This is a genomic window from Pseudomonas sp. CGJS7, assembly GCF_036961695.1.
Map to the genome: position 1 here is coordinate 1 of NZ_JBAMDI010000026.1, position 57671 is coordinate 57671.

At 66.0% G+C, this 57671-nt stretch carries 45 protein-coding genes (1 of these 45 running past the window's edge); 22 read left to right on the top strand and 23 right to left on the bottom strand.

Annotated features, from left to right (window positions below; genetic code table 11):
• Positions 1–58: 58 nt before the first annotated feature.
• From V7787_RS17345 to V7787_RS17365, 5 genes are all read right to left on the bottom strand, one after another.
• Entirely contained in the window at positions 59–1333 is a 1275-nt protein-coding gene (locus V7787_RS17345) for a cytochrome c (RefSeq protein WP_336088758.1), read from the bottom strand.
• Positions 1330–1905, bottom strand: a complete 576-nt coding sequence (locus tag V7787_RS17350; protein ID WP_442965318.1) for a (2Fe-2S)-binding protein — start codon at positions 1903–1905, stop codon at positions 1330–1332. The genes V7787_RS17345 and V7787_RS17350 overlap by 4 nt, the downstream gene beginning before the upstream one ends.
• Complete coding sequence (locus V7787_RS17355) at positions 1902–4766, bottom strand: xanthine dehydrogenase family protein molybdopterin-binding subunit (RefSeq protein WP_336088759.1); 2865 nt, start codon at positions 4764–4766, stop codon at positions 1902–1904. Before V7787_RS17355 ends, V7787_RS17350 begins: the two co-directional genes overlap by 4 nt.
• 416 nt (positions 4767–5182) lie before the next feature.
• A complete protein-coding gene (locus V7787_RS17360; RefSeq protein ID WP_336088760.1) occupies positions 5183–5848 on the bottom strand; it encodes a hypothetical protein in 666 nt (221 codons plus the stop codon).
• 22 nt (positions 5849–5870) lie between these two features.
• On the bottom strand, positions 5871–7274 hold the full coding sequence (locus V7787_RS17365; protein WP_336088839.1) for an L-serine ammonia-lyase: 1404 nt from the start codon (positions 7272–7274) through the stop codon (positions 5871–5873).
• 194 nt (positions 7275–7468) lie between these two features.
• Here V7787_RS17365 and V7787_RS17370 point away from each other — a divergent pair, with 194 nt between their 5' ends.
• From V7787_RS17370 to V7787_RS17380, 3 genes are all read left to right on the top strand, one after another.
• A complete protein-coding gene (locus V7787_RS17370; protein ID WP_336088761.1) occupies positions 7469–7696 on the top strand; it encodes a glutaredoxin family protein in 228 nt (75 codons plus the stop codon).
• A 4-nt stretch (positions 7697–7700) separates the two neighbouring features.
• A complete protein-coding gene (locus V7787_RS17375) occupies positions 7701–8108 on the top strand; it encodes a hypothetical protein (protein WP_336088762.1) in 408 nt (135 codons plus the stop codon).
• 162 nt (positions 8109–8270) lie between these two features.
• On the top strand, positions 8271–9176 hold the full coding sequence (locus V7787_RS17380) for a hypothetical protein (protein ID WP_336088763.1): 906 nt from the start codon (positions 8271–8273) through the stop codon (positions 9174–9176).
• Between the two features lie 734 nt (positions 9177–9910).
• On the opposite strand, the gene V7787_RS17385 is transcribed toward V7787_RS17380, so the two are convergent.
• The 4 genes from V7787_RS17385 to V7787_RS17400 all read right to left on the bottom strand — a co-directional run bounded on the left by V7787_RS17385 (position 9911) and on the right by V7787_RS17400 (position 13286).
• Entirely contained in the window at positions 9911–10153 is a 243-nt protein-coding gene (locus V7787_RS17385; protein ID WP_336088764.1) for an XAC0095 family protein, read from the bottom strand.
• Between the two features lie 1240 nt (positions 10154–11393).
• Positions 11394–11948 carry a YceI family protein gene (locus V7787_RS17390; protein ID WP_336088765.1) on the bottom strand — a complete coding sequence of 185 codons (555 nt, stop codon included), beginning with the start codon at positions 11946–11948 and terminating at the stop codon, positions 11394–11396.
• On the bottom strand, positions 11938–12576 hold the full coding sequence (locus tag V7787_RS17395) for a cytochrome b (protein ID WP_336088766.1): 639 nt from the start codon (positions 12574–12576) through the stop codon (positions 11938–11940). The genes V7787_RS17390 and V7787_RS17395 overlap by 11 nt, the downstream gene beginning before the upstream one ends.
• Positions 12573–13286, bottom strand: coding sequence for a YceI family protein (locus V7787_RS17400; RefSeq protein ID WP_336088767.1), 714 nt, complete (start codon positions 13284–13286; stop codon positions 12573–12575). Before V7787_RS17400 ends, V7787_RS17395 begins: the two co-directional genes overlap by 4 nt.
• A gap of 328 nt (positions 13287–13614) precedes the next feature.
• On the opposite strand from V7787_RS17400, the gene V7787_RS17405 reads away from it, so the two are divergent.
• The 7 genes from V7787_RS17405 to V7787_RS17435 all read left to right on the top strand — a co-directional run bounded on the left by V7787_RS17405 (position 13615) and on the right by V7787_RS17435 (position 30780).
• Positions 13615–17226: a hybrid sensor histidine kinase/response regulator gene (locus V7787_RS17405; RefSeq protein ID WP_336088768.1), complete on the top strand. Its 3612-nt coding sequence runs from the start codon at positions 13615–13617 to the stop codon at positions 17224–17226.
• 148 nt (positions 17227–17374) lie between these two features.
• Positions 17375–20929 carry a hybrid sensor histidine kinase/response regulator gene (locus V7787_RS17410; protein ID WP_336088769.1) on the top strand — a complete coding sequence of 1185 codons (3555 nt, stop codon included), beginning with the start codon at positions 17375–17377 and terminating at the stop codon, positions 20927–20929.
• A gap of 80 nt (positions 20930–21009) precedes the next feature.
• Positions 21010–24588, top strand: a complete 3579-nt coding sequence (locus V7787_RS17415; protein ID WP_336088770.1) for a ligand-binding sensor domain-containing protein — start codon at positions 21010–21012, stop codon at positions 24586–24588.
• 304 nt (positions 24589–24892) lie between these two features.
• Positions 24893–25393: a hypothetical protein gene (locus tag V7787_RS17420; protein WP_336088771.1), complete on the top strand. Its 501-nt coding sequence runs from the start codon at positions 24893–24895 to the stop codon at positions 25391–25393.
• Positions 25394–25583: 190 nt separating this feature from the next.
• A complete protein-coding gene (locus V7787_RS17425) occupies positions 25584–26795 on the top strand; it encodes a patatin-like phospholipase family protein (RefSeq protein ID WP_336088772.1) in 1212 nt (403 codons plus the stop codon).
• Positions 26796–26834: 39 nt separating this feature from the next.
• A complete protein-coding gene (locus tag V7787_RS17430) occupies positions 26835–29684 on the top strand; it encodes a hypothetical protein (RefSeq protein WP_336088773.1) in 2850 nt (949 codons plus the stop codon).
• Positions 29685–29694: 10 nt separating this feature from the next.
• Positions 29695–30780 (top strand): ComEC/Rec2 family competence protein, encoded by a 1086-nt coding sequence (locus V7787_RS17435; RefSeq protein ID WP_336088774.1) that lies wholly within the window; start codon positions 29695–29697, stop codon positions 30778–30780.
• Positions 30781–30940: 160 nt separating this feature from the next.
• On the opposite strand, the gene V7787_RS17440 is transcribed toward V7787_RS17435, so the two are convergent.
• From V7787_RS17440 to V7787_RS17455, 4 genes are all read right to left on the bottom strand, one after another.
• On the bottom strand, positions 30941–31747 hold the full coding sequence (locus V7787_RS17440; protein WP_336088775.1) for a heparin lyase I family protein: 807 nt from the start codon (positions 31745–31747) through the stop codon (positions 30941–30943).
• A gap of 248 nt (positions 31748–31995) precedes the next feature.
• Entirely contained in the window at positions 31996–33072 is a 1077-nt protein-coding gene (hemE, locus tag V7787_RS17445) for a uroporphyrinogen decarboxylase (protein WP_336088776.1), read from the bottom strand.
• Between the two features lie 84 nt (positions 33073–33156).
• Positions 33157–33411, bottom strand: coding sequence for a WGR domain-containing protein (locus V7787_RS17450; RefSeq protein WP_336088777.1), 255 nt, complete (start codon positions 33409–33411; stop codon positions 33157–33159).
• A 256-nt stretch (positions 33412–33667) separates the two neighbouring features.
• A complete protein-coding gene (locus V7787_RS17455) occupies positions 33668–34633 on the bottom strand; it encodes a helix-turn-helix domain-containing protein (protein ID WP_442965319.1) in 966 nt (321 codons plus the stop codon).
• Between the two features lie 101 nt (positions 34634–34734).
• On the opposite strand from V7787_RS17455, the gene V7787_RS17460 reads away from it, so the two are divergent.
• A complete protein-coding gene (locus V7787_RS17460; RefSeq protein ID WP_336088778.1) occupies positions 34735–35376 on the top strand; it encodes a cysteine hydrolase family protein in 642 nt (213 codons plus the stop codon).
• Between the two features lie 147 nt (positions 35377–35523).
• Here V7787_RS17460 and V7787_RS17465 read toward each other — a convergent pair whose 3' ends face one another.
• Positions 35524–36165 carry a hypothetical protein gene (locus tag V7787_RS17465; RefSeq protein ID WP_336088779.1) on the bottom strand — a complete coding sequence of 214 codons (642 nt, stop codon included), beginning with the start codon at positions 36163–36165 and terminating at the stop codon, positions 35524–35526.
• 91 nt (positions 36166–36256) lie between these two features.
• On the opposite strand from V7787_RS17465, the gene V7787_RS17470 reads away from it, so the two are divergent.
• Positions 36257–36928: a hypothetical protein gene (locus tag V7787_RS17470; RefSeq protein ID WP_336088780.1), complete on the top strand. Its 672-nt coding sequence runs from the start codon at positions 36257–36259 to the stop codon at positions 36926–36928.
• A gap of 78 nt (positions 36929–37006) precedes the next feature.
• On the opposite strand, the gene V7787_RS17475 is transcribed toward V7787_RS17470, so the two are convergent.
• Genes V7787_RS17475 through V7787_RS17485 form a run of 3 tightly spaced genes read right to left on the bottom strand, consistent with a single transcriptional unit; the run spans position 37007 to position 39149 of the window.
• A complete protein-coding gene (locus V7787_RS17475) occupies positions 37007–37417 on the bottom strand; it encodes a hypothetical protein (protein ID WP_336088781.1) in 411 nt (136 codons plus the stop codon).
• 50 nt (positions 37418–37467) lie between these two features.
• Positions 37468–38574, bottom strand: a complete 1107-nt coding sequence (gene aroB / locus V7787_RS17480; protein ID WP_336088782.1) for a 3-dehydroquinate synthase — start codon at positions 38572–38574, stop codon at positions 37468–37470.
• The gene (locus tag V7787_RS17485) at positions 38571–39149 is read right to left on the bottom strand and encodes a shikimate kinase (RefSeq protein WP_336088783.1); all 579 of its coding nucleotides are present in this window, start codon (positions 39147–39149) and stop codon (positions 38571–38573) included. The genes aroB and V7787_RS17485 overlap by 4 nt, the downstream gene beginning before the upstream one ends.
• A 203-nt stretch (positions 39150–39352) precedes the next feature.
• Between V7787_RS17485 and V7787_RS17490 the strand changes: the two genes are divergently transcribed.
• The gene (locus tag V7787_RS17490; protein WP_336088784.1) at positions 39353–39556 is read left to right on the top strand and encodes a dodecin family protein; all 204 of its coding nucleotides are present in this window, start codon (positions 39353–39355) and stop codon (positions 39554–39556) included.
• Between the two features lie 420 nt (positions 39557–39976).
• Here the strand turns inward: V7787_RS17490 and V7787_RS17495 are convergent, their stop codons facing one another.
• Complete coding sequence (locus V7787_RS17495) at positions 39977–40828, bottom strand: hypothetical protein (protein ID WP_336088785.1); 852 nt, start codon at positions 40826–40828, stop codon at positions 39977–39979.
• Positions 40829–40845: 17 nt separating this feature from the next.
• Here V7787_RS17495 and pdxH point away from each other — a divergent pair, with 17 nt between their 5' ends.
• Positions 40846–41451, top strand: a complete 606-nt coding sequence (gene pdxH / locus V7787_RS17500; RefSeq protein ID WP_336088786.1) for a pyridoxamine 5'-phosphate oxidase — start codon at positions 40846–40848, stop codon at positions 41449–41451.
• Positions 41448–41906: an aminoglycoside 6'-N-acetyltransferase gene (aac(6'), locus tag V7787_RS17505; protein WP_336088787.1), complete on the top strand. Its 459-nt coding sequence runs from the start codon at positions 41448–41450 to the stop codon at positions 41904–41906. The genes pdxH and aac(6') overlap by 4 nt, the downstream gene beginning before the upstream one ends.
• A gap of 151 nt (positions 41907–42057) precedes the next feature.
• Here the strand turns inward: aac(6') and V7787_RS17510 are convergent, their stop codons facing one another.
• A complete protein-coding gene (locus tag V7787_RS17510) occupies positions 42058–42855 on the bottom strand; it encodes a cobalamin-binding protein (RefSeq protein WP_336088788.1) in 798 nt (265 codons plus the stop codon).
• Between the two features lie 273 nt (positions 42856–43128).
• Here V7787_RS17510 and V7787_RS17515 point away from each other — a divergent pair, with 273 nt between their 5' ends.
• Together V7787_RS17515 and V7787_RS17520 are read left to right on the top strand one after the other, a co-directional pair.
• A complete protein-coding gene (locus tag V7787_RS17515; protein ID WP_336088789.1) occupies positions 43129–44073 on the top strand; it encodes a lipase family alpha/beta hydrolase in 945 nt (314 codons plus the stop codon).
• 3 nt (positions 44074–44076) lie between these two features.
• Positions 44077–45084: a lipase secretion chaperone gene (locus V7787_RS17520; RefSeq protein ID WP_336088790.1), complete on the top strand. Its 1008-nt coding sequence runs from the start codon at positions 44077–44079 to the stop codon at positions 45082–45084.
• Between the two features lie 37 nt (positions 45085–45121).
• Here the strand turns inward: V7787_RS17520 and V7787_RS17525 are convergent, their stop codons facing one another.
• The 3 genes from V7787_RS17525 to V7787_RS17535 form a co-directional block, all read right to left on the bottom strand.
• Positions 45122–45598 carry a DUF4426 domain-containing protein gene (locus V7787_RS17525; RefSeq protein ID WP_336088791.1) on the bottom strand — a complete coding sequence of 159 codons (477 nt, stop codon included), beginning with the start codon at positions 45596–45598 and terminating at the stop codon, positions 45122–45124.
• A complete protein-coding gene (gene proC, locus V7787_RS17530) occupies positions 45595–46431 on the bottom strand; it encodes a pyrroline-5-carboxylate reductase (protein ID WP_336088792.1) in 837 nt (278 codons plus the stop codon). The genes V7787_RS17525 and proC overlap by 4 nt, the downstream gene beginning before the upstream one ends.
• Positions 46432–47346: 915 nt before the next feature.
• Positions 47347–48033, bottom strand: a complete 687-nt coding sequence (locus V7787_RS17535) for a YggS family pyridoxal phosphate-dependent enzyme (RefSeq protein WP_336088793.1) — start codon at positions 48031–48033, stop codon at positions 47347–47349.
• 175 nt (positions 48034–48208) lie between these two features.
• Here V7787_RS17535 and V7787_RS17540 point away from each other — a divergent pair, with 175 nt between their 5' ends.
• The 3 genes from V7787_RS17540 (at position 48209) to V7787_RS17550 (ending at position 55182) form a co-directional block, all read left to right on the top strand.
• Positions 48209–49246 (top strand): type IV pilus twitching motility protein PilT, encoded by a 1038-nt coding sequence (locus V7787_RS17540; RefSeq protein ID WP_336088794.1) that lies wholly within the window; start codon positions 48209–48211, stop codon positions 49244–49246.
• Positions 49247–49423: 177 nt separating this feature from the next.
• A complete protein-coding gene (locus V7787_RS17545; RefSeq protein WP_336088841.1) occupies positions 49424–50545 on the top strand; it encodes a PilT/PilU family type 4a pilus ATPase in 1122 nt (373 codons plus the stop codon).
• A 131-nt stretch (positions 50546–50676) separates the two neighbouring features.
• Positions 50677–55182, top strand: a complete 4506-nt coding sequence (locus tag V7787_RS17550; protein ID WP_336088795.1) for an RHS repeat-associated core domain-containing protein — start codon at positions 50677–50679, stop codon at positions 55180–55182.
• Positions 55183–55823: 641 nt separating this feature from the next.
• On the opposite strand, the gene V7787_RS17555 is transcribed toward V7787_RS17550, so the two are convergent.
• Positions 55824–56066: an XAC0095 family protein gene (locus tag V7787_RS17555; protein WP_336088796.1), complete on the bottom strand. Its 243-nt coding sequence runs from the start codon at positions 56064–56066 to the stop codon at positions 55824–55826.
• Between the two features lie 558 nt (positions 56067–56624).
• On the opposite strand from V7787_RS17555, the gene V7787_RS17560 reads away from it, so the two are divergent.
• On the top strand, positions 56625–57590 hold the full coding sequence (locus V7787_RS17560) for an ATP-grasp domain-containing protein (RefSeq protein ID WP_336088797.1): 966 nt from the start codon (positions 56625–56627) through the stop codon (positions 57588–57590).
• Positions 57587–57671, top strand: the 5' end (the start) of a protein-coding gene (locus V7787_RS17565; RefSeq protein WP_336088798.1) for a hypothetical protein. It continues 1028 nt past the right edge of the window; only the first 85 of its 1113 coding nucleotides appear in the window; its start codon is at positions 57587–57589; its stop codon lies off the right edge, out of view. Before V7787_RS17560 ends, V7787_RS17565 begins: the two co-directional genes overlap by 4 nt.

Here is a 57671-nt window from a genome sequence, read left to right on the forward strand (position 1 = left end):
TCCATTTTGATCTTGCTCCTCCCCGCCCGATCCATGAATCACCGGGCCGACCCCCGAATCAATGCCGATCCTCCCCCGATTCGCGCAACTCCCGCACCTGCTTGGCCGTCACCGCCGCCGCCTGCCCGCCGTAGCGCCCGCGCAGCCACTGCGCCAGCTCGGCCACTTGCGCATCGTCGAGTTGATCGGCAAAGCCCGGCATCTCCTGCATCCGCTCCAGACCGGGCAAGTCGTGCTCCGGCAGACCGTCGAGAATGGCCACGATCAGATTGTGCGGATCGGCATCGCGCAAGCCGCTGTTGTCGTGCAAGGGCGGCGCGACATGCGGCACGCCGCCCGCGTCGCGGCCATGACAGCCTGCGCACAGCGCCAGATAGCGATCGCGCGTGGGCGAGGCGTCGGCAGTAGCGACGGCGGGCACGGCGGCGTCGGTGGGCATGGGTGCGTCGCCGGTCAGATACACCACGATGGCCTGTAGATCCTCCGGCTTGAGCCGGCTGGTCGACAGGTTCACCACCTTGAGCATTTCATCCGACGCCACCGCCGGTGCAGCCACGCCGGTGGCCAGGTACGCATGCAAGCTCTTGCGATTCCAACCGCGCGCGCCCAGGCCGGCGGGAGTGAGGTCGGGTGCGGCGAAACGGCCAAGACGGTTGTTGCCGCTCAAAGGCTTGTCGCGGTCGACCTGTCCCAGCCAGCCGCGCGGGCTGTGGCATTCGCCGCAATGGCCCAGAGTTTCGACCAAGTATTCGCCGCGCTTCCACGCCGCCGATTGTCCCTGCGACGCCGGCTTGGCCTGCGCGCCGGCGAACAGCCAGTTCCAGGCATGGATGCCGGTGCGGATATTGAACGGGAAGCCGACGCCGTTGGCGCGGTTGTCCTGCTTCACCGCCGGCCGGGTCATCAGATAGGCGTAGATCGCATCGCTGTCTTCGCGGGCGATGGTCTTGTAGGAGACATAAGGCATCGCCGGGTACAGCTGATGGCCGTCGCGCGCTTCGCCGCGGGTGATGGTGTGGAAGAACTCATCGGCGCTGTAACGGCCGATGCCGGTTTCCGCGTCCGGGGTGATGTTGGTGCCGTGGATGGTGCCGAACGGCGAGGCCAGCGGAACGCCGCCGGCGAACGGCGCGCCGCCGTCGGCGGTGTGGCAGGCGGCGCAATCGGCCGCGGCGACCAGATAACGGCCGCGTTCGATCTGTGCGGGCTCGGCCTTGACCTGTACGGCGGGCCCGCGGTGATACCAGCGCGTAATCAGCCAGTCGATCGCCAGCCACGCCAGCACGATCAGCACCAGCCACAGAATCCGGCGTTTCCAGCGACGCTTGCTCATCGCGAGGTCTCCTCGTCGCCGGTCAACTTCACCTGCATCAGCACCAGGTGCTCCACCGCCTGGTAATAGCGGACGTAACCGGTGCAACGGCACAGATGCGGATTCAAGGCCTCGGTGACCAACTCGCGCACTTGCTCGCGGGTGTAGCTGGGCGCCTTGTGCTTGGCCAACCGCTCCAACAGCACGGTCGCGGCGTTGACGAAGCCGGGGGTGCAATAGCCGCATTGAAAACTGAAGTGATCCAGGAACGCCTGCTGCACCGGCGACAGCTCGGTCAGCTTGCCGGTCTCATCGTGCTTGGCGTGGCCCTCGACCGTGCGGATGCGCTTGCCGTTGAAGTAGTGCGCGCCGGTGATGCAGCTGCGCACCTCGCGCGGGCCTTGTTCGTCGTCGACGATGACCGTGCAGGCGCGGCACACGCCCTGGCCGCAGCCGAAGCGGGTGCCGGTGAGGCCGAGGTATTCGTGCAGCACATCGACCAGCATCATGTCGTCGGGCACGTCGATCGGGCCGTGCTTGCGTTCGTTGATGGTCAACGACAGCGGAATCAGACGCAGGCTGGAGGCGCTCATGCTTCGGTCTCCTGCTTGGCGGCGGTGGCTGGAGCGGCGTCGGCGGCCGCGTAGGCGGCCAGAATCTTGTCGGCGGTCACCGGCAGTTCGCGGAAGCGGTGGCCGGTGGCGTGGGCGATGGCGTTGACGATGGCCGGAACGATCGGAATCATCACCACCTCGGCCATGCCCTTGGGCGGATCGGTCGCCGAAATCGGCGGCAACACCTCGCCGGTCTGCCGCCACACCGCGACGTCGCGCGCGCGCGGCAGGGTGTAGCGGTTGAAGTTCCAGTCGCCGTCGCCGGGGCCGCCTTCGTACAGCGGCAAGAATTCGTGCAGCGCATGGCCGATGCCCATCGCCAACCCGCCTTGCAGCTGGCTCGACACCAACTCGGCGACGATCGGCGTGCCGCATTCGAGCACCGAATGATGGTTGAGCAGATCGACCTTGCCGGTGGCGGTGTCGACCGCGACCTCGGCGATGGTGCCGATGGCGCTGTAATACACCACGCCGGCGTTGTTGCGTTGCACCGGTGGGTACTCCACGCGAGTGCGTTCGATGATGCGGTAGCCGTGCGCGGTCGCCGTACCCAGGCCGCCGCCGTTGCCGTTGCCCCAGCGCAGCGCGACGCCGTCCAGCGGCAGGCGCGTGTCGCCGGGCAGCGGAAATTCGGCTTCGGCCCATTGCCAGCGGTTGAGGTAATGCACCACCGCGCCGGTGGCCAAACCCGCGGCGTAGGCCTTTTCGATCAACTGCTTCATCGGCAGCGGGGTCAACCCGCCCGCGGTGAGTTTGCCCTCGACCCAGCGCGCGTCCTCGCGCCGCACCGACAGCGGCGACAACTGGCCGCCGCCGAAGCCCTGGCCCCAGATCGCCAACGCCGCCGGCCACAGGCCCTGGGTGAACAATAACCGCGCCGCCTCGCGGGTGGCGTGGCTGAAGAAATACGAAGAATTGCTGGCGCTGCTGGGGCTGGCGTAGTTAGGCGTCCAGCGCGGATTGCCGACGTGCGCGTCCTGGGTGGCTTGCGACATCAGCCATGGATCGTCGGTGGCGATCATCGGCAACTGCGACCAATCGGTTTCGCCGGTCAGCACCTCGTCGGCCGGCCGGCCTAACCACTGCGCGCAGACCACGGCCTGGCTGGTGGCCATGCCGGTGCCCATCTCGATGCCGGTATGGCGCAGCAGCACTCGGCCCTGCGGATCGATCGAAACCTCGGCGAACGCGGCCTCGCCGCCGGTGCCGAAATCCTTTTGCACGCAACCGAAACCCACGCCATAGCGCTTGCCCGGATGGGCCGCCTCGTATTCGGCCTTGCGCTTGGCGCGGCCGGTCCACAGCGGGTGTTCGCGCGATTTGCGCAGCACTTCGTCGGCGCGCTGGGCGCCGCCGGGAATCGCGCCCTGGGTGTTCTTCATGCCGGTGGCGAACACGTTGCGCAGCCGCAGTTCGATCGGATCGAGCTTGAGTTCGGCGGCGATCTCATCGATCAGCATCTCGGTCGCGCCCATGCTCTGCAGGGTGCCGTAGCCGCGCGCCGAACCGGCGTCGAGCGCGCGCGAGGCGATCACGGTGCTGCTCAGATCGCTGCGCGGAAAGTAATAGATCGATTGCGCCGCGGTCGCCGCGACCAGACACACCGACGGCGAGAAGTTCATGCGCCCGCCGCCGTCGCCGAGCATGCGGCCCTGAAACACTTCGAACTTGCCGCTGGCGCGGTCCAGCCTGAGCCGGTAATGCATGCGGAAGCTGTGGCGCTTGAGGCTGGACTGGAACTGCTCGTAACGGTCGTTGGCCAGACGCACCGGCCGGCCGTCGCCATACAACGCCGCCATCAGCGCGACGAACGGAAACGGGTTGTGATCCTTGGAGCCGTAACCGACCGTGTAGCACGGATGCAGCACCAGCCGCTTCACTCCGAAACGGCTGGCGGCCAGCATCGGCGGCCCGAGTTCGGCGATTTCGTTCGGCGACTGGGTGGCGCTGACCAGATGCAAGGTGCCGGTGGCGGCGTCGAACCAGCCGTTGGCGTTGTCCAGCTCCATCGCCGCGGTGTCGATGGATTGCGAGAAGTACTCGCGTTCGATCGTCCACTTGCCCGGCTCGGCGCGGTCCAGTTCGGCCGCCATCGCATCGGCGTGGGCGACGCCCTGCGCATCGAGCTTGCCGCCGGCATCGCCGACGACCCATTCGGGGTTGTGCTTCTTGTAGCCGGTCGGGAACAGCACCGTGTCCTTGTAGCTGGAATAGGTATCGTCGGCGAACGCATCGGCGCCGCCGACGCGGACATAGCGGAACGTCGCCCACGGCGCGCGCTCCAGCGGCCCGGTGCTCTCGCCCCAGCGGATGTTCCGCTCGCGGAACTTGAGCCGGCTCTTGGCCGCGCGGAAGCGGGCGAAGTCGTTCCAGATCAACAAGGCCACCGCATGGCCGAGATAGGCCGGGGTCTTGCCTTCCGGCAGCAGCATGTCTTCGCCGTAGAAGGCGGGGAAGGCGACGCCGTCGCGGGCCAGATCGGCGGCGGTGACGATGCGGTCGGGTTGCAGATCGGCGGGCAACACCGACAAGTCGAAGCCTTGGTAGATCCGGTCGGCGCGGTTCGCGCGCAGCAGCATCGCGTGGGCTTGTTCGCGCGGCCAGCCGGGCAGATCGCGCGAACGCATGTCGTAGCTGAAGATTTTTTCGCCGCTGACCTTGGCGGTGGCGTCGGTGCGGTAACGCACTTTGCCGGTGGCCGGATCCCAGGGCAGCGGCCGCAGCCGTTCTTTTTCGAACAAGGCCGCGAGCGCGGCGCTGCCGGGCGTGGCGACGTAGACGGAAATGCCGGCGACCACGCTGCATTTAAGGAAGTCGCGACGGCTCAAGCGGGCTGGCATGGGCGGAAACTCCGGCTGGCTCTGCGGCCATAGTGGCGCATAAAACCAGCGAAAACCCAGTGAAGTCGAGCGCGACGATGGTCTCAGCACAGCGCGCGTGCCGTTGCGGCAAATGGCGGTTGAGGCCGGAGCATGCCGACGGCGGAAGAAGTGATCCGCTGCGGCGCGCCGAGCCGGCCGGTTTCAGCCGGACTTATCGAGCCATCGCCGGATCGCCTGCGCGGCGGCGTCGGGGCAGGCTTGCAGCAGGAAGTGCGGTGCCGGGATTTCGATGCAATGGGTCTGGAGCTGGCTGCCGCAGCGACTACGCGGTCTTCGCCGGCTAAAAATACAGACATGGCACTTGCTCTTGCCGCAACGCAGCATCGATGTCCCACCGCCGTCCCGACCGGGCAGAACGATGCAGCGGGCCGGACTCATGCGCTGGCGGATTCGTCCAGGCGCGCGCTCAGCCGGTCCAGGGACTTGAGCATCAGCGCGCGATGGCGCGCGAGCTTCATCCAGGTCGGCAAGCGGGAGATCATGGTTTTGTTGGGCGTCGCGCAGCGGCGTTCGCGCTGGTCGGCGGCGACATAGCGGCGCAACTCATCGATGTGTTCGGCGTTGTAGGCCCACAGCAAGCCGGCGCGGGTGCGTTCGATCAAGCGCAGCGGCATGCCGAAATGCGGGTCGTGGCCTTCGCGGTCGCGCTCGCGGCGCGCTTCGACGGCGACGTTGCTGGCGCGCTTGCACAGCGGGCAATCCACCGCGATCGCCTCGGGCAGTGCGGTCGCCAGCCAATCGCGGACTTCGATCGGCCAGTTGCCGGCGCTGGGTCGGATTCGATCGACGCAGAGCCATTGGTAGCCGCAATAACCACAGGGCCGGCGACCGGTCACCCGCAACTTGCCCCACCAATCGCTGCGTTCGCTGCGCGCGTCCAGGCCGCACTGGCCGCAGACGAAGACCGCGGTCCATTGCCGATCCGCCCAAACCGCGCGAACCGCGCCGGCGCGGCCGCAACGCGGGCACGACACCTCGATCCGGCTGGCGAACGAACTCAACCATTGGCCGCTATCGCGATGGCGGATCGGTTCGCTCATTCGGCTCGCGCGCGGCCCGCGCTCAGCACTCGATGACGTTGACCGCCAGACCGCCGCGCGAGGTTTCCTTGTACTTGTCCTGCATGTCGCGGCCGGTATCGCGCATGGTCTTGATGACCTTGTCCAGGCTGACCTTGTGCTTGCCGTCGCCGCGCATCGCCATACGGTAGGCGTTGATCGCCTTGACCGCGCCCATCGCGTTGCGCTCGATGCAGGGAATCTGCACCAGCCCGCCGATCGGATCGCAGGTCAGGCCCAGGTTGTGTTCCATGCCGATTTCCGCGGCGTTCTCGATCTGGCTGGCGCTGCCGCCGAGCGCGCCGACCAAACCGGCGGCGGCCATCGAACAGGCCACGCCGACCTCGCCTTGGCAGCCGACTTCGGCGCCGCTGATCGAAGCGTTTTCCTTGTACAGGATGCCGACCGCGGCCGCGGTCAGCAGGAAGTTGCGCACGCCCTGCAGATTGGCGCCGGGGCAGAAGCGATCGTAGTAATGCAGCACCGCCGGAATGATGCCGGCCGCGCCGTTGGTGGGCGCGGTGACCACGCGGCCGCCGGCGGCGTTTTCTTCGTTGACCGCGAGCGCGTACAGGTTGACCCAGTCGAGCACGGTCAGCGGATCGCGCATCGCCGCTTCGGGCTTGCCCGACAATTCGGCGAACAAGGCCGGCGCGCGCCGCGAGACATGCAGACCGCCCGGCAGAGTGCCGGTCTCGCGGATGCCGCGGGTCACGCAGGACTGCATCGCCGCCCAGATTTCGTCCAGGCCGGCATTGATTTCTTCATCGCTGCGCCAGACCCGCTCATTGGCCATCATCAGCTCGGCGATGCTCAAGCCGCTGCGCTGGCACTGCGCGAGCAGTTCGTCGCCGGAATGGAACGGATAGGGCAGATCGGTGGTGTCGGCGACGATGCGGTCTTCGGCCGCCTCATCCTGATTGACCACGAAGCCGCCGCCGACCGAGTAGTAATCGCGCGTGGCGATCACCCCGCCGTCGGCATCGAAGGCGGTGAAGCGCATGCCGTTGGTGTGGAACGGCAGCTTCTGGCGCTTGTTCATGATCAGATCGTGCTTCTCATCGAAGCCGATCTCATGCTGGCCGAACAAACGGATGCGCTTGCTCTTGCGGATGCGTTCAAGCGCCTCGGGAATGATGTCCGGATCGATCTGGTTCGGCCAATGGCCTTCCAGGCCCATCAACACCGCCTTGTCGGTGCCGTGGCCGCGGCCGGTCAGCGCCAGCGAGCCGAACACCTCCGCGCGCACGCGCACGGTGCGGGCCAGATCGGCCCCGGCCTCGCCGTTGCCGCAGCCCTCGATAAGCCAGCGCTCGATGAAGCGCGCGGCCGCGCGCATCGGGCCGACGGTATGCGAAGAACTCGGACCGACGCCGATCTTGAACAGGTCGAAAGTGCTGACTGCCACGGGCTTGCTGCTCCAACGAAAGGGGTCGGACATTGCTGGCGTGCCGCGCGGCCGGACCCAGGGTCCGCGCCGCGGGGGCGAGAAGGCGCATATTCTACGCGCGACCTGCCATCGCCCGCGCCGTGTTTACGGCCGCGGACCTGGTTTCCCGCCATACCACGGCGCATTGACGCCGCCCCTAGCAGGACCGGACTGTGCTGACTTTGTTCCAACGCGACGACTGCCACCTGTGCGACCTGGCCTTGGAGGTGCTGGCGCAAGCGCGCGCGCCCGAGTTCGAGAGCGTTTTCATCGATGAGGATGAGGCGCTGGAGGCGCGCTATGGGGCGCGGGTACCGGTGTTGCGCGATGAGGGGCGGGGGGTGGAGTTGGATTGGCCGTTCGATGCGGGGCGGGTGGCTGAGTGGCTGGGAGCGGGTTGAGGCGATGTTTGCCGGTCTGCACGACAGTCTGCTGGTGGGTTATCGCGTCGATGGCGAGGAGCGGCGGCTGAGCTTGTTGCTGCGTCCGCATCACGGCAGCGCGCCGGGGCCGTTCCGGATCGAGTTCGAGGGCGTGTACGCGCATCGCTTCGACGCGCCGCTGCTGCCGGCGATCTTGTCGGACTTGGAGGAAGCGTCCGCCTCGCGGCTGATCGAAGAAGAATGGGACCAGATCCGGCCGCGCATGCGCGGTAATGGTTGGCCTGGCGGCGATTGGGCGATCGATGATCTGGATGCCGCGCGGACCTATGTCGAGCGCGAAGGCTTGAAGGCTTATCGGCTGAGTTCCAGCTACGGCCTGGACGGTTGGATCCTCGCCCGTTCGGCGCGGATGCTTTCGAACTGGCCGTGAGCCCCTGTAGGAGCGGCGCGAGCCGCGACCGGGACAACACAGTTACCTCGAAAATTCGGCGTAGTTGCGTTGTCGCAGTCGCGGCTCGCGCCGCTGCCTCTAGAAAGCCATTCAGCACCAAGCGACCTTGCGATCAATGATCTCAATCGGTAAGAGCAGCATATGAGCGAACTAAAGAGAGAAATCCCTCTAGCACTCGTTACTGCCTGGTCCAATTATGGCGCCGTTTCCGGCGCCGTAATCGATCGGCAGTTCATAGACAGAGGTTTTTCGGGTGTGCAGGCGCAAATAGATTTCATCAGAAGCGTTTACGGCCCAAATGCCTACGAGGCCGATATTGAAGCCCACTCGAGCCTTGAAGCGTTTATGCGTATGCGTGGCTTGGCAGATGAGATTGACACAACAGTCGCCATTGCGCTCAATGGAGATGAGAGCCAGCTAGACAGTATCTGGCTTACCATTCTTGATGATCCTAGGCTTCCGAGTTTTTTGAAGCAGGACGCGTTGCGCAACTTGTCCAACGAGCGATATGAAGCTCTCATTGCGCCTCATGTCCCGGCCTTGAAGAAAGCACTGCTAGAAGAACAGTCAACTGTTTGCCGACTCTATGTGGAGCCGGCGATAGCATTGCTCGACAAGGAGGCGATCAGCCTGCGCAAAGAAGTGTTCAATGCTGTTATGTCGGACGCCTATGGTGCGCTGGGTTTTGAGGCCGTAAAGAAGAAGCAGAAGGTCAATATTTATCGAAAGCAACTTTCCTCTAGCTATGCCGTCGTCATCGAGCCTGATGTTGTAACGCTAGGCAGGGATTGCAGACTTGATAAAAGATATCGTTCGCCGCTTATCTATTGGCCACTGCTTACCTACGACAAATCCTGCTATCTGACTTCAGCGAGTGGCGAAGATAAGTTTTTTCACTTTTCGTCGGGAGTCAGAAGCATTGCATCTGAGCGGAGATGCCGCTATGACAGCACGCTTTCTTTAGAGGTCATGGTCAGGGCAGACGCACTATGGTGCGAAATCGCTCTCGCTCCCTTTGAGCAAATCGTGAAGCAGATTGAGAGCTGATCGCTGTCTTCTTGTGTAAATGGAGGTTCCGGAAAACGGGCTCTTTCCTTTCTCTGTGACCGCAAGCGCTTGGTACGGCTCGATTCTTGGCGATACAGTCACCTGGCGTATTTCTCCGGCGGTTCTATCCCGAGGCATCTTTTCGTAACGGGCTTGTCGCCAGCGGTCCAAATAACCGTCGCTGCTTCACGAGCGAGGGCTGCGACGGGTTTGGCGTCCCGGAGCCTTGCGCACAAGCCGAAAACAGTCAGCGGCAAGACAAAAGGCCTCGCCCGCGCACGCCGGGGCTTGCGCGCAAAGCGCGAAGGCTTGCGAGCGCGAAGCGCAACGGGTTGCGTGCGAGGCTCGCGATACCGGCCGCAAGCCGAAATGCTTCGCGGTCGGCACGTAGGGTTTGCGCGCAAGGCTTTTTGGCTTGCGATCGCAAGGCAAAAAGTGTCGCGCGCAAGGCGTTGGGTGTCGCGTACGAGGCGTCAGAGGCCAAGGTCGGGATTCTGCGGCTTGCGCTCGAAGCTTTAAGCCTTGCGCTTGGTCCGCTGCGGCTTGCGCTTGGAGCGCCGAGCGCGGGCATCGGAGCGATTCGATACGGCATTGGAGCCGAGCGGCTTGCGAATCGGTCCAGAAGAGCCGGGGGCTGCCCCCAGTGGGGCCGGCTTGGGACGGCGAGCGCCGCGTTTGCGGTGTACTGGGCTGCGACCGGTGTGTCGGAAGACGACGGTCGGGTGGGGCAGGGATCAGGCCGGGCGCATGGTCTTGAGGTTGCGGTCCATCTGCTCGGCCCAGAGCCAAAACACTTGAGCCAGGGCGCTGCGGCGGGATTGATCGCGTTGAGCGAAAGCAGGTGCGGGTGCGGTGGCCGGGTCGATGGTGCCGGCGATGCCGATCAGTTCATCGTGAAAGGCTTGTAAGGCTAGGAAGGTATCGAGAGGAACGACCACGGTCCGCGTGAGCGGTGTGGGCGAGGTTTTTCGTGGCATGAGCGCGTTCCTTGTCCATGGATTGATGGCCCGCGCAGCGCGAATGCACCGGCGGGATGTCGGGAGGTTAGAAGCCGCACAAACACGGTGGGCGTATTCCCCTTGCGGGTGTTGTATTAGCCCCCTCCCGACGCATGAAACAAACGCCGGTGCGCCTGCGAAGCAGGCGCAAAAAAACCACCAAGTAACGGAGGTGGAATCCGGTTTGTGAGGAGCTTCTAAACTCCGATGTCGAGATTGATAGTTGGACAATCCGCTGTCAACGGGTGGTTGCGAGAAATACAAGCGATGCGAGATGTTTCTGGCTGAGATGCAGCAAATGCTTCGATGAAAGGCACCATATAAACTGACTGATCTGCACTGCCCCGCTTCGGGTTGCTCTGATGTCGTCGACGTATCTACGACTCCGAGGTGCGATCATCAGTGCTCAGAGGTGCAAGAACAAAAAGTAGCGCTGGCAAGAATGACAACCATGACAGGGATGGCCATGAAAACAACCGCAGCAATTACCTTTCTCTTTCTATCGGCATGTGCAAGCGCGTCACCTGTTGATCCAGCGCCTGCGACTGCGGAGACGTGGGTCCAGGGGTCGGTTGGATTCGCGCCATCCACGAAGAATGAACTCCCGACTGCAAGGTACACCCAAGTACAAGATGGAGAGTTGGATGCAGCGCTGGCTCAGCTCGATTCCAGCCAGTTTGTTCCACTGTCCAAGGAAGGTCTTCAGAAGAACTTTCCGGTTGCTGCCTCGCGACTGCCTTTAGTAGGGCGCTATTACCTTGTGCGAGGGCCATCTAATGAGGGAGGAGGGGGTTACACTGTTTACTACAAGTCTGGAGACTTGTTGATTTTGCACACTCAGATGGGTGGGTGTGGCAAGCCTTTGAAGGCGGCTTTTGTCGTTGCGTTAGATGCGGACATCAAAAATTTGTACGGCGGGTGCTCTGGGGTCATGTAGCGCCAGTCTGAATCTTTCGGGATTCCAATGGCTGGTGAATCCGATGTCGCGCTGTTGCTGACATCGGAACAAAAAGCGCCGCGATAGTCGCGGCGTTTTTGTTTGCACTTATTCGCATCTGTTCGATGCAATCACTCGCGCATCAATCGAGCGCCGCTGCATATCCGGTAACGACGATCCGGCTCTGCAACGCGCTGGACAACGCAGGTGTTTCGAAACCTTCGACGTTGTCGAGTTGTCGCAGTCGCGGCTCGCGCCGCTCCTACAGGTAGATCGCGCGGCTTACTTCGCCGCCGCAAACACCACCTTGGTGCTCACCGCCACTTCATTCGGAATGATCGACGTATCGGCCCAATCGCCGCCACCGACATTGAAGTCCAAGCGCTTGACCGTGGCCTTGCCCGCCAACACCGGCTTGTCGCCCGGCGTCCAGGTGAAGTTCAACGTCACCGGCTTGGCCACACCGCGCAGGCTCAAGCTGCCGTCGGCGGCGTAGTTGTTTCCGCCCAGGCTGCGGAACTTGGTCGCAGTGAACCGAGCCTGCGGAAACTTGGCGATGCTGAAGAAATCCACGCCCTTGAGCGTGTCGTCGCGTTCGGCGTTCTTGGTGTTGGCGCCGGCCATCGGGATCACCACGTCGAGTTTGGACGTCGCCAGTTGCGCGGGGTCGAAGCTCAGGCGCGCGGTGAAGCCGGGCAAGCTGCCGGCGAAGACCTCGCCCTGGTACTTGGTGGCGAAGGTCAGGCTCGAGCCGCTTTGTTGGACGTAGTCTGCGGCGAAGGCGGGCGCGGCGGCGGCGAGCAGGGTCGCGGCCAGGGCGAGGGATTTAATCTGCATCGATGTTCTCCGAAGAGGAGGAGGGGGAGGAGGCGGGAGGGAGGTCGTCGAGGGACGAATCGCGTTCGGCCCGGCGGCTGCGCGGGCCTCGCGGCAGCATCCGGGTCAAGGTGGCGTCGTTCTGGAACAGGTGGTGGTAGAACGCGGCGGCGGCATGCGCCAGCACCAGCGCCAGCAGCAACCAGAAGCCGTATTCGTGCAGCTTGTGGCTGAGTTGGGCGAGATCGTCGCTGCGCGCGGCGATCTTGGGCAGGTTGAACAGGCCGAAGTACTGCAGCGGGTAGCCCGCCGAGGAGTTGAACATCCAGCCGGAAATCGGCAAGGCGAACATCAGCGCGTACAAGGCCCAGTGGGTCAGCGAGGCGATGCGCTCCTGCCAGTGCGGGGTGCCTTCGACCGGTTTGGGCGCGCCGGCGTAGAGGCGCCACAGCAGGCGCAGCACCACCAGGGTCAGCAAGGTCAGGCCCAGCGATTTATGCAGGGCGTAGATCTTGATCTTCGACGGTCCGTTGCTCATGTCGACCATGGTCAGGCCGATCACGGCGATGGCGGCGATCAGCAGCACCACCAGCCAGTGCAGCAGTTGGCTCACGGCGCCCCAGCGATCGTGGGTGTTTTTCAAAGTCATCGGCTGGGCTCCGGATCGGGCTTGGCTGTGGAATCGGTGGAATCGGTGGGTTCGAGAGCGGGATCGGTGTCGGCGGCCGGATCGGCCGCGCCGGTTTGCGGCGCGGCGCCGACGAATTTGTCGCGCACCGCTTCGGCTTCGATGCGCAGTTCCACTTCGTCGCCGATCACCGATTTCCACGCGTCGATCCCGAACGCGGCGCGGCTGAGCCGCGCGGTCGCCGAGAATCCGGCGGTGCGGTGGAACGGCGGCAGCGGGTGGCGCTTGAGTTGGTTGAGCTTGACGTCCATGCACAGCGGCTGGGTGACGCCGTGCAAGGTCAGTTGGCCGCAGACCTGGGCGCGGTCGGCGTCGCCGGCGACCGGTTCGACCCGCTCGGAGACGAAGCGGGCGATCGGATAGCGCTTGGCGTCGAGCAGGTTGGACGCCAGCGTGGCCTTGTTCCATTTCGCGTCGCCCAGGTCCAGCCGGGTCAGCGGCACCTGCACGTCGAGTTTGGCGCTGCGCCAGTCGTCGCGGTCGAAGCTGAGGGTGCCGGCGCTGCCGGACACGGTGCCGATGGCCTGGGAGAAGCCGGCGTGGGAAATCGCGAACGCGACCCGGGTGTGGACCGGGTCGAAGCCGTAGGTCTCCGCTTGCGCCGCGGACGCGGCCACGGGCAGCGCGAGCAGCGCGGCCAGGGCGATGACGCAGCGGTGAGTGAGAGACATGGCAGCTCCGGCAAGGTTCGGGGGATTCTAGGCATAGCCGCGCAAGCCCGTGTAGAGGCGTGCGCAACGATCCGTTTCGGCGGTCCGTCCCGCGTGTGGATCGACCGGAAACCGACGGCCGCTGCGGGGCACAAGTTCCGTGACTTGCCTCGCAGGGCCGATTCGCCGAGCCTAGTGCATGGGGAAAGGCGGGGGGCGCGCATTGCCGGATGGTCAGGCGGTGGCCAGCTTGCGGTCAGGCCAATGTCAGCGGAGCGTCATGTGCGGCCGCCGTTTGCCGCCGCAACGGCCTGCTAGGACAGCATGTTTCATGGGAAGAGGGATCGGGATGCTGCGAACGCTGTTATGCGCCTGCTTGTGCGCCTGGGTGCCGTTTGCGGCCGGCGCCGGCGTGCCCGAGGCACCGCGAGCGCGCATCATCGGTGTCGCCGACGGGCTGCCGTCGAGCAAGATCAACGGCATGGCATTCGACCATGCAGGTTATTTGTGGCTTGCCACCACCGACGGGTTGGCGCGTTACGACGGCATCGGCATGAAAGTGTGGCGGCACATGCCGGACGATCCGGCCTCGCTGCCCGGCAACGACCTGACTCTGGTCACCGTCGACGACCGCGACCGCATCTGGGTCTCGGCCGAGGGCCGCGGTCTGAGCATGATGGACGCGCAGCGCAACGGCTTCGTCCACTACCGCCGCGCCGAGCATCCGCAGATCGGCAGCGACGACACTTTCGCCGTGGCCAGCCGCAACGGCGAGATCTGGTTCGGCACCTACGGCGGCGGCCTGCACCGGCTCGACCGCAACGGCCGGATCGTGCGCTTCATGCCCAAGGACGGCGATCCGCGCAGCCTGCCGTCGGACACGGTGCTGTCGTTGAGTTTCGACGCGCGCGGCGAGTTGTGGATCGGCACCTTCAAGGGCCTGGCGCGCTGGACCGGCAGCGATTTCGAACGCATCGCCGTGCCCGGCGAGGATCCGGCGCCGTGGGTGTTCTCGGTCACGCCCAGCGGCGATCAGCTGTGGGTCGGTACGAAGACCGGGCTGTATCGGCGCGAGCGCGACGGCCGCTGGAACAATCCCGATTATTCGGTGATGTTCGGCAATCTCAATGCGGTGCTGACCATGGCGCCGGACAGCGGCGGCAACTTCTGGCTCGGCACCCAGCGCAGCATCTGGCGCGCCGCGCCCAACGCGGTGCCGCTGCCGATGCCGTTGGGTCCGGCGCGGCCTGCGCGGCCGGTGCTGCAGATCGTCGGCCAGGACGACGGCTCGTTCTGGTTCCCGCTGGCCGGCGTGGGCGTGGGCTATCTGCGTTCGGATTGGCGCCGTATCGCCCAGTACTCGCGCGAGCGCGGCAGCCTCAGCAGCGAGCTGTACACCGCGCTGACTCCGGCCGCGCGCGGCGGTTTCTGGTTGCTCGGCGCGCGCGGCGAAATCGAGCGCCTGGGCATGGACGGCACGGTCGAACCGGTCAGCGACGGCCCGCACGATGCGATGGGCAAGGGCGGGCTGCCCAACACCGCGATCGAAGACCGCCAAGGCCGGCTGTGGATCGCCACCAGCCGCAACAACCTGGTGCGGCTGGATCCGTCCGGCGTCTGGCGCGATTGGAGCGCCGACACGCCCGATCCGGTGATGCCCGGCGAACCCAACCGGATGGAGATCGCGCCCGACGGCACGCTGTGGATTTCCTACCTCACCCAAGGCCTGCAACAGCGCGATCCCGACAGCGGCAAGGTGCTGACCACCATCGCCGCCGGCGACCGCCAGGGCATCGGCAACGCCGATTTCGACGCGATCGGTTTCGCTCCCGACGGCGCGTTGTGGATCGCGTCGGGCGACGGCCTGTTGCGCCGCGACGCGGCCAGCAACGTCATGCGCAAGGCGCCGGGCCTGCCGGCGGACCGGGTGTTCGGTTTCGTGTTCGAAACCTCCGACAGTCTGTGGCTGCAACGCTTGAACGGTCTGGAACACTACCTGCGCCAGAACGGGCGTTGGACGCTGGAAACCAGGGTTGGAGTGGAAGACGGGATTCCCGCGGTGGAAGGCACCGCGCTGTTCCGCGACCGGATCGGCCGGATCTGGCTGCCGACCTCGCGCGGCCTGTTCCGCTGGGATCCCAAGCAGCGCCGGCTGCGCCGCTTTGGCGTGCAGGACGGCATGAGCAGCCAGGAGTTCCTGCGCCGCGCCTCGGTGCTGACCCGCGACGGCGTGCTCGCCGCGTCGCTGTCGGACGGCAGCGTGGTGCTGATCGATACCGCCCTGGCCGATCCGCCGCCGCGTCAGCCGCGTCTGGTCTGGCATCAGTTGGATGTGCGCCGGCACGGCCGCTGGGTGCCGCTGCCGTTGCAGAACAAACCGCAGGTGTCGGGTTCGGAAGGCGCCTCGCGCTATTCCGGGTTGCCGAGCCTGGCCCCGGACGATCGCGAAATGCGCGTGCAGATGCGTTTGCTGTCGTTCGACGATCCGCAATCCAACCGCTACTACACCCGCCTGGACGGCTACGACAACGACTGGGTCGCGGTCGGCGACAGCGGCGAGCGGGTGTTCGCGGGCCTGCCGCCGGGCAATTACGTGATGCAAGCGCGGGCGATGGACGCCAACGGCAACGTCGCCGATGCGCGCAAGCTGGAATTCAATGTGCGTCCGCCGTGGTGGCGCACGCCGCCGGCGTTGGCGGCCTTGCTCGGATTGCTGGTGTTGGCGGCCTGGGGCGGCACGATGGCGTATCGGCGCCGGCTGGCGCGCCGTTTGAACTGGCAGCGCGCCGAACACGAACGCGAAGTGGCCAAGCAGGCTTCGCTGGCCAAGACCCGGTTCCTGGCGACGCTGGGGCATGAGGTGCGCACGCCGATGACCGGCGTGTTGGGGATGAGCGAGTTGTTGCTGGATACGCCGCTGGATCAGAAGCAGCGGGGGTACACGGAATCTATTCGCCGCGCTGGCGAACACCTGTTGCGGTTGGTCAACGACGCGCTGGACCTGGCCCGGATCGAATCGGGCCGCCTGGAACTGGCGGCCGAGCCGTTCGACCTGCGCGCGATGGTCGATCAGGCCGCCGACTTGATGCGGCCGCTGGCGCAGCAACGCGGTCTGGGTTTCGAAGTGCGCATGGCCGCCAACGCGCCGCACGGTTTGCGCGGCGACGGCAGCCGGGTCTGCCAGATTCTGCTCAATCTGCTCGGCAACGCGATCAAGTTCACCGAGCACGGCAAGGTCAGTTTGCTGGTCGAAGCGCTGAGCCCGCAGGGCGTGCGTTTCGAAGTGGCCGATACCGGCCCGGGCCTCAACGAAGAACAGAAGGCGCGCTTGTTCCGCCGCTTCGAGCAGGCCGAGGGCGCGCGCACCGCGGCGCGTTATGGCGGTAGCGGGTTGGGCTTGGCGATCAGCCAGGAGCTGGCCGCGGCGATGGAGGGGCAGATCGCGGTGTTCAGCGAGCCGGGGCAGGGCGCGCGGTTCGTGTTCGATTTGCCGTTGGCGGTGGCTGAGGTTCCGCAGGCGGTGGCGGGTTCAACGCCGGAGCCTGGCTTGCGTGGCTTGCAGGTTGGGCCGCGGGCTGTGCTTTTGGTCGAAGACGATCCCACCGTCGCCGAAGTCATCGCCGGCCTGCTGCGCGCGCAGGGCCATCGGGTCAGCCACGTCGCCAACGGTTTGGCCGCGCTGGCCGAAACCGCGACCGCGCCGTTCGATCTGGCCTTGCTCGATCTGGACTTGCCCGGCATCAACGGCCTGGATCTGGCCCGGCAGTTGCGCGCGCAAGGCTTCACCCAGCCGCTGGTGGCGGTGACCGCGCGCGCCGACGCCGATGCCGAGCCGCAGGCCAGCGCGGCCGGCTTCGACCGTTTCCTGCGCAAACCGGTGACCGGCGCGATGCTGGCCGAGGTCTTGCGCGAGATCGCCGAGAGCGCCGCCGACGCGACCTCCCCGGGTCCAGGTCCGTGACCCGAGGCGCAATTGCGCAAACCCGTACCGTTGCCGCCCGACGCTGAACGGCCCGCGCCCGCTCCGCGCTTGCGCCCGGGGGGAGCCGTTGCGACGATAGCGCACCGGCTTTACCGGGAGAGAATCGCTCGCGGCCCAGGAGGAGTCCGTGTTGGGACGTAGTTGGTGTCTGCTCCTGTTGCTGCTGTGTTGCGCGCAGTTCGCCACCGAGGCGATGGCGCGCCTGCCGGAGACTCCGCGTTTCCGCCGGTTCGGGCAGGAACAAGGCTTGCCCAAGTCGGTCGTGGCGATGGAGATGGACCATCAGGGCTATCTGTGGATCGCCAGCGAAGACGGCCTGGCGCGTTACGACGGCGTCGAGTTCGCGCTGTGGCGCCACACCATCGGGCTGAGCGGTTCGCTGCCCGACAACATGCTCGAAGACATCTACATCGACGCCGGCGATCGCATCTGGGTGGCCAGCCGCGACGGCTTGAGCTATCTGGGCGCCGACCGCAAGGAATTCGTCCGGGTGTCCTTCGAAGGCGCCGATGCGCCGTGCACCGACAACGTTTCCTATCTCACCGGCACGCCCGACGGCAATATCTGGACGGCGACCTACGACGGCCACATGTGCCGGATCTCCGCCGACGCCAAGAACGTGCGGCGCTTCGTGCCCGGCGTCGGCGCCGGCGCGCGGCTGCCGCGCGGTCCGGTCACCGCGTTGCTGGCCGATCCGCGCGGCCGCTTGCTGGTCGGCACCTTGAACGGTCTGGCCCGGTTCGAGAACGACCGCTTCGCCCCGATCGGACGCGACGAAACCGCCGGCGTGCGCATCGGCGAGTTGTCGCAGGACGCCGACGGCTCGATCTGGGTCGGCACTCAGCGCGGTCTGTACCGGCTCAGCGTGGACGACCGCATCAGCCCGGCGCCGTGGACCCTGGGCGAGGACGCCACCAACGCCATCGTGGTCAGCGACCTGTCGGGCGGGCGCTGGATCGGCACCACCGCCGGTTTGTACCGCATCGACGCCGACGACAACGTGCGCCTGCTGCAGGACGATGCCGGCGACGGCCTGTGGGATCGCCGCAGCGGACTGATGCAGATGTTGCGCGATGAGGAAGGCGGCATCTGGTTCGTCACGTACTCGCAAGGTCTGGTGTATTTGCCGCCGGACTGGAACCGCTTCGCTTCGGTCACCTCGGTCGGCGGCAGCCGCATCGACCGGCTCGACGCGCGCGACCTCGCCCCCGACGGCGAAGGCGGTTTCTGGATGCTCACCGCCACCGATCTGTACCGGCTGCGCGCCGGCAGCGGCGAGTTGGAACCGGTCGCCGACAGCCGCGGGCTGGGCCTGAAGTGGATGCACACGCTGTTCGCGCGCGCCGACGGCACGTTGTGGATCGGCCATTCCTCCGGCTTGAGTCTGTTCGATCCGAAAACCGGGCAAGCGCGGCGTTGGCCGTTCACGCCCGGCAGCGCCGACCTGGGCGCGACGGTGTGGTTTCTGCACGAACTGCCCGACGGCGGTTTGTGGCTGTGGTTCTCCGACGGTTCGGTGCGGCGTTACAACGCGCAGGGCGAAGTCTTGCCCGCGGGCGATGTCGAGAAGGTGTTCGCCAGCGCCGGCTTCCTGACCAGTTGGGCGACGCTGCGGCCCGGCCCTGACGGGCAGCCTTGGTTCGCCGGCGGCGCCGGCCTGCAGCGCTGGAATGGCGAGGGATTCGTGCCCGTGCCCGGCGGCGCGATCGGCGACATCCAGGCGATGAGTTTCGCCGGCCCGCAACGCTTGTGGGTCGCCCGCAGCGGTGCGCTGGAAGCGTATCGCTGGCAAGGCGGCAAGCTCACGCTTGAGCGCCGCATCGACAACACCGCCGATTACCCCGACACCAACGTCTCCGGCTTGCTGGTCAGCCGCAACGGCACGGTGTGGGCGACCACCACCCGCGGCCTGTTGATGGTTTCGGCCGATGCCAAGCGCCTGCGTTTGTTCGGCCTGGGCGACGGCATTCCCAATGTCGAACTCACCCGCACCTCGCCGCACCGCAACGCCGACGGTGTGGCCGCGGCGCTGTCGTTGGACGGGGTGGTGCTGTTCGATCTGGACACGGCGTTCCCCGGCGCGCGGCCGCCGCGGGTGACCTTGGAAAGCCTCAGCGCGCGGCGCGAGGAAGACGAGTGGTCCCTGGTGCCGGATCGGGGCTTGGTGCAACTGGAGTCCGACGACCGCGATCTGCGCATCGTCGCGCGCTTGATGTCGTTCCTGGACCCGCGTTCGCACGTCTACCGGTTCAAGCTGGAAGGCTACGATCCGGACTGGATCGAGCAGCGCGCCAACGGCGAACGGGTGTTTTCGCGGCTGGATCCGGGCGAATACCGATTGCTGGTCAAGGCTGCCGGCGCCGACGGCATCTGGTCGGAACCGGTGTCGTTCGCGCTGCATGTCAAGCCGCCGTGGTGGCGTTCCACCGGTGCGCAGATCGTGTTCTCGCTGCTGGGGGTGCTGGTGCTGGCGATCGGCGCGATCGCCTATCGGCGGCGCCTGGGCCGGCGCAGCGCGTGGCAGTTGGCGGTGCACAAGCGCGAGGTCGCCGAACAGGCCTCCGAAGCCAAGACCCGGTTCCTGGCTACGCTGGGGCATGAGGTGCGCACGCCGATGACCGGCGTGCTGGGGATGAGCGAGTTGTTGCTGGATACGCCGCTGGACGAAAAGCAACGCGGTTACACCGAGTCGATCCGGCGCGCGGGCGAGCACCTGTTGCGGTTGGTCAACGACGCCCTGGATCTGGCCCGGATCGAATCGGGCAAGCTGGAACTGGAGAGCCGCGCGTTCGATTTGCGCGCGCTGGTCGAGGAAGCCGCCAGCCTGATGCGGCCGCTGGCGCGTCAGCGCGGGCTGGCGTTCGAAGTCGAGGTCGCCGCGAGCGCGCCGCTGGGGTTGCGCGGCGATCCCAGCCGGGTCTGCCAGATTCTGCTCAACCTGCTCGGCAACGCGATCAAGTTCACCGAGCACGGCCGGGTCGGTTTGCGGGTGGACGCGCTGGCGCCGCAGGGCGTGCGTTTCGAAGTGTCCGACACCGGCCCCGGGCTCAACGAAGAACAAAAGGCGCGGCTGTTCCGCCGCTTCGAACAAGCCGAAGGCGCGCGCACCGCGGCGCGTTACGGCGGCAGCGGTTTGGGGTTGGCGATCTGCCAGGAACTGGCCGCGGCGATGGATGGGCAGGTGGCGGTGTTCAGCCAAGCCGGGCAAGGTGCGCGGTTCGTTTTGGATCTGCCGTTGCCGGGAGCGGAGCCGCCGCCGGTGGCTGAGGTTTCAACGCCGGAGCCTGTTTTGCGTGGCTTGCAGGGGAGGGTGTTGGCTTTGCTTTTGGTCGAAGACGACGCCACCGTCGCCGAGGTCATCGCCGGCTTGCTGCGCGCGCAGGGCCATCGGGTGACCCACGTCGCCAACGGTCTGGCCGCGCTGGCCGAGACGGTGACCGCGCGTTTCGATCTGGCGCTGCTGGATCTGGACTTGCCCGGCATCAACGGTCTGGATCTGGCCCGGCAATTGCGCGCGCAGGGTTTCGCCCAGCCGTTGATCGCGGTGACCGCGCGCGCCGACGCCGACGCCGAACCGCAGGCGCTCGCCGCCGGTTTCGACCGCTTCCTGCGCAAGCCGGTCACCGGCGCGATGCTGGCCGAGGCGATCGACAACGCGCTGGCGCAGGCGGACGCCGAATAATGGCCGCGGCCGCCGCCATGCAATCGCGTCCGTCGCCGTCCGCGCGGCGGTCTTGGGCGTGGCGTTGTTGGATCGCGCTGATGTATTGCGTTTGGCTGTGGCTGATCTCGGCGCCCGCGTTGGCCGGCTTGCCGGAAACCCCGCGCCCGCGCCAGCTCACCGTCGCCGACGGCTTGCCGTCCAACACCATCAGCCGCATCGCCGAAGACCGTCACGGCTATTTGTGGATCGCCACCAGCGAAGGCCTGGCCCGTTACGACGGCACCGGCTACCGGATCTGGCAGCGCGAACAAGGCCTGCGCGACAACTTGCTCTGGGCGGTGCACGTGGACGCGCGCAACCGGGTCTGGATCGGCACCGACACAGCGGGCCTGGCGATGCTCGATCCGCAACGCAAGCGCTGGACCTATTTCGATCGCCGCAACACGCCCGGCCTCACCGACGACTGCATCTGGTCGATCACCTCCACGCCCGACGGCGCGCTGTGGTTCGGCACCCAGAGCGGCGGCCTGTACCGCATGAGCGAAGACGGCCGGGTGCAACGCTTCATGCCGCGCGCGGGCGATCCGCGCAGCTTGCCCGGCGAAGCGGTGATCGCGCTCGGCGTGGCCTCCGACGGCGTGCTGTGGGTGGCTACCCGCAGCGGCGCCGCGCACTGGACCGGCAAGGATTTCGAGCGCGTGCCCGAAGGCGTGCTTCAGCCGGAGATGCTCAATTCGCTCAGCTTCGAGCGCGACGGCACCGTCTGGTTCGGCGCCGGCGCCAGCGTCGGCGCCAGTGTGCGCCGGCCCGACGGGCGCTACCACGCCAATCCCTGGTCGGCGTTCGCGCCCAAGTTCCGGGTGTTGAGCGTGCTGCACCGCGACCGCACCGGCCAGTACTGGTTCGATCTGCCGCAAGGTCTGGGCGTGGGCGGCGAAGCCGGCATCGAAGTGGTGCCCTTGTTCAGCGCCACCAGCCAAGGTCTGGTGCGGCCGAACTGGACCAGCGCGTACGAGGATCGCGACGGCGGACTGTGGTTCGGCAGCAGCGGCCAGGGACTGTGGTACTTGCCGCCGAACTGGCGCCAGTTCTCGGTGTTGATCCGGCGCGTGGACGATCCGGTTTCGATCGGCAACGGCGACGTGCGCGGCATCGCGCCGGCCAGCGACGGCGACATGTGGCTGGTCGGCAGCGGCGGGGTGCTCGACAAGCTCGATCCGGAGACCGGAGCGGTCGAACATTTCGCCAAGGGTTTCAGCGACAACATCATTCCCCACGATGTGATCAGCGATCGCCGCGGCCGGGTCTGGGTGACTTTCTACAGAGGCTTGGTCCGGATCGATCCGGCGACCCGCGCCATGCGCACCTGGCGCATGGATCGCGGCGCCGATCCGATGGCCGAAGGCGATGTCTATCTGATCGAGTGCGACGGACTGATCTGGCTGATCGGCGGCACCGGGGTGATGCAGGCGCGCGACGAAGACGGCCGGGTGCGCGAGACGGTGCGCCCGGGCGAGCGCGGATTGCCGGAGAACATGGCGTCGCCGCAGAGCGGTCACGGCCCCGACGGCGAGTTGTGGCTGGCCGCCGGCTCCCGGCTGCTGCGCTGGGACGCGCGCCAACGCCACTTCGCGGCCGTGTCGGGCCTGGCGCCCGGCGCGGTGGTGCAGAGTTTCGTCTTCGACGGCCGTGAACGCCTGTGGATCGGCGGCTCCGGCACGCTCGACGCTTACCGCTGGGACGGCACGCGCCTGCGCCGCGAGTTCGGTATGGACGCGAGCGACGGCTTGCCGGGCGCGGAAGTGCGCGGCCTCAGCGTCGACGCCAACGGTCTGGTGTGGATGACCACCAAGCGCGGACTGGTGCGGGTGGATCCGTTCGCCCACACCGCGCGGGTGTACGGGGTCAAGGACGGCTTGCCGAGCCAGGAGTTTTCGCGCGCGCCGGTGCCGCGTCCCGGCGACGGCCGCCTGCTGATCGGCAGCCCCGAGGGTTTGGTGCTGTTCGATCCGGCGATGGTGCGGCCGATCCGCGAGGCGCCGACGCTGATCGTGGAAAGCATCGAGGTGCGTCGCGGCAATCAAAAGATTTTCTTTCCCACCGAAGACCCCGATCGGCGCAAAGCCGTGCCGGGACGGGTGCCCAAGGTGGTCGTCGCCGACGGCGATCGCGATCTGCGCATCGTCGCGCGGCTGCTGTCGTTCAACAACGCCCAGACCAATCGTTATCGGTTCCGGCTGAGCAACTACGATCCCGGCTGGGTCGAAGCCGGCTCCAGCGGCGAGCGCGTGTTCTCGCAGCTATCGCCGGGCGACTACCGCCTGCAGGTGATGGCCAAGACCGCCGACAACGTGTGGTCGCCGATCCAGGTCATCGAGCTGCACGTGGACTCGCCGTGGTGGTGGAGTTGGTGGGCGGTGCTGGGTCTGGTCGCGCTGCTGCTGTTGCTGCTGGCCTGGGTGTTGGTGGCGCATCGCAACCGGTTGCAGCGGCGTCTGGCCTGGCAGCGCGCCGAGCACGAACGCGAAGTGGCCAAGCAGGCCTCGTTGGCCAAGACCCGGTTCCTGGCGACGCTGGGGCATGAGGTGCGCACGCCGATGACGGGCGTGTTGGGCATGAGCGAGTTGTTGCTGGATACGGCGTTGGATCAGAAGCAGCGGGGGTACACCGATTCTATTCGTCGCGCCGGCGAACACCTCTTGCGGTTGGTCAACGACGCGCTGGACCTGGCCCGGATCGAATCGGGCCGCCTGGAGCTGGCCGCCGAACCCTTCGATCTGCGCGCGATGGTCGATCAGGCCGCCGACTTGATGCGGCCGCTGGCGCAGCAGCGCGGCTTGAACTTCGAAGTGATCGTGGCGGCCAACGTGCCGCGCGGTTTGCGCGGCGACGGCAGCCGGGTCTGTCAGATCCTGCTCAACCTGCTCGGCAACGCGATCAAGTTCACCGAAGTCGGCAGCGTCAGCCTGCGCGTGGAACGTCTGACTCCGCAGGGCGTGCGTTTCGAAGTGGCCGATACCGGTCCGGGCCTCAACGAAGAACAAAAGCTGCGGCTGTTCCGCCGTTTCGAGCAAGCCGAGGGCGCGCGCACCGCGGCGCGTTACGGCGGCAGCGGTTTGGGCTTGGCGATCAGTCAGGAACTGGCCGCGGCGATGGAGGGGCATATCGCGGTGTACAGCGAACCGGGGCAGGGGGCGCGGTTTGTGTTCGATTTGCCGTTGGAGGTGGCGGAGGTTTCGGAGCAGGGGGCGCGGGCGGTTGGGGGGTCAACGCCGGAGCGTGGTTTGCGTGGCTTTCAGGTGGGGCCGCGGGCTGTGCTTTTGGTCGAAGACGATCCCACCGTCGCCGAGGTCATCGCCGGTTTGCTGCGCGTGCAGGGCCATCGTGTGACCCATGTCGGCAACGGTCTGGCCGCGTTGGCGGAAGTGGCGACGGCGCGTTTCGATATCGCTTTGTTGGATCTGGATTTGCCCGGCATCAACGGCCTGGATCTGGCCCGTCAGTTGCGCATTCAAGGGTTTGCCGCGCCGCTGATCGCGGTGACCGCGCGTGCCGACGCCGATGCCGAACCGCAGGCCGTCGCGGCGGGGTTCGATCTGTTCCTGCGCAAGCCGGTCACCGGCGCGATGCTCGGCGAGGCGATCAATCTGGTCAACGCGCCGCCGACCTCGCAGTGAGGTCGGTTATCGCGGCGAGCGATCGCCGCGCCGTTCGGGGCGCACAGGCCCGACGCGTTCGCGCAAATACACACAGCGCGCACGACTTTTCTGTACGCCTTCAGTCGCCCAACGCAGAAGGCGCGTGATTGCCATCACGCAGCTTCAGCTGCCGATGTGTCGTCGCTCGCGTTTTCACACACGCGCTAACAAGCGTGCTTGCGCGCCGCGACGGCAGCGCTAGCGTGGCCGCGACATCGAAGCATCGGAGCCCGATGTCCGCGCGCCGTCGGCGCGCGCCACTCAGACATAAGGAAGGTGAAGTATGGAACGAACGAAATCGCTTGCCGTGGTCTTGCTCGCCGTCGTCGCCGCTTCCACGGCCTTGTCCGCCGTCGCCGCCGGCGGCAAGGGACTGACCTGGCGCAAGGTCAGCCATTTGCCGATCGGCGTGGATCACATCGGTTGCGGCTACAGCAACGGCGCCAACGAGTGCGAACCCTATGTCGGCGATACCGTGTGCTCGACGCGGCTGCCGGTGCTGTGCGTGAAAGAAGACGGCTCGCCGGTGCCCGCCGGCGTCACCACCGATTTCTACAATTCCTGGGGCCGCGGCAACATCGCCCTGACCCGCGCGGTGCGTGGCGATTCGATGACCAGCCTGGCCGACGCCAACGCGGTCTGCCGCGCCGAACTGGGTCCGGGCTACAAGATCGCCGGACACGGCCATTTCAGTTGGTACGGTTACGCCTACGGCAATATCGACAGCACCACCCGTTTCTGGGCGTACATCGACAGCCAGCCGGCCAATTGCTGGAATCCCTGAGCGGCCCGAGGCGCTCATCGCGGTCGCCCGGCGAACAGCCCGGGCAAGGCCCGCACGGAAACAACCGGCGTTAGCGCCGGTTGTTTTTTTTCGAAGCGCAAGCAGCGTTTCGGCGCCGCCGAGCGGCGCCTGTCCGGTCGCGGCGGCGTAGCGCGTTGTTCTCATCGAGCCCAACCGGGAAGGGACTCGCGTGCGAGCTATCGAACCGATCACGGAAGATTCGGCATCCTCATCCGAGGTCGTCGAAGGCGTGGCCATCGCTTTGTCCGGCGGCGGCTACCGCGCCATGTTGTTCCATGCCGGCGTGCTGTGGCGGCTGGGGCAGTGGGGATTTTTCTCCGGCCACACGTTGGCGCGCAGCGACAGCGACGGTGCGTTGCAAACGGTCGGATCGCTGGAGCGTATTTCCAGCGTCTCCGGCGGCTCGATCACCTCGGCGGCGTTGGCTTTGGCCTGGCCGCAATTGCGCGCGGTGAGCGCCGCCGATTTCGATGAGGCCTACGCGCGCACGGTGATCGCGCCGCTGCGCGAGCTCGCCGCGACCCACATCGCCGGCACCTCCAAGGCCGGCGTGCTGAGCATGCTCAAAAACATCGTGCTGCCCGGATCGGTCAACGACCGGGTCGCCAAGGTCTACGACCGGGTGCTGTTCCGCGGCAAGACCCTGCAAGACTTGCCCGACGACGTGCGCTTCGTGTTCAACGCATCGAACCTGCAATCGGGCGCGTTGTGGCGGTTCTCCAAGCCGTTCATGCGCGACTGGCGGGTGGGCATGGTGGAACGGCCGAAAGTGAGTCTGGCCCACGCGGTCGGCGCATCTTCGGCGTTCCCGCCGTTTCTGGCGCCGGCCCGCCTGGGCGTGAGCGCGACCGACTTCGTCCCCGGCAGCGGCGATCCCGCCGCCGGACTGCAACGCCCGCCGTTCACCTCGCCGGTGCTGGCCGATGGCGGCGTTTACGACAACCTCGGCCTTGAGACTTGCTACAAGCGTTATCGGACCTTGCTAGTCAGCAACGCTGGCAAACCCTTCGCGAGCCAGGCGGAGATTTCATCGAACTGGGTGCCGATCGGCGCGCGCTGCCTGGATCTGGTCGACAACCAGGTGTTGAGCTTGCGCAAGCGTTTGCTGCTGCAAGCCTTGATCGAAAAGCGCCGTTACGGCGCGTTTTGGGACATCCAGCAAAGCATCGCCACCCACCCCTGCAGCGATCCCTTGCCGTGTCCGCCGGCGCGCACCGCCGAACTGGCGCAGGTGGCGACCGATCTGGACGCCAAGCCGGACGAATTGCAGGAGCGCTTGATCAACTGGGGCTATGCCGCCGCCGATGCTTCGGTGCGCGCCTGGTTCAACCGCCGATTGCCCGCGCCGGGCGGATTCCCGTATCCGGCGCGTGGGGTGTGATCGCGGCGGCGGTGCGCGGCGGAGGCTGGGAGTGCGCTCATGGTGAATGAAGTCGAAGATGCGGGCGTGGTTTCGGCCGATCCGCCGGAGCCGCCGTCGGACGGAGCCGAGCCGCTGGCGTTGAGCGATCGCATGTTGCTGGGCCAGGACGGGCTCAGCCTGAGCGATGCGGAGTATGCACAGGCGGTGGCGGCGATGGGGCTGCGCCATTCACCCGAGTCCGCGTTCTTCCCCAGCAGTTCCAGGCGGGTGGATTTCCGCGAGTCCCGAATTGGGCCGCGCTGGGACCGCGAGCGGATGCTGGAAGCCGCGGCCGCCTGGCGGCGCGCGATCGGCGTGGCCGGCGAATTCGTCATCGCTGTATTTCCCAGCCGCCGGCACGACACCCGCGCGTTGCTGCGCGTGCTTTCGCATCCCGCCGTCGGCGCCGCGGCGGTGACGGTGAACCTGGACAACGACGGCTTCGACGAAAAATGGCAATGGCCGCTGCGCATCAGCAGGTTCGCCGACGAGGCCGGCGCGCTGGATCTGTCCGCGCTCGGCGGCGACTGGCCCGCGCGCGAGCTCAGCGAGCTGGGGTGCATCGACCGCGACCGCGCGCGGGTGGAATTGCTGGTCTTCCACGGCGGCGTGCGCGATGCCTTGCTGCGGGTGTTGGCGTTGCCGTATCGCGTCCGCGCCAGCCATGTGTTGCTGATCGCGCCGCCGGACACGGATCTGAACGAGGCGTCCGATCGCTTGCGCACCTTGGCGATGGAGCTGCAAGCCGGCGCGGTGTCGTTGCTGTCGGCCGAACCGGAGCAGATCGGCGGCCGCCTCAATGAGTTCATCCGCGAGTTGTCGCACGATGCGATGTACGCGGCCGCGGTCAATCGGGCGTTCGCCGACACCGGATCGGTCCATTTCATGGTCGGGTCCTTGCCGGCTTCGCGAAAAATGCGGGGGCTCGCCGCCAGCCTGTCGAACGAACTGGCGGCGTTGCCGCCGGCCGCGGAGCTGCGTCTAGAAAATCCGGCGATGATCGCCGATCAGATCGGCATCGCGCCCACGGCCGCGGCCCCGGCTCTGGGCCGGGCCTTGCGCGGACGCCGCGGCAGTATGTCGTTCGACTCCGAGTCGCGCGGCGCCAGCGCGCTCAAGAGCATCGCCCGCGCCGGCCGCGAGGCGCGGCGCGAACTGGCCGCGGAGGAAGCGCCGCGTTATCTGCAGGCCGATCTCGATCAGATCGGCGTCGGCGAGCGGCGAGGGCGCGCGCCGGACCTCCGCGACCGGCCGCGCTGGCTGGTGGTCGGACGCAACTACCGACTGGATGTTCTGATCGCGCCGACCGGCGAGGCGCAGATCCAGGCCTCGGAATGGTTCGACGAAAGCCGCTTGGAGTGGGTCGACGACCAATCGCTGACCTTGCAGGTGATGTTCGCCGAACCCGGACAGTGGCCCGAGCCGATGTTGGGCCGCCTGCACTTGCCGCGCACCGGCGCCAGCAACCGTTGCCGGTTTCTTTTCCGGCCGACCCAGGCCGGCGCGTTCAGCGGACGGGTGACGGTGTATCACCGCGGCCGGGTGGTGCAGACCGCGCTGTTGCAATGCCAGGTGTACGCGCAGCCGCCGGCGCTGGAAACGGCCGACGCGCCGCCGCTGATGCTGCGGGTGGAGGCCGAATTGCGCCGCAGTCTGGGCACTTTGGACGACCGCCGCCGCTTCGACGCCTGTCTGATCCTCAATCACGCCGCCTCCGGCAAAGCGACCATGACCGCGGCCGGCAAGAACGGCGCCTACATCCGTTCTCTGGATGCGGTGCGGCCGACGCTGGCCACGATCAACTCGCTCATCAGCCAGGTCGCGCACGACAGCAAGGCCTTCGCCAAGGGGCTGCGCGGCGCCGAGGGCGTGCGGCTGCTGTCGGAGCTGGCCACCGAAGGCCGCGTGCTGTACGACGGTCTGGTCCAGGACTACCTGTTCGCTTCCAGCGCGGCCGAGGATTTGCGCAACGCCGAATACATGCAGATCGTCAGCACCCGCCCGGACGATCCGATTCCGCTGGAGTTCGTCTACGATTTTCCGGCGCCCGTCGACAACGCGAGCTTATGCCCGCACGCGCTGAAAGCGCTGGAAAAAGGCCAGTGCGATGCCTCGTGCAAGGCGTGGAAGAGCCAGGCCGAAGGCAAACACGTCTGCCCGATGGGGCTGTGGGGACTCAGCCGGGTGATCGAGCGCCACCAGATGGACGCGTCCTTGGTCGGCGAAGCCAAAGTGCTGGCCGAACCGTTCAAAGGCGGCGGCCGCGACGAATTGTCGATCAGCGGCAACATCCTGCTGGCGGCCAGCAACAACGTCGCCGCGGCCGAACGCAAACGCTTGCAGAGCAAGGTCGCCAAGGCCTGGAAGGGCAAGGGCGCGGCCAAGAGCGTGGATCAGTGGGAGCAATGGGTTGCGGCGGTGAAAGAGCAAAAGCCGGTGGTGTTGCTGGCCTTGCCGCATGCCGGCGGTTCGGGATCGGGCATCTTTCTCGAGATCGGCGGCGATCAGAAAAAGAGCGTGTACATCAATGAAACCTACGTGCTCGCCGAAGGCGCCAAGCGGCCGTTGGTGATCCTGTTCGGCTGCGACACGCTCAATACCGGCGGCACCGAATCCTACGCCCGCCACGTCGCGGTGTTCCGCCGCCATCAGGCCGCCTTGGTGCTGGGCACGATCGCCACGGTGCTGGGCAAGGACGCCGCCGATGTCGCCGCGACCCTGGTGGCCAAACTGGTGGACACCGCGCAGGCATCGGGCGCCAGCTTCGGCGAAGTGCTGCGCGCGACCAAGCGGCGCGCGCTGATCGACGATCAACTGGTGGCCTTGTGCCTGGTCGCATTCGGCGACGCCGATTGGCGGCTCACCTAGGAGCCGGACCATGCCCAAGCCGTTCTTGAACATCGAAATGCTGCCGGCGCGTCATGGCGATTGCCTGTGGATCGAGTACGGCACCGGCGCCGACACCGGACGGGTGTTGATCGACGGCGGGCCGGTCGACACGTATCCGCGGATCCAGTCGCGGATCGCGGCGATGCCGGCCGGCGACACGGTGTTCGAACTGATCGTGCTCAGCCATGTCGACGCCGATCACGTGGAAGGCCTGGTGCGGTTGTTCGCCGACAAACCGCTGCCGTTCCTGGTGCGCGAGGTCTGGTTCAACGGTTGGCGGCAGATGGAGCGGGCGCAGACCCTCGGGGCGATGCAGGCCGAATTTCTGAGCGCCCTGCTGGTCGAGCGTGTTCCCAAGGCCTGGGATCCCGACGCCGAACCCTGGGTCGTCCCCGACCAGGGCGCTTTGCCCAAACGCACGCTGCCAGGCGGCCTGGAACTGACCTTGCTGTCGCCGAGCGTGAAGAGCCTGCGGCGGATGGCCGCGCAATGGAAAACGAAAGTAAAGAAGTTCTCGCCCGGCGATCTGAATGCGGCCTGGGAGGTATTGGCCGGACAGAAGAAATTCCTGCCGAAACAAGGCCTGCTCGGCGGCAGTTCCAAGCTCGACCAATTGTTGAGCGAACAGTTTCTCAAGGACGGCGCGGCGCCCAACGGCAGCAGCATCGCGTTGTTGGCCGAGTACCGCGGCAAGAGCGCGTTGCTGTTGGCCGACGCGCACCCGGACGTGGTCTGCGCCTCGTTGCGGCGGCTGTGCGCCGAGCGCGGGGTGGAGCGGATCGAAGTCGACGCGGTGAAGGTGGCCCATCACGGCAGCAAGGGCAACACCAGCGTCGCCTTGCTCGAACTGATCCGTTCGCCGTCGTATCTGATCAGCAGCAACGGCGATCAATTCGAGCATCCCGATGCGGCCTGCATCGCGCGGATCATCAAGCACGGCCAGCCGGAGCATCTGCATTTCAATTACAAGAGCGAGTTCACCCGGCCGTGGTTGCTGGCGGCGGCGCAGAAGCGTTATGGGTATCGGGCGCATGTGCGCGCCGACGCGCAGGTTTCGCTCAAGATCGAGCTTTAGTTCTGGGTGTTGATAGGAGCGGCTGAGAGCAAAGTCAAAATGGGTTCCGGCTTTCGCCGGAATGACGGTGGGTGGGGGCGCGGTTTGAGCGCGGGCGTGGTTTGTTGGTGGAGATCGATGCGGCGCGACCGCGATACGGGCCGCGCCGTTGCCCGATGCCTCAAGGCAACTCGGTCACCGTGATGTCGTCGTGGTAGACGATCCGGGTCGCCGCCGCGCCGGGCACCGCCGCGGCGTCGGGACGGTACAGACCCCATTTGATGGCGCCGGCCGGCGACGGGTTGTCCGGGTCGAAGGTGGCGAACGCGGGCTCGGCGACCTTGCGCACGTAGTCGGCCTGGCCGCTCAGGCGCATGTCGACGCTGAAGTGGCCGCTTTGATCGCGCGCCCAGTACACATCGAAGCGAAAATCGATCCAGCGATTGTTGTAGGGGCGCACGTCCTCGACCAACACCGCTTGCTTGTCGCCGTAACGCAGGATCATCTGGTTGCGGCGCACGCCAACGAACATGTCCGGGCTGCCGCTGAAATGCTTGAACTGCCAGACGATGTCCACCGGCGCGTCGCTGCGGCCACGCAGCCACGGTTCCCAATCTTTCAGCAGCACGCTGAAGGTGTAGCGACGATGCTGGCCTGCCGCGTATCGGCCGGGCAGGGTGTTGCCGGGGCCGCGAACGTCGCTGGCGGTGCTTTCGCTGCGCGGCGCGCCGGCCGAGGTGTAGGCTGGATTGCGCCAGGTCACTTTGTGCGCCTGGGCGAAGCGGCCCGAACGCGGTTGGTCGGACACGATGGAGGCGGCGTCCGCCGCGGACGCGTGGGTCGCGATCAGGCCCGGATAACCGGAATCGTGGCTGCCGGTTTCGTAGCCGATATCCAAGGCTTGGGTTTGCGCCGATGTCGCGGTCGATACCGCGATCAGCGCGGATGCGGCGAGGGCGCGATTGAAACCAGAGGAGAAGCGGATCATGGCGAGGCTCCGACGATGAGTGCGCTGCACTACTCGCACAACCAACAGCCCGCCGCTGCGTTCGGATTGTCGTTCCGTGCCTGACTTCTCATGATGATCGGTTATCAGCGCGCGCATGCGCCGCCGTATTGGCGAGACTTCGCGGGCGCGGCGTCGCTTGTCATGCCGCGGGCGTGACAGTGGGGCGTTCGCGGCATAAAAAAACCGGCGCGATGCGCCGGTTTTTCGTTCGCGACCCGCCCGCTGCCTCAGCGCGCGCTGAGCTCGTGCACCGCGGCGACCAACGCGGCGACGTGGTCCGGACTCATGTCCGGCGACATGCCGTGGCCGAGGTTGAACACGTGGCCTTCGCGCGAGCCGCCGTTGCCGTCGCGGTAGTCGTCGAGCGCGATCCGCACTTGCTCGCGGATCGCTTCGGGCGAGGCGTACAAGGTCACCGGATCGAGGTTGCCCTGCAGGCCCACGCGTCCGCCGACGCGGCGCGCGGCGTCGCCCAGGCCGATGGTCCAGTCCACCCCGACCGCTTCCGCGCCGCTGGCGGCGAGCGCGTCCAGGTACGGGTCGTTGCCCTTGCCGAACAGAATCAGCGGCGCGCGTTGTTCGCCGTCGCCGCGCGGCAGTTCGGCGGCGATGCGTTGCAGGTAACGCAGCGAGAATTCGCGGTACATCGCCGGCGACAACACGCCGCCCCAGGTGTCGAACACCTGCAAGGCCTGCGCGCCGGCCGCGTGCTGGGCCTTGAGGTAGGCGATCACCGCGTCGGTGACCACGCCGAGCAGGCGGTGCATCGCCGCCGGGTCGTTGAGCGCCAGCGATTTGACCTTGGAATAGTTGTCGCTGCCGCCGCCTTCGACCATGTAGCAGGCGATGGTCCACGGGCTGCCGGAGAAGCCGATCAGCGGCACCGAGCCGTTCAACTCGCGGCGGACGGTGCGGACCGCGTCCATCACGTAGCGCAGGTCGGTTTCCATGTCGGGCACACCGAGCTTGTCGATGTCGGCGGCCGAGCGGATCGGGCGTTCGAACTTGGGGCCTTCGCCGTCGGCGAAGTACAGGCCCAGGCCCATCGCGTCGGGCACGGTGAGGATGTCGGAGAACAGGATCGCCGCGTCCAGCGGAAACCGGCGCAGCGGCTGCAGGGTGACTTCGCAGGCCAGCTCCGGGTTCTTGGCCAGATTGAGGAAGCTGCCGGCCTGGGCGCGGGTGGCGCGGTACTCGGGCAAGTAGCGGCCGGCTTGGCGCATCAGCCACACCGGGGTGCGGTCGACGGGCTGGCGGCGCAGGGCGCGCAGGAAACGGTCGTTGGTCGGGGGCAGGCTGGACATGGTCGGGCTGGGGCCGGTGAGTTCGATGGAAAGGGAATAGGGGAGCGCGGGCGCGGTTGCGGCCCGGTCGTGGGGCTCAGCCGGTCATCGCGGCGCTTCGGCGCCTTGACTGAACATCAGCTGGAAGCCGCGCTTGAGCTGCTGATCGCGCGCTTGCTCCAACGCGGCCAGGGCGCTGTCGTGGTCCATGAAGACCTCGCGCCGGACCGTGCTGCGGCCGCCGATCTGGCCGGTTTCGCGGACCAGGGTCCAGCCGCCGAGCAAGTCGGGCTGGAGCATCAGCTGTACGAAGCGCGGAGCTTCGCGGCCGTCGGGCCGTTGTTGGAGAAGGAGGCGCACCGGGCGATTGTAGCGGCTGGCGGGGGGCGGCCGGGTGGGCGCGGTGTCGCGGCCCGCGCGCCGCTGCGTTGCGGTGGTGGGGCGATCGCGGCGCCCCGGGGGCGGCTGAGGCATCGCACTGGCGTCGCGAACGGCCACCCCGCGGTCGCAGCTTGCGCAGCTCCTACAGCGAGACTTCCGAGCACGACGCTGCCGCGGAGGCTACCTGTAGGAGCTGCGCAAGCTGCGACCGCGACAATTCAGCAACGACGCAAGCTCAAACCCCGCGAAACCCCCGCCGATACGCCGAAGGCGAAGTCCCCAGCCGCGCCGCGAAGTGTTGCCGCAACGACGCCGCGGTCCCGAACCCGGTCTGCGCGGCGATCGCGTCCAGGCCCTGGTCGCCGGTTTCCAGCAGCCGCTGCGCGCGCGCCAGCCGCTGCCCGGCCAGCCATTCGCCGACGGTGGTGCCGGTGCTGTCGCGGAAGCGGCGGGTGAAGGTGCGCCGGCTCATCAGCGCGCGCTCGGCCAGCGCGTCCAGGCTGTGGGCCTGATCCAGATGCGCCAGCGCCCAGGCCAGCACCGCGGCCAGGCGATCGTCCTGGGCCGAGGCGGGCAGCGGTTGTTCGATGTACTGCGCCTGGCCGCCCTGGCGGTGCGGCGCCACCACCAGCCGGCGCGCGACCCGGTTGGCGATCTCCGCGCCGTGCCGGCGCCGCAGCAGGTGCAGGCAACAGTCCAGCGCGGCGGCGGTGCCGGCCGAGGTGGTGATGCGGCCGTCGTCGACGTAGAGCACGTCGCGCTGCAGTTCGATCCCGGGATACCGCGCGGCGAAGTGCTCGCTCCAGCCCCAGTGGGTGGTGGCGCGGCGGCCGTCGAGCAAACCGGCCTCGGCCAGGATGTAAGCGCCCAGGCACAGGCCGACGATCTGCGCGCCGCGTTGGTGGGCGCGGCGCAGCGCCTTGAGCAAGGGCTCGGGCGGGCGTTCGTCGGCATCGCGCCAGGACGGGACGATCACCGTGTCGGCCCAGCCCAGCGCATTCAATCCATGCCGGGTGCCGATGCTGAAACCGGCGCGGGTGCGGATCGGCCCGGGCTCGGCCGCGCACACCCGCAGCTCGAACGGCGGCAAGTCGCCCTCGCCGCGGTTCTCGAACACCAGGCAGGGCACGGACAGGTGGAAGGGGCTGATGCGGTCGAAGGCGACCACGGCCAGGCGGGCCAGCGGGGTGTCGGCGTTCATGGCCCGATCCTAGCGAATATTGGCGTTCGGGTCACTGTCGTCGCGACCGGCCGAAGCGAACAATGGCGCCACTTCTTCATTCAACCGCACGGAGTACCGCCATGAACCATCAGACCCAGAAGCGCGCACTGGTCGTCATCGACGTGCAGAACGATTACTTCGCCGACGGCCTGCCGATCGAATACCCGCCGGTCGCCCGCACCTTGCCCAACGTCGGCCGCGCCATGGACGCCGCGCGCGCCGCCGGCATTCCGGTGGTGGTGGTGCAGAACACCGCGCCCGCGGGCACGCCGGTGTTCGACAAGGGCCGGCCGGGTTGGGAACTCAACGAAGTCGTCGCTTCGCGGCCGCGCGATCACTACATCGAAAAGAATCTGCCGAGCGTGTTCACCGGCACGGATTTCGACGAATGGCTGCGGCGCAACGGCGTCGACACCCTCAGCGTGATCGGCTACATGACCCACAACTGCGACGCCTCGACCGTGTTCGAAGCCGCGCACCGCGGCTATCACGTCGAATTCCTCAGCGACGCCACCGGTTCGCTGTCGTACGAGAACAGCGCCGGCCACGTCACCGCCGAGGAGATCCACCGGGTCTTCAGCGTTGTGTTCCAAAGCCGCTTCGCCGCGGTGGCCAGCACCGAGGAGTGGATCGCCGCGATCGGCGAAGGCCGCAGCTTGCAGATCGACAACCCCTACGCGTCCAACCAGCGCGCGCGGGCCCGAGCTAAAGCCGCGGCCTGAGCCCCACGGCTTGCGCCGAAAGCCAGCCCCCAACAAGCGCGCCAACCGTCGCCCCCTTTGCAAAAGGGGGCGAGCGCCCGACGCAAGCAAGAGGTCAGGCGATTGCAAAGCGCGGGGGATTTGCTGTTTGCTTCCGCTGCTGCCAGCTCACTGATTCTTGAGCCTGATCTCCTGCACCCAACTACCGAACCCATTCTCCAGATGCACGATCTCCCCGAGCGCCTGCGCACCCAGCGCCTCGGCGGTAACGAACACCGAGCCATTGGCGTACTCATTGATCTGATACTCCGGCCGCCCGTGGACTATGGTCCGGGTAGCGTTCACGAACCGCAGCCCGGTCAACACGATGTTCCATTGCAGACCGCTGCTGCTCAACGTCGCATAAGCCGAAGTGTTGGGCACGCCGCCGTTGACGTAGTTCAGCACCGCCAACTTGATCGAATCGGTGAGCGCGGCCCAACTCACGCCGAAGATCACCGTGCTGGTGCGCGCATTGGGATAGTTGCCGAAGCGTTCGTGCGCGGTCTGCGCGGCGACCTCGGGAATGTCGGTGGGGTCGAAGTGCTTGTCGAGGAACTCGAATTGATTGGCCACGGCGGGATCCTGAGAAGAGGGTGCGGCGGGCGAGGGCGAGGGCGCGGCGGCCGCGGGGCGGCCCAGCGCATCGTGCAAAAGCAGAAGATGGAGCGGAGAGAGGGCCATGGGGCGCGGATCCTGGCTGATCGGTGCATGGCGGAATAACGCGGGCGTGCCGGGCTTGTGAAAGCCGCGCCGATTGGCGGCTTGCAAGGTTCACGAGCCCGGCTTGGCTGCGTTGGTGCAGTCGTGCGTTCGCTCGCGCGAATTCATTCGACCGCCATCCGACTCAGGAGCTGATCTCATGCCCGTACTCACCGACGCTCAATTGCAAGGACTCGCCGCGGCGCAACTCGATGCCGGCACCGAGATCGACCCGGACTGGCCCGACCCGTATCCCGACGCACCGTGCTGGGGGTTCGCCTTGTTCGGCGGCCCGGGCGGTCACGCCGACAACACGCCGCCGGTGTTGTTTCCGCAAGCCTTCACCTACAACGACGCCGGCCTGATGACCGGCATGAACCCGCAGTTCGTCGCGTGGGTGCACAACCAATTCGGCAACGCCGCCGCCGATGCCCAGGCGCAGGCCTTGGCCGACAACTTCGAAGCGGCCTTCATCGACCTCGACGACGCGGCGCAAGAAGCCTGCACCGGCGCCTTGGCGCGCCTGAGCATCGTCCTGGCCGGGCTGACGCTGTCGGCCAACGACGGCACCGCGCCCAGCCGCTACGCGATCGTGATGGCGTCGGACTATTGGTACACCTGGGAACATTGGGCGCTGAGTCTGGCCAACAACGTCGGCCAACCCAGCTACCCGCAGGTGCAGTACTGCCAACGCGACGCGGGCGTGAATCCGGTCAATACGCGGTGCGGTTTGGTGTGGGGCAATCATCCGATCCTGACCACGGTGTACGTCACCGGGTTGCAGGATGAGCATGTGACGTATTTGCAGCACGCGGCGGGGTGGCCGGGCTGAGCCAGAGGTGGTTGCCAGGCAGCAAGACCGCTATCCGGCCACGGTGTGTCGCACGGCCGTGGCCGGCTCAGGCATTCGTCAGGTTTCGTCGGTGCGTGCGGCTTGACCGTGCGGAGCCGCTGCCAAGGCGCTTTCGCCCAGCCGATGGTCGGGGGCGTCGACCAGCTGGATCACTTCGCTCGAACGAAACTCGCGCCGCCACGGCAACGTCAGATACCGTTCAACGAAAATCGTCGCGTGCATATCGCGAGGCACCGAATAGACGACTTCGACCTGAAACGGTCCGGCGATATTGGCTTCGAATTCGCCACGCGTCGGCCGAACTTTGCCGCCGCCCATGCGGTATCCGTGCACATCGCGTTGTTGCGCGCTTCGATAACTCTCATCGACGCAAGCTTGCTTGGCCTGCCAAGCGGTGAGATAGCCTGCGCAAAAGTACAACGCGCCGATCGACAGTGCGGTTAAGACAATTTTCTTCAGTACGTTCATGCCAGCGTCCCTGAGCATTCGATGCGTGAAGTCACTAGGGCGCGCCACATTCAACCCGCGGCCAACACCGTGAGCACGTCATCGTCGGCCACACCTGAAACGATCCGCGCGGCGCCAGCTTTGTCCCAAAGAATGAAACGCAAGCCGGCCGCATCGGCCTTCTTGTCCAGCCGCATGCGCGCCAGCAGCGAGTCCGGCGACAAACCGGTCGGAATCGCCGTCGGCAGCCCCAGGCGTTGCAACAAACGCTGCAGACGTTCGGCATCGGCCGCACTCGAGCGCCCCAGCGCGGCGGACAAACGCGCAGCCAGCACCATGCCGACGGCGACCGCTTCGCCGTGATTGAGGCCGTCGCCGGTGGTGCCGGCGTAGCCCTGTTCGGTTTCGATCGCATGGCCGAAGGTGTGGCCGAAGTTGAGCATCGCGCGGTCGCCGCGTTCGAACGGGTCGCGCGCAACCACTTCGGCCTTGTACGCGCAACTGCGCGCAATCGCCTCGGCCAGCGCGTCGTCTTCGCGCGCCAGCAACGCCTCGGCATGCGCTTCCAGCCAATCCAGGAAGCTGGCGTCGAAGATCGCGCCGTACTTCACCACCTCGGCCAGGCCCGCGCGCAGTTCGCGGTCGGGCAGACTGCGCAGCACGGTGGTGTCGGCGATCACCGCGCGCGGCGGATGGAAGGCGCCGACCAGATTCTTGCCGCTGGGCAGGTCCACCGCGGTCTTGCCGCCGACCGAGGAATCGACCATCGCCAGCAGCGTGGTCGGCAGTTGCACGCAATCGATCCCGCGCATCCAGCAGGCCGCGGCGAAGCCGGCCAGATCGCCGATCACGCCGCCGCCGAGCGCGACCACGGCGGCATCGCGGGTGGCGCCCAGCGTGGCCAGCGCGTCCAGGCATTGGCCGAAACGGGCCAGGGTTTTTTCGTGCTCGCCGGCGGGCATCACGAACCGGGCCAGGGTCAGGCCCGGCTTGGCCTCGTGCAGCGCCGCTTCGACCTGCTGCAAATACAGCGGCGCGACGTTGGCGTCGCTGACGATCAGCGCATGCCGCCCGCGCAGGGGCTTGCCCAGGCGCGCGCCGTCCTGCAGCAGCCCGGGACCGATTTCGATGCTGTAGCCGCTCTCGCCGGCGACCTCGACCTTGCGTACCGCGCTCATGCATCGACTCCGGAAACGGATGAAACCTGTGGGGACGGCGGCGCCGGTGGGCGTCGCCAATGAAGATCGAGTTCGGCGGCCAGGCCCAGCGCGGCGTCCAGCGCGCTCATCGCGCCGGTGTCGAAGCGCAGATCGGCCACTTCCGCATACAGCGGCGCGCGCGCGCTGGCCAGATCGCGCAAGACCTGCTCGCGGTCGCCGCGCGCCAGCAGCGGACGGCTGCGGTCCTGGGCCAGGCGTTCGAGTTGCTGTTCGACGCTGACCAACAACTGCACCACGTAGCCGCGCTCGCGCAACAGGTGCCGGTTGTCGGCGGCCAGCACCGCGCCGCCGCCGGTGGCCAGCAGCAGGCCGTCCTCGCTCAGCAGCTCGGCCAGCACCGCGCTTTCGCGCGCGCGGAAGCCGGCCTCGCCTTCGTGTTCGAAGATCGCCGCGACGCTGGCGCCGGTGCGTTGTTCGATTTCGCGGTCGGCATCGACCAGGCGCAGGCCGAAACGCTCGGCCAGGCGCTTGCCGATGCAGGTCTTGCCGGCCCCCATCGGGCCGACCAGGATCAGATTGCTCGCCGGATTCATGCCCCCGATTGTAGGCCACCGCGCGGCGCAGGCCACGGCGCGGGCGATCCGCATGCAGTCCCGGTTGGGCCGGCCGACGCTTGCGTGGTCTTAACGCCGGCGCGCCTAGGCTCGAAGATCGGCCCGCGCGATCCGCGCGCGGCCCCCGCGCGCCGCCGTCCCGGCGACGCATCGCTCATCCGTGTCGCGCACAGGAGAACGCCATGTCGGTCGCCAAGGTCATCGAACTCACCACTTCCTCCAACACCGGCATCGAGGATGCGGTCAAATCCGGATTGGCCAAATGCGCCGAGTCGGTCAAGGACATTCAGGGCGCTTGGGTCAACGAGATCAAGGTGGTTACCGATCCGAGCGGGAACATCCAGGAGTGGCGGGTCAATTTGAAGGTTACGTTTGTGGTCAAGTGAGGTTGGGTGAGGGGCCACGTGTCGTTGTGGCTAGGCATGTGTCGTTGTGGTTAGGGTTCGACGGGCGCTAGGGGATCGTGCATCGGTTCCCCGGCGTACTTGATCGCCTCTTTTCATCGTCGTTCGCCGCCTGGGGCGTCGTTAGCCTTTCCACGCGGTCATTCGCCTCTCCCAAGTCGTCATTCCCGCGAAGGCGGGAATCCAGTGCCTTTCGTGCGAGAACGCATGAAGTCGCTGGATTCCCGCTTTCGCGGGAATGACGGGCTGGAGGGATGGCGCTGAAGGCTCTGGATTCCCGCCTTCGCGGGAATGACGATCTGGGGGGCGCTGAAGGCTCCGGATGTTCGGCTACGCCGAAGTAAAACGGAGCCCGCCTTCGCGGGAATGACGGACTGGAGACATGGCGCTGAAGGCTCTCAGCTAGCCGACGACCCGCCGACGCGAATCCAACTCCACCGTCCAATCCGCAATCCCCGTCAGCCGCGCCAGCGCCTGCCGGCTGACCCGCTCGAACAACTGCACGAAACGCTCGACCTGCGCGCGGTTCATCGCCTGCCGGCGCGGGTTGCGCGCCTGCAGCGCCTGTTCCTGCTGCCAGCGCCACTCCACCACGATCTCGAACCCGGGCGGGCGCAAGAACAAAGTGCGGTCCAGCCGCGACCACAGCGCGGGGTAGTCCTCGGCCAGGGCGCGATTGCAATAACTGCGCCAAACACCGTCGGCGTCTTCGGCGCGTTCCAGCGCATTGACCGGCACGGCCAGTTCGCCCGGCGTCTGCGCGGGCGCGGCCAGGAACCACCCTTCGAACACGGTCAGATCCACCGCCTCGGCGCGACCCCAGCGCGAAGGCGGCAGCCGGGTGTCGCCGAGCTTGTCGAAACGCGGCAGCCGCACCGACCGGCCGGCGCGCAATGCATCCAGCACCTCGCAGGCCAAGCCGACCTCGTGCGTCCCCGGCGGCCCGCGCGTGGCCAGCAGCGGATGCACGCGCCTGCCCAGGCGCTGGCGTTCGCGCCGGCCCAGGTAGAAATCGTCGATCGACAACACCGCCGCGCGCAGACCGCGCGCTTGCGCGGCTGCGGCCAGTTGCGCGGCCAGGGTCGATTTGCCGCTGCCCTGCAAGCCGCTGATCGCGTAAACGCGGGCGCCGGCGGCGAGCGCGTCGTCGAGCACGCGGGTCACAAAATCGGCGGCGAAGCCGGCCTCGCCGCCGCCCGCGGATGGGGCGGCCGGTTTGCCGATTGCGGCGGACGGATGCAGGCGCGGCGACATGGGATCACAATAGCGCAATGAAACCGACCGCCGATCTGCTCAACGAAGCCCTCGTCACGTTCGATGCGCTGTTCGCCGAAGCGCGGGACGCCGGCGAGCCCGATCCGACCGCGATGAGCCTGGCGACCGCGTCGCTGGACGCGCGCCCGTCGCTGCGTACCGTGCTGCTGAAGGCCGTCGACGCGCGCGGCTTCGTCTTCTACACCCATCTGGACGGGCGCAAGGGCCGCGAGCTGCAGGCCAATCCGCATGCCGCGCTGCTGTTCCACTGGCCGCGCGTGCGCCACGGCGTGCAGGTGCGGGTGGAGGGCGCGGTGGAGATCGTCGGCGATGCCGAAGCCGATGCCTACTTCGCTTCGCGCGCGCGCGGCAGCCAGCTCGGAGCCTGGGCGTCGAAGCAATCGGAGACGCTGGCCGACCGCGAAACCTTCGAGCAGCGTCTGGCCGAGGCCGATAGCAAGTTCGAGGGTCGCGAGGTGACGCGCCCGCCGCGCTGGACCGGTTTGCGGGTGCGCGCGGACAAGATCGAGTTCTGGTACGGCGCCGATTTCCGCCTGCACGAGCGTTGGCTGTACGAATGCGACCGCGCCGGCGAGTGGTCCAAGCGGATGCTGTACCCGTGAGCGAGCCGTGGCGCGTGCGCGCCGTCGTCCGTGGCGATGAGCCGCGGTGGGCGCAACTGCGCGCGCAGTTGTGGCCGGAGCAACCGCTCGCCGACCTTGCCGAGGAATTGGGCGACTGGTTCGAAGACGCGCGTCTGGCCGCGTTCGTGGCCGAGGACGCTCAAGGCCTGTGCGGCTTCGCCGAAGCGAGCATACGCAGCGATTACGTCAACGGCACCGAGTCTTCGCCGGTGGCGTTCCTGGAAGGCTGGTACGTGAGTCCGGCGCATCGCGGCGCGGGGATCGGCCGCGGGTTGATCGCGGCGGTCGAGGCCTGGGGACGCGAGCGCGGTTGTCGCGAGCTGGCGTCGGATGCGTTGCTCGACAACGTCGACTCGCACCGCGCGCATGAGGCCTGCGGGTTTGAGGAAACCGAGCGGGTGGTGTATTTCCGCCGGGCGCTTGTCGCCGAATAGCGAAACTCCAGCGGCGCCCTGTAGGAGCGGCGTCCCACAGGGATTTCCTTCGGTCACAAGCCGCGACCGCGACCTCTCAACAACGTCGTAACCGCGAGGTCGCGGTCGCGGCTCGCGCCGCTCCTACAGGCAGTCGATGAAGTCGCGCGGACTAACGAACGCGGCGCGCGGCCCAGGCGTGAACGATCTCGCTCAACGCATCCAACCCCGCGGTCAGCGCCGCCGGACCCGGCTGCAGAATGATCGGCGACTTGATTTCATGCAGTTCGCCGTCGCGCACCGCCGGCACGTCCTGCCAGCCGGGGCGGGCGGCGACCTGCTCGGGGCGGAATTTCTTGCCGCACCAACTGCCCAGGATCAGCTCCGGCGCGCGCCGGACCACTTCCAGCGGATCGGCCAGGATGCGGTCGCGCGCCAGCGACATCGCCGCGTGCTCGGGAAACACGTCGTCGCCGCCGGCGATGCCGACCAGTTCCGACACCCAGCGGATGCCGGTGATCTGCGGGCTGTCCCATTCCTCGAAATACACCCGCGGCCGCCGCGGCAGCGTTGCGGCGCGTTCGCGCGCGGCCTCGATGCGGCCGCGCAGTTGCTCCGCCAGTTGCCCGGCGCGGTCGCCTGCGCCGACCAAGGCGCCGAGCCGGTGCACGTAATCCAGGATGCCCTCGACGCCGCGGTGATTGCTGATCCACACCTCGATGCCGTGTTTGATCAACTCGGCGGCGATGTCGGCCTGGATGTCGGAGAAACCGATCACGAAGTCCGGGCGCAGCTTGAGGATCTCGCCGATCTTGGCGCTGGTGAAGGCGCTGACCTTGGGCTTTTCCTTGCGCGCGATCGCCGGCCGGACGGTGAACCCGCTGATGCCGACGATGCGGTCCTGCTCGCCGAGCAGGTACAGGGTTTCGGTGGGTTCTTCGGTGAGGCAGACGATGCGTTGCGGGCCCATGCATGCATGTTTGTATCGGGGAGATGGGGATTGTCGTCGAGTGGGGCGGTGGGTGCGAGGGTGGGGGCCACGCGCCCACATCGGCGCACCCCACCGCACAACCACGCCGCACCGCAGCATTCCCCCCGCGCAAACCGCGCCCACGCACTCGCTTTTATCGCCGCCCGATCACAGTTCCACCCGCATGTTGCGCTGCGGCGTGTGTACTCCATACCCGTTCGTACAGTCGATCGGCCAGCGCCGCCGACCCGCGCGCACGACCGGAGAGACACCATGTCGCCACTGAACCCACGCCGCCTGTTCGGCGCTCCGCTGCTGCTGGCCTGCCTGTTGCTCGCCAGCGCATTGCCCGCATCCGCCGACGACTACAGCAAGACCCGCTACCCGGTGGTGCTGGTCCACGGCCTGTTCGGCTTCGACGCGATCGGCGGCGTCTACGACTACTGGTTCGGCATCCCGCAAGCGCTGCGCTCCGGCGGCGCCAAGGTCTACGTCGCCCAGGTGACCGCGGCCAATTCCAACGAAGTGCGCGGCGAGGAACTGATCGATCAGCTGGAAACCCTGCAGGCGCTGCACGGCTACACCCGCTTCAATCTGATCGGCCACAGCCAGGGCGGTCCGACCGCGCGCTATGTCGCCGCGGTGCGTCCGGACCTGGTCGCCTCGATGACTTCGGTCGGCTCGCCCCACGCCGGCAGCAAGGTCGCCGATTTCGTCGGCGCGGTGTTGCCCGACGGCTCGCCGCTGCGGCCGCTGGTGGCGGCCTTCGTCAACGCCTTCGCCGACTTGATCGGGCTGCTGTCGGGCAGCAACAACTCCCAGGATTCGCTGGCCGCGTTGAAGGCGCTCGACAGCGCCGGCGCGGCGCGCTTCAACGCGCGTTATCCGCAAGGCAAGCCGACCAGCGCCTGCGGCGCGGGCGCGGCCAAGGTCGGCGGCGTCGCTTATTACTCCTTCGGCGGCACTTCCAACTCGACCAACTTCTTCGACGGCTCGGATCTGGCGATGATCGCCGGCGGCGTGTTGTTCGGCGGCGAAGCCAACGACGGATTGGTCGGCCGCTGCTCCTCGCATTGGGGCCAGGTGATCCGCGACGACTACGATTGGAACCACCTCGACGAGGTCAACCAGATCGCCGGGTTGCGCGGCGTGTTCAGCGCCAATCCCACCAGCGTCTACCGCGCTCAGGCCAACCGCCTCAAGAACGCGGGTCTGTAATCGATGCGTCGAATCGCGACGGCCCTGACGATGGCCTGTGTTGCGTTGATGGCGGTGGCGGCGATCTTCGCCGCCGGCTCCTGGTTCGCGCGTCAGTCGCCCGGGGCGATACCGGTGGTCAGCAGCGGCGCGGCGGTGCCGATCTCCGATCCGGAGCTGGGCGCGGATCGCGCCACCACGGCGAGCGCGGCGACCCTGGAGGCGGTCGCCGACTCGCTGCGCGATACCGAAGTCGACGGCATCATCCGCCTGGACGCGCGCGGGCAGCCGCTGCCGGATCGCGAGTTGCGCCGCCTGTTCGATTACTTCCTCGCCCGCAGCGGCGAGCGCAGCACCGAGGAGATTCGTTCGGCCCTGCGCAGCCATCTGCAGACGCGCGTGCCGACCCAGGCCTTGGCCACCGCGCTGGCCTGGTTCGATGCGTATCTGATGCTGGAATACGACTCGGCCGCCATCGCCCGCAGCGACCGCGACAGCGCGCAGGCGTTCGCGCGCGTGCGCGCCCTGCGCCGCGAGCGGTTGGGCGCGGCGCTGGCGGATGCCTGGTACGCCGAGGAAGAGCGCGACATCGAACTGGCCGGCGCGCGCCGGCGTTTGTTGGCCGAGCGCGGTCTGAGCGAGGAAGAACGTCAGCGGCGCCTGCGCGAACTGGATGCGTTGCAGCCGCAACGCGCCGAGCTGCAAGCGCAGACCGCGCAACTGGACGGCGCGTTGCGGCAGAACCGCGAGTTCGAGCGCGCCGGCACCGACCCGGCCGCGCGTTACGCCGCGCGCGAGGCGCAGTACGGCGCGTCGGCGGCGCAGCGTTTGGCCGAACTGGATCGCAACCGCGAGCAGTGGCGGCTGCGTCTACGCAGCTACGCCGCGCAGCGGCAACAAGTGCTGGCCGACCAGGCGCTCAGCCAGGAACAGCGGCGGCAACGCCTGAACGCGCTATTGGCGCGGTTCGACGCCAACGAGCAGCGGCGGGTCGATGCGCTGACCCGCAACGGCATGCTGCCGGGGCAGTGACCGCCGCTGTGGTCGCGGCGCCGCTACCGGCCTGGGCTCAGAAAAAATCCCGATTGAACTGCACCGGGTAACGCCCGTGCGCGGTGTTGGCGACGACGTCGAAGCGCAGGGTTTCCGGCGGCGAGATCGTGGCCGTGCCGACGTAGTCCAGCAGCTCGCCGTCGCGCATCGGCCGCATTGCGATCTGCTGTTTTCGGCCGAGCAGATCGCTGACCGTCACTTGCACCTGGTCCGCGCTCAGCGCCACCGACGTCGCGTCGTCGCCCTTGCGCAGCGACAGCACGATCAGCACGGTGCGGGCGTCGCGCGGCGCGCCGTAACGCTGCACGATCTGCGCTGGCAGCTTGTCGGTCTGGATCGCGCTGACGGTCATCGTCACATCGCCCGACCGCTTGGTCTCCGGGCCGGCGGCGTTGGCCGCGTGCTGCGGCGGTGTCGAGGACTCGCGTCCGCAGCCGGCCAGCAGCGCCGTCGCCAATGCGGCTGCGGCGACCGTTCGCGCCAGCGCACTCATTCGTTGGCCGCCGACAACTGCCGGCCGCGCTCGGTCGCCGCGGTAATCGCGCGATCGACCAGTGCGCGGAAACCGCCGGCTTCGAAGGTTTCGATCGCCGCCTGGGTGGTGCCGCCGGGCGAGGTGACCCGCGCGCGCAACACCTCGGCCGGATCCTCGCCGTCGGTCAGCATGCGCGCCGCGCCGAGCAAGGTCTGGCGGACCAAGGCATTGGCCGCATCCGGCGCCAGGCCCTGGGCCACGCCGGCCTGCTGCATCGCCTCGGCGAGCAGGAACACGTACGCCGGGCCGCTGCCGGACACCGCGGTGACCGCGTCCATCTGTGCTTCCTCATCGATGCGCACAGTCGGGCCGACCGCCGACAACAGCTCAGCCGCCTGCTCGAAGCGCGGCTGCGCTGCGGCGTTGGCGTACAGACCGGTGACGCCGGCGCCGAGCAGCGCCGGCGTGTTCGGCATCGCCCGCACCACCGCGGCGTCGCCGCCGAGCCAGCGGTCCAGTTGCGCGGCGGTGATGCCGGCGGCGATGGAGATCGCCAGCGGCCGCTGCGCGCGCGCTTGCGCGGCCAGCGACTCGCACACCGGACGCATCACCTGCGGCTTGACCGCCAGCAACCACACCGACGCGCCTTCGGCCGCGGCCGAAGCGTTGTCGAAACAGGTCACCCCGAAATCGTTCGCCAACGCATCGCGCAGCGCCGGCACCGGCTCGGCGACCCGGATCGAGGCCGGCGCCAAGCCGCGCGCGACCAAGCCGCCGATCAGGCTGCGGGCCATGTTGCCGCCGCCGATGAAGGCGATGGAGCCGGAGGGGAGCGCGTTGGATGGGGGCATGGTGAGCCTGGTAAGCGGAATGAGGCGGTATCCGGTCAGGATAACAGCCGAGTAAGTGGGCTTCGCCGCGGCAACTGCGCCCTGCTTCGGCTGTTCCCCCCTTTGAAAAAGGGGGGCTAGGGGGATTTGCTCTTGCTCCGCCGAATGTCCGGCGACCTGCGCGCAATCCCCCGGCGCGCCAACATCGCCGCATCACCATCGATCCCAGGCGCCAGCCCCCTTTTGCAAAGGGGGCGAATTTCCGACTCGTTGCTCCTGCCGTTCCCCCCTTTGAAAAAGGGGGGCTAGGGGGGATTTGCTCTTGCTCCGCCGAATGTCCGGCGACCTGCGCGCAATCCCCCGGCGCGCCAACATCGCCGCATCACCATCGACCTCAGGCGCCAGCCCCCTTTTGCAAAGGGGGCGAATTTCCGACTCGCTGCTCCTGCCGTTCCCCCCTTTTAAAAAGGGGGGCTAGGGGGGATTTGCTCTTGCTCCGCCGAATGTCCGGCGACCTGCGCGCAATCCCCCGGCGCGCCAACATCGCCGCATCACCATCTATCCCAGGCGCCAGCCCCCTTTTGCAAAGGGGGCGAATTTCCGACCCGCTGCTCCTGCCGTTCCCCCCTTTGAAAAAGGGGGGCTAGGGGGGATTTGCTCTTGCTCCGCCGAATATCCGGCGACCTGCCCGCAATCCCCCGGCGCCCCAACATCGCCGCATCACCATCGATCCCAGGCGCCAGCCCCCTTTTGCAAAGGGGGCGAGTTTCCAACTCGCTGCTCCTGCCGTTCCCCCCTTTGAAAAAGGGGGGCTAGGGGGGGATTTGCTCTTGCTCCGCCGAATGTCCGGCGACCTGCCCGCAATCCCCCGGCGCGCCAACATCGCCGCATCACCATCGATCCCAGGCGCCAGCCCCCTTTTGCAAAGGGGGCGAGCTAACGTCTCTTGCCGAACAATGCCGTCCCCACCCGCACCATCGTCGCCCCCTCCGCCACCGCCACCACAAAATCGTCGCTCATCCCCATCGACAACGTATCCACCCCAACGCCATACCGCGCCGCCAGCGCATCGAACAACGCCTTGGCCCGCCGGAACGCCGGCCGCCTCAGTTCCGGATCGGCATGCGGCGTCGGAATCACCATCAGCCCGCGCAGCCGCAGCGCCGGTTCGGCGACGATCGCCTCGGCCAGCGCCGGCGCATCCTCGGGCGAGCAACCGTGCTTGCTGGCCTCATCGTCGATGTTGACCTGAATCAACACGTTCAACGGCGCCCGCGTCCCGCGATGCCGCGCCAGCGCGGCCACCAGCTTGGCCCGGTCCACGGTTTGCACCCAATCGAACAACGCCGCCGCCTCGGCGGCCTTGTTCGACTGCAGGTGACCGATCAAATGCCACTCCAGGCAGTGCCCGGCCGCGGCGGTGGTGGCCATCGCCGCATGCTTGGCCATCGCCTCCTGGACGTAGTTCTCGCCGAACGCCGTTTGCCCTTGTAAGGCCAGATTCGCGACCGCGGTCTCATCTTGGGTCTTACTGACCGCAAGCAATCGAGGTACCGGCCTGTCGGCGTCATGCGCCGCGCGTTGCAACTGATGCAAGATGTCGTGCAGGACGTGCTCGTGCACGTGGGGGAATCCTGTGATGAGGGGGCTGGATCGGGCGTGCCGTCCGGGGGCTATACTGCCTCTTGGGGGTGGTTTGGTTCCAGCTTTACGGTTGCAATCAAGCCGAACCGGGCACGGCCCGAACGGCTGGCTTTCACGGACCCGGTGACGGGTTCACGCAGTGCGGGGAGCACGCATGGATATCGCCGAACTTCTGGCGTTTTCGGTAAAGAACAAAGCATCCGACTTGCACCTGTCGGCGGGTCTGCCGCCGATGATCCGGGTCGACGGCGACGTGCGCCGGATCAATATTCCGGCCCTGGACCACAAACAGGTCCATGCGCTGGTCTACGACATCATGTCGGACAAGCAGCGCCGCGACTTCGAAGAATTCCTCGAGGTCGACTTCTCCTTCGAGATCCCCGGCCTGGCGCGCTTCCGCGTCAACGCCTTCAACCAGAACCGCGGCGCCGGCGCCGTGTTCCGTACCATTCCCTCCGAAGTGCTGTCGCTGGAAGACCTGGGCTGTCCGCCGATCTTCCGCCAGCTCATCGAACAGCCGCAGGGCCTGATCCTGGTCACCGGCCCGACCGGTTCGGGCAAGTCGACCACGCTGGCGGCGATGATCGACCACATCAACAAGAACGAGTACGCGCACATCCTTTCGGTCGAAGACCCGATCGAATTCGTGCACACCTCGCAGAAGTGCCTGATCAACCAGCGCGAAGTCCACCGCGACACCCACGGCTTCAACGAGGCCCTGCGTTCGGCGCTGCGCGAAGACCCCGACTACATCCTGGTCGGCGAGTTGCGCGACCTGGAAACCATCCGCCTGGCGCTGACCGCGGCGGAAACCGGCCACTTGGTGTTCGGCACCCTGCACACCTCCTCGGCGGCCAAGACCGTCGACCGCATCATCGACGTGTTCCCCGCCGGCGAAAAACCGATGGTGCGCTCGATGCTGTCCGAATCGCTGCGCGCGGTGATCTCGCAAGCGCTGCTGAAGAAAGTCGGCGGCGGCCGTACCGCGGCGTGGGAAATCATGGTCGGCATCCCGGCCATCCGAAACCTGATCCGCGAAGACAAGGTCGCGCAGATGTACTCGGCCATTCAGACCGGCCAGAACTTCGGCATGATGACCCTGGACCAGCACCTGCAGGACTTGGTCAAGCGCGGCCTGATCCTGCGCCCGCAGGCCAAGGAATACGCCAAGGACAAGCGGCTGTTCGAATGACCGCTCGCGGCGGCGCGTTCGCGCGCGCCGCCGTCCGGCCCGTTCGCCTCCGCGAGCACGACGCAGCACGCAGTGCGCACCATTCCCCCGGCTACTACATCGCCGCTTTAGACCTCCCGAGGAGGTAGCCCCATGAACACGCCCGCCCCGACCAACCCGACCACCGCCTCCGGTGCGATCGACTTCACCTCCTTCCTCAAGCTGATGGCGCACCAGCGCGCCTCGGACTTGTTCATCACCTCGGGCATGCCCCCGTCGATGAAGGTCCACGGCAAGATCTCGCCGATCACGCAGAACCCGCTGACTCCGCAGCAGAGTCGCGACCTCGTGCTCAACGTGATGAACCCGCAGCAGCGCGAAGAGTTCGAAAAGACCCACGAATGCAACTTCGCCATCGGCGTGACCGGCGTCGGCCGCTTCCGCGTGAGCTGCTTCTACCAGCGCAACCAGGTCGGCATGGTCCTGCGCCGGATCGAAACCAAGATCCCGACCGTCGAAGAACTGAACCTGCCGCCGGTCATCAAGACCCTGGCGATGACCAAGCGCGGCATCATCATCTTCGTCGGCGCCACCGGTACGGGTAAGTCGACCTCGCTGGCGGCGATGATCGGCTACCGCAACCAGAACTCGACCGGCCACATCATCACCATCGAAGACCCGATCGAATTCGTCCACCGCCACGAAGGCTGCATCATCACCCAGCGCGAAGTCGGCATCGACACCGACAGCTGGGAAAACGCCCTCAAGAACACCCTGCGCCAAGCGCCGGACGTGATCATGATCGGCGAAGTGCGCACCCGCGAAGGCATGGACCACGCCATCGCCTTCGCCGAAACCGGCCACCTGGTGCTGTGCACCCTGCACGCCAACAACGCCAACCAGGCGATGGACCGCATCATCAACTTCTTCCCCGAAGACCGTCGCAGCCAGTTGCTGATGGACTTGTCGCTCAACCTCAAGGGCGTGGTCGCCCAGCAGCTGATCCCGACGCCGGACGGCAAGGGTCGCCGCGTCGCCATGGAAATCCTGCTCGGCACCCCGCTGGCGCAGGACTACATCCGCGATGGTGAAGTGCACAAGCTCAAGGAACTGATGAAGGATTCCGTGCAGCTCGGCATGAAGACCTTCGATCAGGCCTTGTTCGAGCTGTATCAGGCCGGCGAGATCAGCTACGAAGACGCGCTGCGTTATGCGGACTCGCAGAATGAGGTGCGCTTGAGGATCAAGTTGGCGCAGGGTGGCGATGCGCGGACCTTGTCGCAGGGGTTGGATGGGGTTGAGGTGGCTGAGGTGCGGTGAGCGCGCTGAGTCGCCGAAATATATCGAGAGAGCCGGCTTCGCGCCGGCTTTCCCGTCTTTAGGGTTTGCGGATTAGATCTGCAAAAAATGCATGTCAGGGTTGAACTGAGCGTGTTGAAAATGGAGTTGTCATGACTGGACGTATCTGGGTTGCCGCGATCTTGGCCATCTGTGGAATAGGGAATGTCGGCGCGCAAACCGCCGAGGTCAATTTCGAGCGGATTCGGCCGAACATCGAGTTCGTGAATTTCGATGGCATTGGCAATCCCCACAAAGACGGGGATTCGGCTTGTCTGGCTTTGCAGAACGCTAGAAATGCGGCGCCAGGAATCACCGATTACCGTAACGCCAAGTTTCTCAATAAGCCGAACTACGGTGAAGGTTGTGAGGTCGATATTTACGACCGCCAAACGGGCGTGCACAACGGTCGACACCACTATCAGAATTGGGCGTTCAGTCGTCGCGTTTGCCCGAATGGCTACAGCGGCGTCCACTACACCGATTTCAACAACAGCAATCCGCACTGCCTGCGGTCATATGTTGTAGTCAAGCCTTCGACCTGTCCCAGCTGTGTCGTGGGCAATCCGGTCGATGTCATGTCGACTGACAAGACGTTACCGGTATCCGATTTCGAGTCCATCGATGGGCTTGGATTCGTACGCCATTATCGATCCGCACGGCGCAGCACCTACGGCTACCCTTCGGCGCTGGGGAACGGCTGGTACGCGGAACACACTCAGTCGTTGAATATCAACGATGCTTCAGGAGGGATGTTCGCTCCAATCATCCAGATCGTTATGCCCAACGGCGATCCGTTGATGTTCTTGAAAGACGCGACCTCGGGCCTGTGGGTGGCCGAGAAAGATCAGCTCAACAATGCCCTTTCCGAAGTGGTTCTCGCGAATGGTCAGCCCGGTTATCGGCTTTCGTTGAAGGATAACGAAGTCGAATGGTTCTCCCGGGATGGCCGGTTATTGAGCATCGAGCGCTCGGATGGCACCAGCCTGACCTATGCCTATGGTGAGTTCGGCTTACTTCAGACCGTTACCAATCATAAAGGTCGGTTTCTGACATTCCGTTATCGCGCCGATAGGCGGATCGACCGAGTGGAGGATTCCGCGGGGCGTTTCGTCTCTTATTCCTACGACAGCCAGGGTTTGTTGCAGATCGCGGACTATGGAGATCACCAGGAGCGTTACGTCTATCAGTCCGCTGGAAACAATAATTCACTGCTCACCCGAGTGGAGGACGGTCAAGGCAATCTGATCACGGCGTACACCTATGGCGATGAGCGTCCTTACACGACCGAGCGCGCCGGCGGGCAGAACAAATACATCATCGACTCCGGTACTAACTACTGGACCAAAATTGTAGTAACCGAGCCCAATGGGGCTGTCTCGCATCACCACTTTCGCTTTGTGCTTGGGCGTAGGGTCTTGGACAAGATCGAGCAGGTCTGCACGGATTGCGTCCCGGTCAACAAAACCTACGCCTACGACACCAATCTCAATCCGATCGAGGAAGTGGTCGGCAGCAGCAAGACCTGCCGTAACTATGATCCGGCCCGCAATCTGGAGCTGAGGAGAGTGGAAGGGGCCAGCGCGTCCTTCGATTGCGCCACCATGACCGGCGGCAGCTTCGTTCGCAGCACCGTAACCCAATGGCACCCGACGCTGCGCAAGCCGGTTCAGCGCGAAGTGTCCGACGCCACGGGCAATCCTGTCGCCCGATACAACTGGACTTACAACGAGCGCGGCCAAGTGCTCCTGTCCAGCCAAACCGATCCATCGCGTCCAGCCGGCGATCCGCTGGCCACCCGCGCCACGACTTCAAGCTATTGCACGCAGGCTGACGTCGCCAACGGAATCTGCCCGTTGCCGGCTTTGTTGCGCTCTATCGATGGCGCCCGTACCGACATTGCCGATACCACCTCTTACAACTACTACACCAGCGAAGGCGCTACCTGCGCGTCTTCGCCCTCGACCTGCACCCACCGCAAGGGCGACTTGTGGAAGGTCACCAACGCCCTGGGCCAGGTGGTCCGAGAGCACCTGCGTTACGACGGCGCCGGCAGACTGCTGTCGAGCAAAGACATCAACGGTGTGGTGACCGACTTGGAGTACAGCCCGCACGGCTGGCTGACCGCGACCAAGGTGCGCGGAACAAACGCGGCGACCGAGACGGACGACGCCATCACCACTTACGAGTACGACCCGGTCGGACAAGTAAAGAAGGTGATCCAGCCCGACGGCGCATTCGTCCGCTACGAATACGATGCCGCCCGCCGACTGGTCGATATCTTCGACTCTGCCGGCAACCAGATCCATTACACCCTCGACGGCGCCGGCAACCGCACCAAGGAAGACACCAAGGACGCCAACGGCGCGTTGAAGCGCACCTTGTCGCGCATCTACAACCAGATTGGTCAGTTGAAGACGTCCAAGACCGCCGAAGGCCACCCGACGGGCTACGCGTACGACAACGCCGGCAACGGCGACACCGTTACCGACGCCCTCGGCCGCATCACCGACAGCGACTACGACCCGCTCAACCGCCTCGCCAAGACCTTGCAGGACGTCGGCGGCATCAACGCCAAGACCGAGTTCAAGTACGACGCGTTGGATCGTCTGGTCACGGTCAAAGACCCGAAGAACCTGGACACCGGTTATGGCTACAACGGCTTCGGCGATCAAGTGCGTCTGACCAGCCCGGACACCGGCGAGTCGACCTTCACCTACGACAGCGCGGGCAATCGCAAGACTGAAACCGATGCGCGGCTGATCACCCGCACCTACAGCTATGACGCGCTCAACCGCATCACCGGCATCGTCTATCCGACGACCAGCCTCAACGTCGCTTACACCTACGATGCCGTGCCCACGGTCTGTGCCGCCGACGAAGTCTTCGCCAAGGGGCGTCTGTCGCTGATGACCGATGCTAGCGGCAGCACTCAGTACTGCTATGACCGCTTTGGTCGTACCACGCGCAAGGTGCAGGCCACCAATGGCAAGGTGTTTGTGGTGCGTTATGCCTACACGCTGGCGGGGCAGCTGAGCGGCATCATCTATCCCGATGGCGCGGTGGCGACCTATCAGCGCGATGCGCAGGGCCGTATTACCCGCATTGACACTCAGCGCGCCGCTCCGGGTGCCGCGTCTGAAACGCTGTTGAGTCAGACTACGTATCACCCCTTTGGTGCTGTCGCGGGCTGGGTGTACGGCAATGGCCGCACCATGTCGAGGTCGGTGGACTTGGATTATCGGCCCACCGCGGTGAACGATCCTGCTGCGGGAGGCCTGTCGTTTGGGCTCGGATACGACGCCGTCGGCAATATCAACAAGCTGACGCCGGCGAGCGCGACCAATGCGTTGCTGGCTTACGACTACGATGCGCTCAATCGTTTGACCCATCTGCGTGATGGGCCGACACAAGTGGCGATTGATAGTTATACGTACGATGCAACGGGAAATCGGTTGAGCTTCGCGAATAGTGCTGGCACGCAGGTCTATACCTATCCTGCTAATAGTCATCGCCTCGCTCAGGTCGGATCCAGCAATTCGCGTAGTTACGATGCCAGCGGCAACTCTCTTCAGATCGGAGATAAGGCCTTTACTTACAACGATGCTGGGCGCAGTGCCGAAGTTAAGCTAGGGGCGACATCGGTGCAGAGCTATGCATACAACGGGCGCGGACAGCAAGTTCGAAAGTCTAATGCCGGCTCAGACCGCCATGTCGTTTATGACGAGTCGGGTCGCTGGTTGGGCGAGTACGGCAACGACGGAAAAGCAATTCAGCAGGTCGTTTGGATGAATGCAGTTCCGGTTGGGCTGCTGGTCGGTGCTGATGTCAGTCAGGCGCTCTACTACCTTGAGGTAGATCAGCTAACTGCACCGCGAGTAGTCATTGATCCTCGTCGTGATGTAGCGGTATGGAACTGGGATCTGAAAGGTGAGGCCTTTGGCAGCTCTTCGCCTGACCAGGATCCGGATCAGGATGGTAGTGCATTCCTATTTGATATGCGCTTTCCGGGGCAGCGTTATGATGCCTATAGTGGTCTCAACTATAACTATTTCCGGAACTACGATTCGATCGTTGGCAGATATAGTCAAAGCGATCCTATAGGTTTGAAAGGTGGGCTCGGTACCTATGTCTACGCTAATTCAGCCCCTCTTTCGGTCTGGGATTTTTATGGGCTAAGCCCAACTTTGGGCGAAGGATATGTGACTGGAGAAGATGTTCTCGGCTGGGTGGCGTGCAACAGAGGAAGGCTCGTTCCTATCTACGACGACAGTAATATTGGTTGGGCTTATGGAGAGTGCCCCGGTCCGATAAGGGACTGTGTCGTCGTTCATGAGCAGTCGCATATTGATACCGCTCGAGGAGTCTCAAAATCTATTTGCACTGAGAATTTTTGGGAGCCGAACTATTGGAATGTGCGATATCTTGGTGATGATGACTTGGCTCAAAGGATGTCTAGCGAATTCTCGGCTCATGCGGCCCAACTACGCTGCCTGGCAGCGAAGCTTAGGCAGCTTGATCAATGCGACGAAAAGTGCAGGCGGGTGATCTTGAGGGCCATTCGTGATACGGCAAGAAATATTCCTTCAATTGCTGCGGGAACATACGGAAAGAACTGAGGGCGCCTGCTGTGAATTCCTATATGTCTCGTGTCTTTGTGTTGGCGTTGATATTTCTCATTTCGTCGTGTTCGAATAAAAAGAGTGAGTCCGGTGAGATCTGGGTGAAGGGGCGCGGAGTCACCAGTTCGTTCGAATTATTCAAAGATGGAACCTACAGGGCATCTGATAACTGCGACATCTGCCCTAAGCAAGAGGTCGGAGGGGTATGGCAGAGGGAGGGGGAGCGCCTGACACTGAAAAAATCGGATGGCTCGATAGCTCAGGTGCTTGTGGAGACGACGTATCGGGGGTGTAACGGTCTCGTTCCTTTGGATGACTTGCCGAAGCTGAACAAGATGTTTCCGACCGATGTTTACTTTCGATGGCGCGATCAGTGTGCCCGGAAGCTCTAATCCGAGAGATTTAGGAGCCAGCTTTCTTTTTGGATCTGAGGTCTGGGCAATGTAGACGGTAGTTCGATCAAGTATTGCGAGTCTTTGCGACGTCGGAAAGTCTTGTGGCGCACTCGTTTTTGCTCGATTTTGTTAGTGGGATACGGTCTGGTTACGAGTCTGTACGGCGACAGCGGAACGTGCAGTCGCATTGCCGAGATTTCGGACTGCGGCCGTCGCGAACGTGGCGACGGCCGCAAGGCGCAACTACTGTGGAACCGATGCCAGCGTGCGCTCGATCTGTCCTGCCCATAAACGGAACACGCGAGCCAAGGCGCGGCGGCGTGATTGTTCGGACTTGCGGACGGGTGGGGCGCTGGCGGGATCGACGGGATCGATGGTGTGAGCGATGCCCACTAACTCATTGTGGAACGCCTGTAGTTCCAGGTAGGCGTCGATGGGTAGTTCGATGGTGCTCGCGCGCGGGGCGGTCGGGGTTTTGCGGGGCATAGCGGCTCTCCTTTCCATGGATGCATGGCCCGCGCTGCGCGATGTCGCAGGCGGGATGTCGGGAGGCTAAGAACCGCACACAGACGGCGGGCGTATTCCCCTTGCGGGTGTTGTATTAGCCGCCCTCCCGACGCTGAGAAGCGCCGAACTTGCGCCCAAACTACGGGCGCAAAAAAACCACCAAGTTTTCGGAGGTGGTGCCGCTGTGTGAAGGAGTTCTTAGGCTCCGGCAGTAAGACTGCTCCGCGAACTACGGCGTGTCAACGGCATTCGCAGTAAATGATTTAATAGCCGCCATGAGGCACTTACACGGTGGAAAATGCGGACAATATTGGGCAGCGGGCGATAAGCCAGTTGCGGTGACGCATGGCTAACGTATTAATCCTCGGTCCCCGCGCTCCGGCAGCGCTGGAACTCGCGCGACACTTCAATCACGCGGCCTGGTCCGTGCACGTCGCCGACAGTGTGCCGTGCCGCTTGACCGCGTGGTCGCGTTCGGTCGGACACGCGCATCGCTTGCCACCGCCACGTTCGCAGCCGTCGGGCTTCGTTTCAGCGTTGGCGCGGATCGCGAAAACTGAGCGGATCGATTTGATCGTACCGACCTGTGAGGAGGTATTCGCGCTCTCGCGGTATCGCCAAGCGCTACCAGCGTCGGTGCGGGTGTTGGCGGACGATTTCGACAAGCTCAAGGCGCTGCACAGCAAGCGGCAGTTTCTGGAGTTGGCGCGGGATTGCGGGGCGGTGGTGCCCGAGAGTCTGGCGGTGACTTCGTTGGAGCAGGCGCGCGTTTGGGCGGACGGCCGGCCGCTGGTGTTGAAGCCCGAGTTCTCCCGGTTCGGAGTGCATGTGCGTTTGTATCCGAACGGGATGCCCGCGGATGCGCCGCCGTTGGGGCTGGATCAGACGTGGGTGGCGCAGCGCTTCTGCGTCGGCACGGAGTTGTGTTCTTACAGCATCGCCGACGGCGGACGTTTGCTGGCGCATTCGGTGTACAGGCCGGCATATCGGCTCTATCGCAGTTCGAGTTTCTATTTCGAACCGCAGCCGACGCCGGCGATTCGCGAGTTCGTCGAGCGTTTCGTGGGCAAGATCGGGTTCACCGGACAGATTTCGTTCGATTGGATCGTTGGTGAGGACGGTTCGGCGACGGTGTTGGAGTGCAATCCGCGGGCGACCAGTGGGGTGCATTTGTTCGCGCCGGGCGATGGGTTGCCGGCGGCGTTGATGGGGCAGGCGTCGCGATGTATTGAGCCGGCGTCGGGACGGGCGAAGATGTTGGCGCCGGTGATGTTGAGCGCGGGTTGGTTGCAGGCGCTGCGGCAGGGGCGGGCGAGGCAGTGGTGGCGCGATATGCGGCGGGCGGACGATGTGTTGTCGGCCGCCGGGGATCGCTTGCCGCCGCTGGGTGGGCTCGCCGATATGGTTGCGTTCGCGGGTATCGCGTTGCGGCGCGGTTGCAGCTTGCGCGAGGCGGCTACGCGGGATATCGAGTGGGACGGCGAGGAGTGGCCGGAGTTGTGAATCCGTCCGCGCGCATCGAGGCCGAGTTCGCACAGTGCGTGGAGGCGTTCGCGCGTATCCATATGGGCGCGGATTCGCGCG

What these genes read in the sequence shown, in the direction of transcription:
- V7787_RS17495 (WP_336088785.1), bottom strand. Translation starts at nt 40,828, where the DNA reads ATGTCGCCGCGCCTGCATCCGTCCGCCGCAATCGGCAAACCGGCCGCC.
- V7787_RS17355 (WP_336088759.1), bottom strand. Translation starts at nt 4,766, where the DNA reads ATGCCAGCCCGCTTGAGCCGTCGCGACTTCCTTAAATGCAGCGTGGTC.
- V7787_RS17360 (WP_336088760.1), bottom strand. Translation starts at nt 5,848, where the DNA reads ATGAGCGAACCGATCCGCCATCGCGATAGCGGCCAATGGTTGAGTTCG.
- V7787_RS17460 (WP_336088778.1), top strand. Translation starts at nt 34,735, where the DNA reads ATGAACCATCAGACCCAGAAGCGCGCACTGGTCGTCATCGACGTGCAG.
- V7787_RS17380 (WP_336088763.1), top strand. Translation starts at nt 8,271, where the DNA reads ATGAGCGAACTAAAGAGAGAAATCCCTCTAGCACTCGTTACTGCCTGG.
- proC (WP_336088792.1), bottom strand. Translation starts at nt 46,431, where the DNA reads ATGCCCCCATCCAACGCGCTCCCCTCCGGCTCCATCGCCTTCATCGGC.
- V7787_RS17395 (WP_336088766.1), bottom strand. Translation starts at nt 12,576, where the DNA reads ATGACTTTGAAAAACACCCACGATCGCTGGGGCGCCGTGAGCCAACTG.
- V7787_RS17520 (WP_336088790.1), top strand. Translation starts at nt 44,077, where the DNA reads ATGCGTCGAATCGCGACGGCCCTGACGATGGCCTGTGTTGCGTTGATG.
- V7787_RS17435 (WP_336088774.1), top strand. Translation starts at nt 29,695, where the DNA reads ATGCCCAAGCCGTTCTTGAACATCGAAATGCTGCCGGCGCGTCATGGC.
- hemE (WP_336088776.1), bottom strand. Translation starts at nt 33,072, where the DNA reads ATGTCCAGCCTGCCCCCGACCAACGACCGTTTCCTGCGCGCCCTGCGC.
- V7787_RS17550 (WP_336088795.1), top strand. Translation starts at nt 50,677, where the DNA reads ATGACTGGACGTATCTGGGTTGCCGCGATCTTGGCCATCTGTGGAATA.
- V7787_RS17420 (WP_336088771.1), top strand. Translation starts at nt 24,893, where the DNA reads ATGGAACGAACGAAATCGCTTGCCGTGGTCTTGCTCGCCGTCGTCGCC.
- V7787_RS17405 (WP_336088768.1), top strand. Translation starts at nt 13,615, where the DNA reads ATGCTGCGAACGCTGTTATGCGCCTGCTTGTGCGCCTGGGTGCCGTTT.
- V7787_RS17375 (WP_336088762.1), top strand. Translation starts at nt 7,701, where the DNA reads ATGTTTGCCGGTCTGCACGACAGTCTGCTGGTGGGTTATCGCGTCGAT.
- V7787_RS17470 (WP_336088780.1), top strand. Translation starts at nt 36,257, where the DNA reads ATGCCCGTACTCACCGACGCTCAATTGCAAGGACTCGCCGCGGCGCAA.
- V7787_RS17345 (WP_336088758.1), bottom strand. Translation starts at nt 1,333, where the DNA reads ATGAGCAAGCGTCGCTGGAAACGCCGGATTCTGTGGCTGGTGCTGATC.
- V7787_RS17555 (WP_336088796.1), bottom strand. Translation starts at nt 56,066, where the DNA reads ATGCCCCGCAAAACCCCGACCGCCCCGCGCGCGAGCACCATCGAACTA.
- V7787_RS17440 (WP_336088775.1), bottom strand. Translation starts at nt 31,747, where the DNA reads ATGATCCGCTTCTCCTCTGGTTTCAATCGCGCCCTCGCCGCATCCGCG.
- V7787_RS17510 (WP_336088788.1), bottom strand. Translation starts at nt 42,855, where the DNA reads ATGGGCCCGCAACGCATCGTCTGCCTCACCGAAGAACCCACCGAAACC.
- V7787_RS17475 (WP_336088781.1), bottom strand. Translation starts at nt 37,417, where the DNA reads ATGAACGTACTGAAGAAAATTGTCTTAACCGCACTGTCGATCGGCGCG.
- V7787_RS17390 (WP_336088765.1), bottom strand. Translation starts at nt 11,948, where the DNA reads ATGCAGATTAAATCCCTCGCCCTGGCCGCGACCCTGCTCGCCGCCGCC.
- V7787_RS17385 (WP_336088764.1), bottom strand. Translation starts at nt 10,153, where the DNA reads ATGCCACGAAAAACCTCGCCCACACCGCTCACGCGGACCGTGGTCGTT.
- V7787_RS17540 (WP_336088794.1), top strand. Translation starts at nt 48,209, where the DNA reads ATGGATATCGCCGAACTTCTGGCGTTTTCGGTAAAGAACAAAGCATCC.
- aroB (WP_336088782.1), bottom strand. Translation starts at nt 38,574, where the DNA reads ATGAGCGCGGTACGCAAGGTCGAGGTCGCCGGCGAGAGCGGCTACAGC.
- V7787_RS17490 (WP_336088784.1), top strand. Translation starts at nt 39,353, where the DNA reads ATGTCGGTCGCCAAGGTCATCGAACTCACCACTTCCTCCAACACCGGC.
- V7787_RS17485 (WP_336088783.1), bottom strand. Translation starts at nt 39,149, where the DNA reads ATGAATCCGGCGAGCAATCTGATCCTGGTCGGCCCGATGGGGGCCGGC.
- V7787_RS17350 (WP_442965318.1), bottom strand. Translation starts at nt 1,905, where the DNA reads ATGAGCGCCTCCAGCCTGCGTCTGATTCCGCTGTCGTTGACCATCAAC.
- pdxH (WP_336088786.1), top strand. Translation starts at nt 40,846, where the DNA reads ATGAAACCGACCGCCGATCTGCTCAACGAAGCCCTCGTCACGTTCGAT.
- V7787_RS17400 (WP_336088767.1), bottom strand. Translation starts at nt 13,286, where the DNA reads ATGTCTCTCACTCACCGCTGCGTCATCGCCCTGGCCGCGCTGCTCGCG.
- V7787_RS17415 (WP_336088770.1), top strand. Translation starts at nt 21,010, where the DNA reads ATGTATTGCGTTTGGCTGTGGCTGATCTCGGCGCCCGCGTTGGCCGGC.
- V7787_RS17515 (WP_336088789.1), top strand. Translation starts at nt 43,129, where the DNA reads ATGTCGCCACTGAACCCACGCCGCCTGTTCGGCGCTCCGCTGCTGCTG.
- V7787_RS17525 (WP_336088791.1), bottom strand. Translation starts at nt 45,598, where the DNA reads ATGAGTGCGCTGGCGCGAACGGTCGCCGCAGCCGCATTGGCGACGGCG.
- V7787_RS17430 (WP_336088773.1), top strand. Translation starts at nt 26,835, where the DNA reads ATGGTGAATGAAGTCGAAGATGCGGGCGTGGTTTCGGCCGATCCGCCG.
- V7787_RS17455 (WP_442965319.1), bottom strand. Translation starts at nt 34,633, where the DNA reads ATGAACGCCGACACCCCGCTGGCCCGCCTGGCCGTGGTCGCCTTCGAC.